The organism is Gordonia alkanivorans NBRC 16433, assembly GCF_000225505.1.
Lineage (GTDB): Bacteria > Actinomycetota > Actinomycetes > Mycobacteriales > Mycobacteriaceae > Gordonia > Gordonia alkanivorans.
In genome coordinates, this window is record NZ_BACI01000061.1 from 1 (window position 1) to 57,671 (window position 57,671).

Annotated in this window: 51 protein-coding genes and 1 pseudogene (1 of these 52 running past the window's edge); 27 read left to right on the forward strand and 25 right to left on the reverse strand. The window is 65.9% G+C overall.

Translation table 11 applies throughout. The features are described from left to right. Nucleotides 1-179: 179 nt before the first annotated feature. Nucleotides 180-1,940: a TerD family protein gene (locus GOALK_RS11900; RefSeq protein ID WP_198136079.1), complete on the forward strand. Its 1,761-nt coding sequence runs from the start codon at nucleotides 180-182 to the stop codon at nucleotides 1,938-1,940. A gap of 363 nt (nucleotides 1,941-2,303) precedes the next feature. On the opposite strand, the gene GOALK_RS11905 is transcribed toward GOALK_RS11900, so the two are convergent. From GOALK_RS11905 to GOALK_RS11935, 8 genes are all read right to left on the reverse strand, one after another. Further along, the gene (locus tag GOALK_RS11905) at nucleotides 2,304-2,930 is read right to left on the reverse strand and encodes a hypothetical protein (protein WP_006359069.1); all 627 of its coding nucleotides are present in this window, start codon (nucleotides 2,928-2,930) and stop codon (nucleotides 2,304-2,306) included. A 14-nt stretch (nucleotides 2,931-2,944) separates the two neighbouring features. Further along, nucleotides 2,945-4,516 (reverse strand): TNT domain-containing protein, encoded by a 1,572-nt coding sequence (locus GOALK_RS11910; protein WP_040004167.1) that lies wholly within the window; start codon nucleotides 4,514-4,516, stop codon nucleotides 2,945-2,947. Next, a complete protein-coding gene (locus tag GOALK_RS11915) occupies nucleotides 4,507-4,803 on the reverse strand; it encodes a WXG100 family type VII secretion target (RefSeq protein WP_006359071.1) in 297 nt (98 codons plus the stop codon). The genes GOALK_RS11910 and GOALK_RS11915 overlap by 10 nt, the downstream gene beginning before the upstream one ends. Continuing rightward, nucleotides 4,800-5,120, reverse strand: coding sequence for a WXG100 family type VII secretion target (locus GOALK_RS11920; RefSeq protein ID WP_006359072.1), 321 nt, complete (start codon nucleotides 5,118-5,120; stop codon nucleotides 4,800-4,802). The genes GOALK_RS11915 and GOALK_RS11920 overlap by 4 nt, the downstream gene beginning before the upstream one ends. Nucleotides 5,121-5,279: 159 nt before the next feature. Then, nucleotides 5,280-5,885, reverse strand: a complete 606-nt coding sequence (locus tag GOALK_RS11925; protein ID WP_040004168.1) for a class I SAM-dependent methyltransferase — start codon at nucleotides 5,883-5,885, stop codon at nucleotides 5,280-5,282. 221 nt (nucleotides 5,886-6,106) lie between these two features. After that, a complete protein-coding gene (locus GOALK_RS23500) occupies nucleotides 6,107-6,847 on the reverse strand; it encodes a DUF3558 domain-containing protein (protein WP_306302399.1) in 741 nt (246 codons plus the stop codon). Then, on the reverse strand, nucleotides 6,744-7,118 hold the full coding sequence (locus GOALK_RS23505; RefSeq protein ID WP_075863100.1) for a hypothetical protein: 375 nt from the start codon (nucleotides 7,116-7,118) through the stop codon (nucleotides 6,744-6,746). The genes GOALK_RS23500 and GOALK_RS23505 overlap by 104 nt, the downstream gene beginning before the upstream one ends. A gap of 261 nt (nucleotides 7,119-7,379) precedes the next feature. Continuing rightward, complete coding sequence (locus GOALK_RS11935) at nucleotides 7,380-8,651, reverse strand: vWA domain-containing protein (RefSeq protein WP_040004170.1); 1,272 nt, start codon at nucleotides 8,649-8,651, stop codon at nucleotides 7,380-7,382. 99 nt (nucleotides 8,652-8,750) lie between these two features. Here GOALK_RS11935 and GOALK_RS11940 point away from each other — a divergent pair, with 99 nt between their 5' ends. Both GOALK_RS11940 and GOALK_RS11945 read left to right on the forward strand, forming a co-directional pair. After that, nucleotides 8,751-9,464: an NUDIX hydrolase gene (locus GOALK_RS11940; RefSeq protein WP_040004171.1), complete on the forward strand. Its 714-nt coding sequence runs from the start codon at nucleotides 8,751-8,753 to the stop codon at nucleotides 9,462-9,464. Nucleotides 9,465-9,538: 74 nt separating this feature from the next. Continuing rightward, nucleotides 9,539-10,792, forward strand: coding sequence for an APC family permease (locus GOALK_RS11945; RefSeq protein WP_006359078.1), 1,254 nt, complete (start codon nucleotides 9,539-9,541; stop codon nucleotides 10,790-10,792). 20 nt (nucleotides 10,793-10,812) lie between these two features. Here GOALK_RS11945 and GOALK_RS11950 read toward each other — a convergent pair whose 3' ends face one another. Then, nucleotides 10,813-11,541 carry a M23 family metallopeptidase gene (locus tag GOALK_RS11950; protein ID WP_040004172.1) on the reverse strand — a complete coding sequence of 243 codons (729 nt, stop codon included), beginning with the start codon at nucleotides 11,539-11,541 and terminating at the stop codon, nucleotides 10,813-10,815. Nucleotides 11,542-11,935: 394 nt separating this feature from the next. Between GOALK_RS11950 and GOALK_RS11955 the strand changes: the two genes are divergently transcribed. From GOALK_RS11955 to GOALK_RS11975, 5 genes are all read left to right on the forward strand, one after another. Next, nucleotides 11,936-12,331 (forward strand): SseB family protein, encoded by a 396-nt coding sequence (locus GOALK_RS11955; RefSeq protein WP_006359080.1) that lies wholly within the window; start codon nucleotides 11,936-11,938, stop codon nucleotides 12,329-12,331. After that, the gene (locus tag GOALK_RS11960) at nucleotides 12,328-12,966 is read left to right on the forward strand and encodes a hypothetical protein (RefSeq protein ID WP_006359081.1); all 639 of its coding nucleotides are present in this window, start codon (nucleotides 12,328-12,330) and stop codon (nucleotides 12,964-12,966) included. Before GOALK_RS11955 ends, GOALK_RS11960 begins: the two co-directional genes overlap by 4 nt. Nucleotides 12,967-12,986: 20 nt before the next feature. Next, nucleotides 12,987-19,460, forward strand: coding sequence for a putative T7SS-secreted protein (locus GOALK_RS11965; protein ID WP_232283167.1), 6,474 nt, complete (start codon nucleotides 12,987-12,989; stop codon nucleotides 19,458-19,460). Nucleotides 19,461-19,476: 16 nt separating this feature from the next. Beyond that, nucleotides 19,477-19,896 (forward strand): hypothetical protein, encoded by a 420-nt coding sequence (locus GOALK_RS11970; RefSeq protein WP_006359083.1) that lies wholly within the window; start codon nucleotides 19,477-19,479, stop codon nucleotides 19,894-19,896. 92 nt (nucleotides 19,897-19,988) lie between these two features. Beyond that, nucleotides 19,989-20,492, forward strand: a complete 504-nt coding sequence (locus GOALK_RS11975) for a nuclear transport factor 2 family protein (protein WP_006359084.1) — start codon at nucleotides 19,989-19,991, stop codon at nucleotides 20,490-20,492. 7 nt (nucleotides 20,493-20,499) lie between these two features. Here GOALK_RS11975 and GOALK_RS24250 read toward each other — a convergent pair whose 3' ends face one another. From GOALK_RS24250 to GOALK_RS11985, 3 genes are all read right to left on the reverse strand, one after another. Beyond that, nucleotides 20,500-20,739, reverse strand: a complete 240-nt coding sequence (locus tag GOALK_RS24250) for a hypothetical protein (RefSeq protein ID WP_006359085.1) — start codon at nucleotides 20,737-20,739, stop codon at nucleotides 20,500-20,502. 114 nt (nucleotides 20,740-20,853) lie between these two features. Continuing rightward, nucleotides 20,854-20,982: an SRPBCC family protein gene (locus tag GOALK_RS24255; protein WP_232283168.1), complete on the reverse strand. Its 129-nt coding sequence runs from the start codon at nucleotides 20,980-20,982 to the stop codon at nucleotides 20,854-20,856. A 31-nt stretch (nucleotides 20,983-21,013) separates the two neighbouring features. Then, on the reverse strand, nucleotides 21,014-21,694 hold the full coding sequence (locus GOALK_RS11985; RefSeq protein WP_006359086.1) for a TetR/AcrR family transcriptional regulator: 681 nt from the start codon (nucleotides 21,692-21,694) through the stop codon (nucleotides 21,014-21,016). Between the two features lie 20 nt (nucleotides 21,695-21,714). Here GOALK_RS11985 and GOALK_RS11990 point away from each other — a divergent pair, with 20 nt between their 5' ends. Continuing rightward, nucleotides 21,715-22,002 carry a hypothetical protein gene (locus tag GOALK_RS11990; protein WP_006359087.1) on the forward strand — a complete coding sequence of 96 codons (288 nt, stop codon included), beginning with the start codon at nucleotides 21,715-21,717 and terminating at the stop codon, nucleotides 22,000-22,002. A gap of 3 nt (nucleotides 22,003-22,005) precedes the next feature. On the opposite strand, the gene GOALK_RS11995 is transcribed toward GOALK_RS11990, so the two are convergent. After that, nucleotides 22,006-22,611 carry a TetR/AcrR family transcriptional regulator gene (locus GOALK_RS11995; RefSeq protein WP_006359088.1) on the reverse strand — a complete coding sequence of 202 codons (606 nt, stop codon included), beginning with the start codon at nucleotides 22,609-22,611 and terminating at the stop codon, nucleotides 22,006-22,008. 598 nt (nucleotides 22,612-23,209) lie between these two features. Here GOALK_RS11995 and GOALK_RS12000 point away from each other — a divergent pair. The 3 genes from GOALK_RS12000 to GOALK_RS12010 are packed head-to-tail and all read left to right on the forward strand — an operon-like array spanning nucleotide 23,210 to nucleotide 27,966. Continuing rightward, nucleotides 23,210-24,445, forward strand: a complete 1,236-nt coding sequence (locus GOALK_RS12000; RefSeq protein ID WP_006359089.1) for an ABC transporter substrate-binding protein — start codon at nucleotides 23,210-23,212, stop codon at nucleotides 24,443-24,445. A 51-nt stretch (nucleotides 24,446-24,496) separates the two neighbouring features. Continuing rightward, nucleotides 24,497-27,247, forward strand: a complete 2,751-nt coding sequence (locus GOALK_RS12005) for a branched-chain amino acid ABC transporter permease/ATP-binding protein (RefSeq protein WP_006359090.1) — start codon at nucleotides 24,497-24,499, stop codon at nucleotides 27,245-27,247. Beyond that, nucleotides 27,244-27,966: an ABC transporter ATP-binding protein gene (locus tag GOALK_RS12010; protein ID WP_006359091.1), complete on the forward strand. Its 723-nt coding sequence runs from the start codon at nucleotides 27,244-27,246 to the stop codon at nucleotides 27,964-27,966. Before GOALK_RS12005 ends, GOALK_RS12010 begins: the two co-directional genes overlap by 4 nt. A 55-nt stretch (nucleotides 27,967-28,021) precedes the next feature. Here GOALK_RS12010 and GOALK_RS12015 read toward each other — a convergent pair whose 3' ends face one another. Then, nucleotides 28,022-28,588 carry a TetR/AcrR family transcriptional regulator gene (locus tag GOALK_RS12015; protein ID WP_006359092.1) on the reverse strand — a complete coding sequence of 189 codons (567 nt, stop codon included), beginning with the start codon at nucleotides 28,586-28,588 and terminating at the stop codon, nucleotides 28,022-28,024. Between the two features lie 70 nt (nucleotides 28,589-28,658). On the opposite strand from GOALK_RS12015, the gene GOALK_RS12020 reads away from it, so the two are divergent. Beyond that, nucleotides 28,659-30,101, forward strand: coding sequence for a carotenoid oxygenase family protein (locus GOALK_RS12020; RefSeq protein ID WP_006359093.1), 1,443 nt, complete (start codon nucleotides 28,659-28,661; stop codon nucleotides 30,099-30,101). Between the two features lie 858 nt (nucleotides 30,102-30,959). Here the strand turns inward: GOALK_RS12020 and GOALK_RS12030 are convergent. Beyond that, a complete protein-coding gene (locus tag GOALK_RS12030; protein WP_006359094.1) occupies nucleotides 30,960-31,742 on the reverse strand; it encodes a FadR/GntR family transcriptional regulator in 783 nt (260 codons plus the stop codon). A gap of 174 nt (nucleotides 31,743-31,916) precedes the next feature. Between GOALK_RS12030 and GOALK_RS12035 the strand changes: the two genes are divergently transcribed. Both GOALK_RS12035 and GOALK_RS12040 read left to right on the forward strand, forming a co-directional pair. After that, nucleotides 31,917-32,225, forward strand: coding sequence for an ArsR/SmtB family transcription factor (locus tag GOALK_RS12035; protein ID WP_050918698.1), 309 nt, complete (start codon nucleotides 31,917-31,919; stop codon nucleotides 32,223-32,225). Between the two features lies 1 nt (nucleotide 32,226). After that, on the forward strand, nucleotides 32,227-32,622 hold the full coding sequence (locus GOALK_RS12040) for a VOC family protein (protein WP_006359096.1): 396 nt from the start codon (nucleotides 32,227-32,229) through the stop codon (nucleotides 32,620-32,622). Nucleotides 32,623-32,637: 15 nt separating this feature from the next. Here GOALK_RS12040 and GOALK_RS12045 read toward each other — a convergent pair whose 3' ends face one another. Then, nucleotides 32,638-33,771, reverse strand: coding sequence for a T6SS phospholipase effector Tle1-like catalytic domain-containing protein (locus tag GOALK_RS12045; protein WP_006359097.1), 1,134 nt, complete (start codon nucleotides 33,769-33,771; stop codon nucleotides 32,638-32,640). 95 nt (nucleotides 33,772-33,866) lie between these two features. Here GOALK_RS12045 and GOALK_RS12050 point away from each other — a divergent pair, with 95 nt between their 5' ends. From GOALK_RS12050 to fadD5 (GOALK_RS12070), 5 genes and pseudogenes are all read left to right on the forward strand, one after another. Beyond that, nucleotides 33,867-34,373, forward strand: coding sequence for a M15 family metallopeptidase (locus GOALK_RS12050; RefSeq protein WP_006359098.1), 507 nt, complete (start codon nucleotides 33,867-33,869; stop codon nucleotides 34,371-34,373). A 92-nt stretch (nucleotides 34,374-34,465) separates the two neighbouring features. Then, nucleotides 34,466-34,843, forward strand: a complete 378-nt coding sequence (locus GOALK_RS12055) for a YciI family protein (protein ID WP_006359099.1) — start codon at nucleotides 34,466-34,468, stop codon at nucleotides 34,841-34,843. Nucleotides 34,844-34,853: 10 nt separating this feature from the next. Beyond that, the gene (locus tag GOALK_RS12060; protein ID WP_006359100.1) at nucleotides 34,854-36,101 is read left to right on the forward strand and encodes an RNA polymerase sigma factor; all 1,248 of its coding nucleotides are present in this window, start codon (nucleotides 34,854-34,856) and stop codon (nucleotides 36,099-36,101) included. A 181-nt stretch (nucleotides 36,102-36,282) separates the two neighbouring features. Next, nucleotides 36,283-37,886: pseudogene (fadD5, locus tag GOALK_RS12065) on the forward strand (fatty-acid--CoA ligase FadD5). A gap of 95 nt (nucleotides 37,887-37,981) precedes the next feature. Next, nucleotides 37,982-39,589, forward strand: a complete 1,608-nt coding sequence (gene fadD5 / locus GOALK_RS12070) for a fatty-acid--CoA ligase FadD5 (RefSeq protein ID WP_006359102.1) — start codon at nucleotides 37,982-37,984, stop codon at nucleotides 39,587-39,589. 81 nt (nucleotides 39,590-39,670) lie between these two features. Here the strand turns inward: fadD5 (GOALK_RS12070) and GOALK_RS12075 are convergent, their stop codons facing one another. From GOALK_RS12075 to GOALK_RS12100, 6 genes are all read right to left on the reverse strand, one after another. Further along, nucleotides 39,671-40,366: a hypothetical protein gene (locus GOALK_RS12075; protein WP_006359103.1), complete on the reverse strand. Its 696-nt coding sequence runs from the start codon at nucleotides 40,364-40,366 to the stop codon at nucleotides 39,671-39,673. A 31-nt stretch (nucleotides 40,367-40,397) separates the two neighbouring features. Further along, nucleotides 40,398-41,555 carry an FAD-dependent oxidoreductase gene (locus tag GOALK_RS12080; protein WP_006359104.1) on the reverse strand — a complete coding sequence of 386 codons (1,158 nt, stop codon included), beginning with the start codon at nucleotides 41,553-41,555 and terminating at the stop codon, nucleotides 40,398-40,400. Beyond that, on the reverse strand, nucleotides 41,552-42,460 hold the full coding sequence (locus tag GOALK_RS12085) for a DUF1295 domain-containing protein (protein WP_006359105.1): 909 nt from the start codon (nucleotides 42,458-42,460) through the stop codon (nucleotides 41,552-41,554). The genes GOALK_RS12080 and GOALK_RS12085 overlap by 4 nt, the downstream gene beginning before the upstream one ends. A 26-nt stretch (nucleotides 42,461-42,486) precedes the next feature. Continuing rightward, on the reverse strand, nucleotides 42,487-42,963 hold the full coding sequence (locus GOALK_RS12090) for a glutathione peroxidase (protein WP_006359106.1): 477 nt from the start codon (nucleotides 42,961-42,963) through the stop codon (nucleotides 42,487-42,489). Between the two features lie 66 nt (nucleotides 42,964-43,029). After that, the gene (locus tag GOALK_RS12095; protein ID WP_006359107.1) at nucleotides 43,030-43,746 is read right to left on the reverse strand and encodes a ferredoxin reductase; all 717 of its coding nucleotides are present in this window, start codon (nucleotides 43,744-43,746) and stop codon (nucleotides 43,030-43,032) included. Beyond that, entirely contained in the window at nucleotides 43,743-44,339 is a 597-nt protein-coding gene (locus GOALK_RS12100) for a sulfite oxidase-like oxidoreductase (RefSeq protein WP_006359108.1), read from the reverse strand. Before GOALK_RS12100 ends, GOALK_RS12095 begins: the two co-directional genes overlap by 4 nt. 81 nt (nucleotides 44,340-44,420) lie before the next feature. Between GOALK_RS12100 and GOALK_RS12105 the strand changes: the two genes are divergently transcribed. From GOALK_RS12105 to GOALK_RS12115, 3 genes are all read left to right on the forward strand, one after another. Continuing rightward, complete coding sequence (locus GOALK_RS12105) at nucleotides 44,421-44,624, forward strand: hypervirulence associated TUDOR domain-containing protein (RefSeq protein ID WP_006359109.1); 204 nt, start codon at nucleotides 44,421-44,423, stop codon at nucleotides 44,622-44,624. Between the two features lie 111 nt (nucleotides 44,625-44,735). Further along, nucleotides 44,736-45,698, forward strand: coding sequence for an ABC transporter ATP-binding protein (locus GOALK_RS12110; protein ID WP_006359110.1), 963 nt, complete (start codon nucleotides 44,736-44,738; stop codon nucleotides 45,696-45,698). Between the two features lie 8 nt (nucleotides 45,699-45,706). Next, complete coding sequence (locus GOALK_RS12115; protein WP_040004175.1) at nucleotides 45,707-47,299, forward strand: ABC transporter permease; 1,593 nt, start codon at nucleotides 45,707-45,709, stop codon at nucleotides 47,297-47,299. 99 nt (nucleotides 47,300-47,398) lie between these two features. Here the strand turns inward: GOALK_RS12115 and GOALK_RS12120 are convergent, their stop codons facing one another. From GOALK_RS12120 to GOALK_RS12130, 3 genes are all read right to left on the reverse strand, one after another. Further along, complete coding sequence (locus GOALK_RS12120) at nucleotides 47,399-48,265, reverse strand: LLM class F420-dependent oxidoreductase (RefSeq protein ID WP_006359112.1); 867 nt, start codon at nucleotides 48,263-48,265, stop codon at nucleotides 47,399-47,401. Between the two features lie 49 nt (nucleotides 48,266-48,314). Then, nucleotides 48,315-49,205: a hypothetical protein gene (locus GOALK_RS12125; RefSeq protein ID WP_006359113.1), complete on the reverse strand. Its 891-nt coding sequence runs from the start codon at nucleotides 49,203-49,205 to the stop codon at nucleotides 48,315-48,317. 73 nt (nucleotides 49,206-49,278) lie between these two features. Further along, nucleotides 49,279-50,442, reverse strand: coding sequence for a beta-ketoacyl synthase N-terminal-like domain-containing protein (locus GOALK_RS12130; protein WP_006359114.1), 1,164 nt, complete (start codon nucleotides 50,440-50,442; stop codon nucleotides 49,279-49,281). A gap of 292 nt (nucleotides 50,443-50,734) precedes the next feature. On the opposite strand from GOALK_RS12130, the gene GOALK_RS12135 reads away from it, so the two are divergent. From GOALK_RS12135 to GOALK_RS12150, 4 genes are all read left to right on the forward strand, one after another. Then, nucleotides 50,735-53,131 carry a sensor domain-containing protein gene (locus GOALK_RS12135; protein ID WP_232283169.1) on the forward strand — a complete coding sequence of 799 codons (2,397 nt, stop codon included), beginning with the start codon at nucleotides 50,735-50,737 and terminating at the stop codon, nucleotides 53,129-53,131. A gap of 177 nt (nucleotides 53,132-53,308) precedes the next feature. Continuing rightward, nucleotides 53,309-54,778, forward strand: a complete 1,470-nt coding sequence (locus tag GOALK_RS12140) for a sugar porter family MFS transporter (RefSeq protein WP_040004176.1) — start codon at nucleotides 53,309-53,311, stop codon at nucleotides 54,776-54,778. An 18-nt stretch (nucleotides 54,779-54,796) separates the two neighbouring features. Beyond that, nucleotides 54,797-55,810 carry a nitronate monooxygenase gene (locus GOALK_RS12145; RefSeq protein WP_006359118.1) on the forward strand — a complete coding sequence of 338 codons (1,014 nt, stop codon included), beginning with the start codon at nucleotides 54,797-54,799 and terminating at the stop codon, nucleotides 55,808-55,810. A 164-nt stretch (nucleotides 55,811-55,974) separates the two neighbouring features. Continuing rightward, nucleotides 55,975-57,671, forward strand: the start of a protein-coding gene (locus GOALK_RS12150) for a serine/threonine-protein kinase (protein WP_006359119.1). The gene runs 1,765 nt beyond the window's last position; 1,697 of the gene's 3,462 nt are visible here — the first part of the coding sequence; the start codon lies at nucleotides 55,975-55,977; its stop codon lies beyond the right edge, outside the window.

Genomic DNA, 57,671 nt, shown 5'->3' on the forward strand with positions numbered 1-57,671 from the left:
GACACGGCTCGGCGGCCGAAACAAGGTGCGAGAGATTGTCGGGAGAGTGCCGTAGCGTCACGAGTCGCAGTACACGCACTGGCGCCCAGCCCGGACGCGCCCATAGCGTCCCGCGATGAAGTCACAGTGCCAGGAATCCAACGTCCGTACTCCGCAAGCGCCCTGAAGACGAGGTTGAATTGTTGCCGTCACATCGAGGCTGGGCTCTGGTCGACGTTGAAACGTCCGGCTTGAACGCGAGCCGCGACCGCGTGCTGAGCGTCGCAGCCATCGCCCTCGACCGCAACGGTCAAACCGAAGCCGAGTACTCGTCGTTTTTCAACCCGGGCTGCGATCCAGGCCCCGTGCACATCCACGGGCTCACGCCCGAAAGGCTTCGCGGTGCGCCCCCATACGATTCGGCTGTTGCGCAACTACACGAGTTGCTGTCCGGCCGAACTCTGGTGGCGCACAACGCGAACTTCGACCACGGATTTCTCGTGGGAGAAGCCACGCGAGCTGGCGTGACCCTCCCGATCACTCATCGTCTGTGCACGGTTACCCTCACACGACGCTTGCAACTCGACGTGCCCAACGCCCAGCTCGCGACGCTCGCCCGTCATTGGCAGATACCGCAGCTGAACGCCCACAACGCGGTTGACGACGTTCGGGTGCTCCTCGAAGTCTTCCGTCGCAGCCTCGATCTCGCGGACAACCTCGGCTTGCAACTCCCGATTGTGGCGTGCGGGGCCACCTCGCGTGCATATCCGGACAAAGTCACCCGCGTGCCCTGCCCATGGGCAGACCCCGGCCGATTCGATACCAGTGTCGGACTGGTTCAAGGCACCAAGGTGGTCATCACCGGTTCTACGACGCTGCCACGTCTCGAGCTTGCTCGTCGGCTCACCGATGCAGGCCTCGACGTGATGAACAGCGTGAGCGGGAAAACGGGCTTGGTGATCGCGAATAGAGGAGCCCCGGACAGCGTCAAGCTGAGGTTCGCGCGGGACAAGGGCATCCCTCTCGTCGACGAGGTCACCGCCCTGCGGCTCGTCGAACGAGTCGTGCCGGGAACCCCGAAGTCCGTCCCCGTCATCGAGGTACTGCCGAAGCCCCCGTCCATGCGTTCATCCCAACAGCCGGCGGCTCTACCGTGGAGCGGGCGTCGAGTCCTCGTGCTCGGTGGCGATCACGGTGAAGCGGCTGCGATCCGATCTCGTCTGACGAGCTTGGGCGCGACTCCGGCCATCAACTTCACCGCCGGCGTCACACACCTCCTGGTGCTGGATGGTGGGTATTCGGATCCTCGTGTACGAAAAGCACATGACAGGCAACTTCCAATCCTTGAATCGCATCACCTCGACACAATGACGGGCGAAACGCTCACGGATGCAGCAGAATCCATTGTTGCGACCGGCGTTGAAACTCAAGCACCAGTACCGAGGAACCTGGCGCCTGGCGCGGTGGTGGACGTCCCCTTCGACATCACCGAATTCACCGTCAACGTCGCCTGGGCGGCGGATCGATCTGCGCCGTTCGAAGTGGATGTCGTCGCCTTCGAATTGGACCGAGACCACAAAGTGCTGTCCGACGACGAATTCGTCTTCTACAACCAGCCCGCCAGCCCGGACAGCGCAGTGCATCTGCGTATTGACGGAGATCGGGAGCAGGGGATAGCGGTCAACCTCTCGGCGGTAGGTGAAGACGTCGACCGCATCATGGTCGGCGCATCGATTGAGACGGCCACCTTTGGTGACGTCGGAGCACTATCGGTAACCATCGACGCTCCCGAATTCAACTTCGCCACAGCGGTACTCGATGCAGCGACGACCGAGCGATCGATGATCGTTGCCGAGATCTACCGGCGTAACGGCATCTGGCGACTCCGTGCGGTCGGACAGGGATACGACGACGGCTTAGCCGAGTTTGCGGTGCGACATGGCGTGGAGATTGACAACTGACCTTCGGCGCTTCGTGCGTGCACGCCCGCACCTGCAGCTCGTCGTAGGCGGCACCTTGAGCTTGCGTCACATCTCGGTTTGCGAGCGGCAGACTGCGTGACGACCTAGCGCTGCGATGACCGTCGAGAGTGCAGGGTGGCGGCCGTTTGGTCGTGGCGAGAACCCTCTCGGGGGAGTTGCCTGACCTGGTTCGATACTGACGCCGCCCGCGGTTCAGCCACGGGTGGTTGATGCTCTCGCGAACCTCGAAGGGGCAGTGACGACTTCGCGTACTAAAGCTGGTATCCCGCCGACGAAGTGATTCGCGATGTCCGAGCATTCGCCAAACGAGGCGTTTGGGACGACCTGGGCGTACCCTCGAAGTTAGTCATCCGAGAACTTCGGCATCGGTATCCTCTCGATCCCTGAAAGTCCTTCGCTGAACGTCGAATTGAGTTCGCGCCAGCTGAGGTTCAGTACGAACGATGTGGCAGAGTCTGTGTTGACGGTGAAGTAGAACCTCTCCGGCTGGTCGCTTCGGAAGTACCTTGTTGCCGGCGAGAAGCCGCCGGGGTCAGGTTCGTCGACCTGGTCCCATCCAGGAGCGAGGCCTCGATCCAGCCAGCGGGTATTGATCGACTCCACTCGGTCCGGCTGGACCCGGCTTCGGGTAGGCGCAGCGACTCGTCGGGCGGTGAAGTACTTCGCTACGTCGTCGAACGTCCCGAACCACGCGTTCGCCGTTTCAGGAATCTGCGTGCCACGGCTTCGGCCCGAGAGGCGTACCGAGAAGAGTGTGGGCTCTTCAACGATCGAATAGTCGGTGTAGCCGTCTGAGTCCTCCGCCATGCCGGGACCTCGGGGGATGATCAGCCGTCCGTTATCCAGATAGGGATGTCCGTACAGTGGTGCGGCACTTTCTAAGTGCCCTTCGTCCGCGAGCGCTGTCTGTACCGCGGACCAATACTCAAACGACGACAACAGGTCCGGCAGACCACTCCACTTATCCATCTTGAGCCCTCGTATCACTTCTTCTTCGGGTCCCTGATCACACCAGCCTCCTCGAGGTCGGTTATCGATACTTCCTTATTGGTTCGCTTGTCTATGACCACCCACTGTTCGCCGCCGCCAGGATGCCCAAACGCTTGCCCAACTTCGCCATGTCGCACCTCCCACGCGTCTGGCAACGGTTTTCCAGTACCAACCCACTCGTGGTAGGCGCCCGTCTTGCCGGGAGAAAGCGCACGTGCTCCATACGAGTCCCCGTCACGTCCCATGAAACCGCCATCGCTCGAACCTATCCTGTCCAGACGAGTGCCTTCGGGGATGTTGTCGGACACGTGGAAATCGCCCTTGAACCCGTTGTTGGGCGGGTACGCCCAGCCCTTGCCGTCAACCCAGTATCGGTCCAGGATCTGCTCTGGAGTGAGGTTGCGGTAAGGGTTGTTAGCTATCGCGTCGTCGATGACGTTCTTCGGTACGCCGCCTGCTTCCAGCGACTTGCGGAGGAAGTCCGGATCGACGGCGCGTTTGAGCTCGTCGTGAGCCCAGTCGGGGATCCTCTCCAATGCCGCCGCGAGCTCGGCCGCCCGCACGGACCCTTTCGACATGTTCATGCCGAACATCGCGGCACGCGATCCCATCAGTGCGCCCAGATCACCAGCGGCAGCGCCGACCGGATCCAGCACGTACGCAACCGGTCGTAAGACGGGACCGACTGCGGTCATCATTGCGCGGATCACGCCAGCAATACGTGCCCCCGTTTGCGTTGCCTTAGCCACTCCTGCCGCGGTTGCCAAAAGGCTACTGAGCCCTGAAGTCACCAGCATTAACGCGACGCCGACCGCAGCCGCCACCAGTAGCTCACACGTCAATTCCCGGACGAGGTCGGCGATCTTGTCTCGGGTCTCACGCACTTCTTGCGCGAACTGGTTGCATAGTTTGGCGGTGGCATCGCACGACTCCGCAATCCCGCCGAGGTGCTGGTCGATCAGGGATGCTTGATCTTGCGCTGGGACAACCTCGGCCGACCGTTCGCCGGCGATCGGCTTTATCGCAGATTGAACGGCGTTCTGCTGCTTGCGTAGTGAAGTCGCCGCGCGTGTCCACGCCTCTCCCGCCTTCTCGAGCTTGCCGGGATCTCCATCGGGGAAGATTTCCCCTTCGATGAACTCCTTCAGCTTCTCCCAGTTGCTCGGTTCTCCTGGCCCGCCGAAGGACGAACCCACCGACAGCGTTGGAATCTTGTCGAGCTTCTTGAGGCTCCCGGTGGGAGAAGCCGGCGTGCACAGCCCGATCGCGCTGTTCACGTTTGCATGGTTGAGCGCGGAGGCGTCTAGCAGCTCGGCCATCTTGGCGCACGCGTTCCCCATGAGCGCAATACCTGCCAAGAGACTCTGCTCGCCGTTGACCGTCTTGTCATAGTAGGCGGCGAAGCTTCGGCCGGCCCCATCTTGACCGGCCATCTGGCCGCACGACTGCAGTGAGAAGTAGAGGTCGTTGACGGTTCGGCCGATCTCGGCATGGACTTCTAAGAACGCATTTGCTGCTGTCGAGAACGATGCTGGGCGAACCGCTATCGGTGGCGTCAAGGCCACATCTTTCGCTGATGCTCCTGTAAGCCGCTGAATGCCGAGTGTGAGCGATTTGCCGCCTTTTTAATCTCGACGATCGCCTCGCGAATATCCTTCACGCCCTCGCGCCACTGGGTGTGCGCATCACGGTGGGCCACTGCGCCTTCGCCAGTCCACACGAGGTGAAGGTCGTCGACTCGCTTGTCCAGGGTGTGAATTCGCTCGTCGACCGCCGTCGCGAACCGCGCGAGGTCTTCGACGAACCTCTCCACAGCTGCCAACTCGATGCGGTAGGCGTCGTCAGAGGTCACGGCAACCTCAACGGCATGTAAGTAGACGAGCTCTCAATAACTTTCGCACCCGAGGTGTCGCTTTCCCCATACGTCTGAGCAGCCGAGAGAAGTAGTTGTCCCATGGTCGCGAGGCCGTTCAAGACATGGTCGACGCCTTCGCAGCAGTGCGCCCACGGCTCTTCATACGAGTTTGCGGCCGTCCCAGACCAGCTGACACCGAACAGATCCTCGGCGCGCTTGGTGATCGTCGACCACTCCTCGCTGATGTCGCCATGCAGAGCGGCTACGTCCTGCGACACGGCGCGCAACGTCGTTAGATCGGCTGCCAGTTCCACGTTTTCCCCCTTCGACCGCCCGGCATGTTACCCGGGCTTGTGAGGATATCGAGGACGTTGTCCACAGGGCAGTCTTGGGTGTGCGGATGATGCTCAATGCTGCGATACTCGCGCTCGGCACAACGTTTGTGAGAGCGGCGGACCGGAAACATTTGGTTTTTACGCCGGACGCAGCACCGCCACCAAGAACTCCGAATCCGCGGTGAACGGGCGGACATCCCAGGCCGCCAGCAGCACGTCAGCCTCGAAGCCAGCGGACTTGGCATCGTAGAAGAAGTCGTCGAACGGATAATCTCGCCCCGCACCGAATCCGATTACGGCGCGACCGTCGTCGCTCAAGTGCGCACGTAATCGCCTCAGCACGGTGACGCGGGTACTCGGCGCCAGGAAGGTCATCACGTTGCCTGCGGACACGATGATGTCGAACGGTTCGTCGATGCCGCAGGCCGGTAGGTCGAGCTCGGCGAGGTCGTTGACCAGCCAGCGCGGTCCCGGGTGATCCTTCTCCGCCGCGGCGACGAGGACCGGATCGACGTCGGCGCCGACGACGTCATGACCCACTGCCGCCAGGTATCCGGCGATGCGTCCGGCTCCGCATCCAGCATCGAGGATGCGGGAACCGCGGGCAGCCATCGCGTCGATGAAGCGAGCTTCACCAACCACGTCCTTACCTTCACGCTCCATGGTGCGGAAACGCTCGACGTACCACTGGGAGTGTCCGGGATCCTTGGCGACTTGCTGCATCCAGAGGCTTTGTTCGGTCATGTTGCCATTCTGGCAAATCAGGGTGAGTAAGCAGTCAACAGTAAGTTGGAAGTCATCGATGTAGGCTCCGGCTCGACAGGCCGAGTCACCGGCGGCGAGGCGAGACAGGCCGACGGGCGCTACGCGGATCGTCACGGTGGGCGCGGGGACTGATAAGGCAGACTCTCTATGCAGCTGGCACCCAGGCACTGACGTGTACGCCTCGCTCGAGCGACTCGGGCTTACCGCGGAATCTGAGGGAGGGTTGATCGGAGAAAATCCACCGCACTTTGACACATCGTGTCCATCGGCTCGTTCTCGCCGCCCAGCCGAACAACCGTGGTTCCCACGACTGCGTTACCTGACTGAACGGAGGCCGTGCACTCGAGGTCGTTCAACGACCCAACTATGACTGTTCGCCCATCGATTGTCAGGTTCGGGTACCAGTCCATGGTTCTAAGGTTCTTCACTTTGTAGTCGAGGACGTCCTTTTCGGAATCAGACAGGTTGCCAACCGACTGTGACAATGCCGACCTCTGTTTGCCCTCGAACCTCCAGCGGCAGCCCCTAGCTGTTTGAAAGTCCGACTTCGCTACGTCTACTACTGATTCGGGTACTAATCCGGATCGCCGTAGTGTGTCCGTGGTTACTGCGGTGCACGGTTCGTATTGTGTTCCATCGTTATTCGAGTTCCACCGGTTGGGGAATGGTGTGACAAATGGGAGGCGGTTCCCTGCGTCGTCTGCTTGGCGTACTTGACCCGGTGTGGAAGTTTGCTGCGACGACGGCGAGACTGCAGCCGGTGATCCGCTGATGCTACAGCCGATGCTCGCGTAGCAGATCACGGACGCGCTCAGGAGAATCCGCCAAGTGCGGTCCCTAAGTATCAAGAACCGCTGCTCCATTCCCGTCTGCGGCCGCAATCGCCTGACCCGCGTGTCGACATTGCTGGGCGAGAGCAACTGCTTGTCTTGAGCAGTCATCGATGTTCGAGATCAGTTGGTTAACTACCGCCACCAGCGCGTTGTGAAAACCTGTTCCTTCTATACAGTTTCCGAACACGTTTCTGTCGGCAACTTCGTTCAAGTCGAATATGGCTGAATCAAGCGTTGCGGCTGTCTCCGTCGCGACCGACGCCCGCCGGTCCCACTGTGTGCGCTCCGAGCGCAGCACGTATTGCAGTCCGTCCGGACTCGCCGGCATCGCCGGCGCAGGCTTAGGCAATAACGAGTCGTCCGAGAACGGTGTCGTCACAGGTCCCCCTCACGCTCGCGCGCCCCGACGGCGCCCCACCCTCGCCGAACAGAGTAGCGTGGCGCGGCGATTCCGCCATCTGATCCCGCCCGTTGTGGAGTCTGAACCAGACAGTCCTACGGAACCCAACCCAGTCGGCGAACTCCAATCCATTTAAGTATGTGCCCGCAACCTGCACCGACTGGGGGCGCGCCATCGATGGAGCTGCCAAACGGTTGTGGCCACCGAGCCCAAGCCCGGTGGCCACAACCCAACAACCCGCTACGCCCGCCGGCGCCCCCGCTTGCGGTTCGCGAGGTGGTACGAGTCCCGCGACATCTTTGACGCGTACCCCGCACCCTCGACCCTCGCCTGCGCACCCAGCGCCTCGATGCTCTGCAGCTCCTGCTCGATCAGCGCGTGCTCTTCAGGAGTCGCGAACGCCGATGCCCGTCGAAGCTGCGACGCCGATTCGCCCAGGAGCTGGTTGCCGGCATCCAGGTCACCGGCCTCGAACGCCTCCGACGCCCTTAGCTTCGCCGCCTGGCCCTCCTGGTACAGCCGCTCCGACTCGACCTTCGTATCCGGCACGCGGCCCGAGGCCTCGTCACCCGGAACAACATTCACCGAAATCGGCAGCGACACCGTGTGTTCGGTGAGTGTCGCAGTCTCCACATATCGCAGCTCGAGCGTCGCGATCTGAGCCAGACCCAGCGCGGCCATCCCGTCGACCTTCATCCGCAGCAACAGCTTCCGCTCTTCGAGTGCGTAGAAGTCGCCGAGCTCGATCATCACCTCGCCGTCGGCGATCTGGTGTGCCGGCAGGTCGTTGTACAGCGACAACTCTTGCACCTGCGGGACGAAACGCACGGTCAGCGTCACCACCTGCGCCGACTTCGCCAGCAAACCCTCGACCTCGCCGGCGATCGTTGCACCCGCGGCGTCCGGGTTGTTGGCGAAGACGTGGTTGCCGTTGCCGGCGCGTGCCATCGCCGACAGCAGCGTCTCGTCGTAGCCGCGCCCGTAGCCGAGCGTGGACGTGACGATGCCGTCGCCTGCAGCCTTCGAGGTAACACTCTCGAACTTGTCGACCTCGACGATGCCGCGGTTCACGTGGCCGTCGCTGATGATCAGTACCGTGCCGCCCTTGATTCCGGCCGCCTGGGCGCTGCGACGCAGTTCCCGCAGGCCGAGCAGGTAGCCCGACGACAGGTCCGTGCAGCCACCGGCGACGATCGACCCGATCGCGTCCACCGCGCGCTGCTTGTCCGACAGGGGAGCGGCCGGCACGACCACCTGCGCGTCGTCGTCGAAGGTGACCACGCCGAACGCATCCGACGGATCCAGCTGCGCGACAACGCCGGCCAGTGCCTTCTTCGCACCCTCGAGCGGGCTGCCGGACATCGACCCGCTCCGGTCGAGCACCACCTGCACAGCAGTAGGGGTGCGTGTGGTCTCGGGTCCCGCGGGAGCCTGCAGTTCCAGCAGAACGGTCACTTCATCGGCGGTCTCATGGGCCACCATCTCGACGTCCAGAGCAGCGGAGAGTTTCATTGTCATTCCTTCCTCCGCCTCGACGTTCGCGCGAGACGGTGACTTTGCGCGTTTCTGAGAATAGATCTTTGCGCAGACATTCGCATAGTCTTTTTGTTCGTGGCCACTGGTTCGACGACGCTCACCGACTACCCGCGACCGAACGTGGCCGTCGACATCGCGGTTCTCACCGTTTCCGACGGCACGCTGAATGTGGTGATCCAGCGCGACGAGCAGGGTAGATCCGCGTTGCCGGGGCGGTTCGTTCGGGAGCGGCGCACCGTCGAGGAGACGGTGCGCGAGGTGCTCGAACTGAAACTGGGGCTGTCGCCCGATCACGTCCGACCGCACCTGCTGGCGGTCTTCAGTGATCCTGACCGGGATCCTCGGGGATGGACGATCTCGGTCGCGCATGCTGTGGCCCTGCCGGCCGCCGAGTTGTCCGACGTCACGGGTGAACTCGCACCCGTGACGTCAACGGGGAAGTTGGCGTCAGGAGAGCAGGTCCTTTACGACCACGCCGAGATCATTGCAGCGGCCACCGACAAACTCCGCGAACGCTACGAAGACCAGCCCGACCCGGACAATCTCCTGCGACCTCCGTACACGCTGTCGGAGCTGCGGGAACTGCATGAAGCGATCCTCGGACGGCGGCTGATGCGGGACTCGTTCAACCGGCGCGCGCAACCATTGCTCGCACCGCAGCTCGACGCCGAGGGTAAACCTGCGACGCGGGTCGGCGGCGGACGCCCCGCACGGCTGTACGCGAAAGACGCGCCACCGACCGCGACCTTCGGGTGGCGGTTGCCGAGCCCGAGGCCCGACACTCAATAGCGGCCACGCGGCCTCTCGCCCTAGCGACGCTTCAGGTTCCACAGCGTCGTGCAACCACTGAACAAAGGAATTCGATGACGGACTCCACGGCCTCGCTGCGTCGCGCACTCGGTCTTCACGACGCGGTGCTGGTCGGGCTCGGGGCGATGCTCGGTGCGGGGATTTTCGTGGCGCTTGCGCCGGCGGCCGCCGCTGCCGGGTCGTGGTTGCTGGTCGGTCTCGCGATCGCGGGCGTCGTTGCGTATTGCAACGCAACATCTTCCGCCCGGTTGGCGGCTATCTATCCGGTGTCGGGTGGCACCTACGTGTACGGCCGGGAGCGCCTCGGTGAGTTCTGGGGCTACCTCGCCGGCTGGGCGTTCGTCATCGGGAAGACCGCGTCGTGTGCGGCGATGGCGCTGACGGTCGGGGTGTACGTCTGGCCGGATCATGCCCACGCGGTCGCGGTTGCCGCCGTGGTCGCGTTGACCGCGGTGAACTACGCGGGAGTGCAGAAGGCGGCGTGGCTGACGCGCATCATCGTCGCGTTCGTGCTGGCGGTGCTGGCCGCGGTGGTGGTGTCCGCGTTCACGTCGGACGTCGCCAGTCCCGACCGTCTGTCGCTGAGTTCTGACGCCGGCGTGCTCGGCGTGCTGCAGGCGGCGGGCCTGCTGTTCTTCGCCTTCGCGGGCTACGCGAGGATCGCGACGCTGGGCGAGGAGGTCCGCGACCCCGCCCGCACCATTCCTCGTGCGATCGGCATCTCCCTAGGTCTGACTCTCGTGGTCTACGCGCTGGTCGCGACCGCGGCCCTCAGCATTCTCGGATCCGACGACCTCGGCGACGCCGCTGCCCCGTTGACGACGGTCGCGGAAGCCGCGGGTGTCGACTGGCTGGTCCCGGTGGTCCGCGTCGGCGCGGCGGTTGCGGCGATCGGTTCCCTGCTCGCGCTGATTCTCGGCGTCTCGAGGACCGTGCTCGCGATGTCCCGGAACGGTCATCTGCCGCGGACGCTCGCCGCGGTGCACCCGCGGACGCAGGTCCCGCATCGCGCCGAGCTGGTGGTCGGGGCGGTGGTGGCGGTGGTCGCCGCGACCGCGGATATCCGCGCGGCCATCGGGTTCTCGTCGTTCGGCGTACTTCTCTATTACTCCGTCGCCAACGCGTCGGCGTTCACGCTGACCCGCGAGGAGAACCGTCCCGCGCGAGTCATCCCCGTGGTGGGTGTCATCGGGTGCGTGGTGGTGGCGTTCACGTTGCCGCTCACCTCCGTGCTCGCAGGGATGGTCGTCTTAGCAGTCGGAGCCGGCGTGTACGCGATACGCAGTACACGCCGGCTCCGACAATAGGGCTCAGGAGAGAGCGAGCGTCACGGGTGGACGCCGCGCTGGTTCAGCCACACCTGCGGGTTGATCTTCTTGCCGTTGGCATCCCAGACCTCGTAGTGCAGGTGGGGGCCGGTGGACTGGCCGCGGTTGCCGACGGTGGCGATCTTCTGGCCGGCGGTCACGTGCTGTCCGGGACGGACGAAGCTCTGATCGACGTGGCCGAAGACACCGGTGGTGCCGTCGTCCTGCTTCACGCGGACCCACTGCCCGAAGCCCGAGGCCGGGCCGGACTCGAGGACGACTCCGTCGGTGACGGCGTAGATGGGGGTACCGATCTTGTTGGCGATGTCGACGCCGTTGTGATTGGTGCCCCAGCGCGGGCCGTAGCCTGAGGTCACGGTGCCGCTGACCGGCTTGACGGCCTTGCGGATGCCCGGGTGGCCGGGAACACCGGGGGTGAACGCCGACGGCGGGAGCACGTCGCGAGCGATCTTGTCCAGCTCGGGCGGCAGGACCAGACCGGCGGGCATCTTCACGCTCTCCGGCAGCGCGACCTTCGGCAGTGCGGGAGCGGGCTGTGCAGCTGCCTGGGCGGCCGTACCGGCGGTCAGTCCGACGGCACCGACGAATGCGGTGAGCGCGCCGACTCGGGCCGCCTTGCCTACAGTGGACGGTGCGGTTGAACGATGCCGTCCGGGTCGGCGGCTACGGGGGGTCGAGTCGAGCAACGCGTGGAGCGAGTCATGGGCATTCAGTCGGTGTCGAGGCACAGCTTTTCCGTCTCAGGTTAGGTAACAGTTCGGTCTCAGCGAGGACACGGCGAGGTTACCCACAGAGACTTAAGCAGATCCTGAGAAGCGGCCCTGAAAGTGGGCGAGGTCACGAGAAAGTCCTGATAGCCCCGGTTTCCTAAGCCCATGAGTGCGACAAGTCGGACAGAATGGCGACCAGGACTTCGCCGAACGCACCGGTTCGGGTACGTGATCGAACTCGGATCCTTCAACGGCCGCGAACCCGACCGCCGGACAGCCGTCGGCACGGAATTGCCGAGTCTGGTGGCCTCGTGGGGCGCGTGTGTGGGTCCGCCCTGTGGACAGCCGCCGTGAGGATCGGGTCCGGGTGAATTAGCATCATCCGGCACGGGGATGACTGTCGGGGGATTCGATGACTGTCACGTATGCGGGGGAGGTACGCGCGTACCTGTCCGGGTTCGGCGACCCGCCGAAGCTGTACGACGCATTGCGTGAGGCGCGCCTGGCGGTGCCGCTCGACGTCCACGGCCGCTTCTTCACCCTGACCCAGAGCGGCATTGCGTGGATGCTCGCGTTCACGACGCCACAGCGTCTGCGCGACTTCGCCGACCTCACCGACCGCGATCCGGCCGAGATCACCTACGTCGACCTCGCAGGCCAACAACTGATCGACGAGGTGCTCGACAAAGCTCCCGAGCCGACAGGCCTCGTCGTCGACCCTGCGACGTCGGAGATGATGACGTTCCCGCCCACCAAGGAACTGACACCTCACTGCTTCTACGACGACGAAGGTGAGATCGTCCGATGACCGACAACCTGGGCGTCACTCCGGCGGATCTGGAGAAGGCGAGCACGGGAATCAACGGGGTGATCGACGGTCTCGGCCAGACCGGCGTCGGCTCCGGATACTCCGCCGGTCTGGGTCGCGGGTACGGGGACCTCGACCTCGACGGCAAGACCATCGGTCACGCCGACCCGAAGTCGGGGCTCGAAGAGTACTGCGATCGCTGGGAATGGGGCGTGCGGGCCCTGGTGACCGGTGCCGCTGAAGTGTCGCGGGGCCTGGGGCTGGGAGCCAGCCACTATGAGCGTGAGGAAGAGTGGGCGGCCAACCAGCTCAAGGACTGGACCATGGACCTCATCGGCGACCCCAACCTGACCGCCGAGCAGAGCAAGGACATGTCCTGGAGTGACCTCTGGGACCACAACCGCAACGCCGTGACGAATCCGCAGTGGGCCCTGACCCCCGAGGAGATGCAGCGCCACAAGGAGTTCTTCAGCGCCACCGGAGCTACGTTCCTCGACGACATGGGGACGATCGGGAAGCACGCCGTCAACCCGGTGTCGTCGGTCACCGACACGATCGGCGGATTCCAGGAGAACGGCTTCACCGCCGACGCCCCAGCCGATCCCGATCCTGCCGTACCGAACGGCAATCAATGACCGAGGCAGCCTGAATGGGCATGTTCGACTTCCTCGAGGACGGCAAAGAGTTCCTCGGGGAAGTGGTCGACGGCGCCACCGACCTCCTCGGCAGCGGCTTGCGCACCGTCGGCCTCGACAAGATCGCGGCCACTGTCGAGGACTTCGGCGACGACGTCGCCAACTCCCTGGGTGCGATGCCCGACGAGCTGGAGCTCGAGCGCACCAACAATCCCAAGGAATTGGTCCTCGGTGACCCGGCGGGTATCCGGGAACTCGCCGGGAAATTCACCGATTTCGCCGGCAACTTCACCAGCGCCGGGGAGGGGCTACGCGGAATCTCGGCCGGCGACTGGACCGGGGATGGTGCGCAGGGCTTCGGCGACGCCATCGGAAGCCAGGTGCCGAAATGGTTCGCGGCGGCCGAGGCGGCGTCGAAAGCCGCTGCCGCGCTGACGAGCTGGGCCGGCGTCGTCGAGTTCGCCCAGCAGAAGGCGGCCGAGGCGGTCCGTGTGTGGGAGGAAGGCAAGCGCAAGCAGGCCGAGTGGGACGAGAAGCGGAGACAGTACAACTCCGAACTCGACGACTACCAGAACAACCGCCGCGACACCCCGCCCGTTCACCCGGGACCAGATCCCTGGCCGGGATACCGGGAAGAGGCGCGTCGAATACTGAAAATCGGCCGGGACCACCGCAATTCAGCGGCGCCTGGCACGAAGGCGGAACTCAGCGGCGCAGCGAACCTCGCACCGCCGATGCCCTCCGCGTTCGAGCAGGCGCAGATGAGTGCGAAGGACATCGGCACAGCCGGTTTCACCGCCTTCAACCATTTCGAAGCGGGCATGATCGGATCGGTGACCGAGGTCGTCAAAGCCCTCAACATGCTGAACCCGACCAACATCTACAACGTCACCAACCCCCACCAATACGCGCGCAACACCGCGGGCATGGTTGCCGGCCTCGTGCATCAGGTGGCACACCCCGATGAGTTCGTCCGCGGGTTCATCGGCTCCGGATGGTCGGGTGACCCGTCGCAGGCCCTCGGTAACCTGACCGGCAACATCCTGATGACGGTCGCGCCCGGCCCGAAGGGGACCGCGGCACTCACCGCGGGCCTCAAGACCACGCGGCATCTCCCGACGCCGGATTCGCCGACACCGTCCTCGCCGACGCCGCGCATCGATCCGGTGTCGCGCGAGACCGGACCGTCGCCGATCGCCCCGCAACCGTCCACGCCCGACATAACGCCCGCAAGTCACAGTGCCACACCGTCATCCGACCTTCTTGGCAGTGACGGACCTGATCTGCCGATCACGCACGACGGCCCGCCGGTACCGCAGGTCGATGGCTCGACGACGAGTGCCCAGCCCGACGTGCCTTCACCGTCCTCGGTTCCAGATCAGGGGACTCCGGCCGGTGGGGCCGTCGATTCGTCGCCCACCCCGACACCGGACGCACCACCGGCACGTCCCGACGCTCCACCGACATCACCGGATCAACCCGTCGGCGGCGCCTTCGACGGCTCTCCACCGGTCGGAACCCACACCGACGGACCCGCACCCACCTCGACACCCGAGCAAACGACGCCCCGCGGAGACGGACCGGACCCGACGTCCTCCGATCCGGTCGACGGCACCCCGAACTCTCGGCCCCTGGGAGACGACGACCCGCCCGGACCCGACCGCGGTGAGACGACCACGCCGACGGGGCTCGGCGCAGCTGACACCAGCTCGCCGTCCACGACGCCACACGCCCCGATCGACCAGAACGATGCGCCCAGCGTCGACCGCCACGACCCGCCGTCGAACAACCCGGACGGCGACGCCGCGCAGCCGAACCCGGTCCGGACCGACGACACCGGTGCCACCGACCGCGACGGTGCCCCGGTCACCGGCACACCGGAACCGACTCCGTCCAAGTCCGATGGAGACGGCCCCGGACACGGCCCGGCCCGCACCGACGAGCCCACCGGTCAGCACCCGCCGAAGGCGGCCGACGATCGCCCAGGGACGGCGGCTCCGCGCACCGACTCCGACGCACCGGGGTCGGCCAGACCCACGCCCGTGGCGCCGCACGCCGACGCTCCGGCGACTGGTCCCCACCCGGGAGTCGACACCCCGTCCCGTAGCCCGTCGAACGATTCGCCGACCACCCCGGTCGCGCCGGTCACCGGACCTCACTCGGGACCGACGCCACACAGCACCCCCGACGCCGGACAGTCGAAACCGGCCAACGCACCAGTCAACCCGGCCACACCGAACAGGCCTGATGCGCCTGCGGCACCGCCGCGTACACCCGATTCCACTCCCGACCGCACCCCACCCGCCCGGGCCACACCCGAGGCGGTCCCTCCGCGTGACGGTGCCCGACCGGCACCGTCGAACCTCCACCACGCGCCCGAAGCCGCTGTCCGGCACACGCCCGACCGCGACCCGGGGACTCCCGCGACCACACGGATCACCCCGGACGACCGGCCGATCCCGGCGGCGCTGTTCCCGGACCGACCGGCCGCACCGGACCGATCACCCACCGCGAACCCACGTCCTACGACGCCGGATCCCGACTCGTCACCGCGCCATCCCGGCCAACCGAACGGTCCTCATTCGGACACGCCCGATATCGACCACGACACCCGGGAACCCCACGACCCGGCGAACCCCGGCAGAACCGACGACCACGCGCCGGACCGGGCGGACACCAGCGAGGGCAACGAGGCGCCGACCCAATGCCGCAGCAACGGCGAACCGGTCAACGTTGCATCGGGGGAGTACTTCCTGCCGCTGACCGACGTCGAGTTGCCGGGCGTACTCCCGGTGCACCTAACGCATCGTCATCGCTCGAGGTATCGATGGGGCCGCTGGATGGGCCCGACCACACCGTCGACCTTCGACGCGCGGGCGATCGTCGGCGACGACCTCGTCACCATCGTCGACGCCGACGGCACGATGACGAACTTCCCCAAGCCCGAAGGCGATTCGGTGTCGCGCAGTGTCAACGCGACCGACTGGGAGCTACGGACCACCCCGACCGGCGGCTATCAGGTCACCCACATCCGCGACCGCCTGAGCTGGTTCTTCGTCCCGATCCCCGAACTCGGCGGGATCGATGTGCGTGCCGGGAGCATTGCGGTGTCGGCGATGACGGACCGTCACCAGAACCGGATCGAGTTCATCTTCGACGAACGCGGACGGCCCACGGCGGTGGAACACTCGGCCGGCTACCGGATCGACGTACAGTGCGACGGCGCGCGGCTCCTCGGCTACCGGCTCACCGCGGGACTGGACGGCCTACCCGTCGATCAGCAACTCTGCACCTTCGACTACCACCAGGGCAACCTCGCGGCGTCGACGAATGCGGAGGGCGCCACAACGTATTTCGGTTACGACGACGCTGCGCGCATGACCTGGTGGCGCGACTCGCTGGGCATGGAGTACTGGAACGCCTACGACGATCTCGGTCGGGTGACCATCCAGTCCGGGATGAACGGGGTCTGGTCGGGGCGGTTCGAGTATCACTTGCGTCCCGACGGGGACGGGTCGTACACCACGTATCGCGATGCTGTCGGCGCGACGACCGTCTATGGCGTTGACCCTGACGGTCGGGTGCGTCAGGAGTCCGACCCCGCCGGGCGGATCACCGCCACCGACTACAACGCCAACCGTCAGCCGCTGTCGATCACCAGCCCAGGCGGTGCGCGTACGATGCTGCACTACAACGCCTTCGGCGACGTCGAGCAGGTCACGGCACCGGACGGGAAGGTCACCGACGTCGTCTACGCGGGGCCCGGTCGTCCGGAACGGGTCGTCGAACCGGGCGGCATCACGACGCGAATCGGCTACGACGAGGACGGTTCGCCGACCAGCGTCGTCGACAATGCCGGTGCGGAGACCAGCTACACGTACGACGAGCACGGGGCGCTGAAGTCGCACACTGATCCTGACGGCGTCGTCATGCGATACCGCAACAACGCTGCCGGCCTCCCGGTCACGATCTCAGACACGCTCGGTAACACCACACGAATCAGCTACGACGGATTGGGGCGTCCGACCGAGGTCGTCGATGCCGAGGGCGCACAGACCGTGGTGACCTACGACGCGATGGGCAACCGGACGAGTGTCACGGCACCGGATGGCGGCCAGTCGCGGTGGGAGTACGACGGCGAAGGCAACTGCATCGCGTACACCGATCCTGTCGGTGCGGTGACCCGTTGGGAGTACGGGCATTACGACCTGCCGGTCGCACGTATCGACGCCGACGGGTCGCGCACCGAGTTCAGCTACGACGCCACACGTCGGCTGGTGGCGGTCACCAACCCCGACGACCTGGTGTGGACCTACACCTACAACGCCGACGGCACGCTGGCGTCGGAGACCGACTTCAACAACGCAACAACGAGCTACACCTACGACGACGAGGGTCGGCAGGCGTCACGCACGAACGCTGCCGGGCAGACGGTGTTCTTCACCTACGACGCTGCCGGACGACTGATCGGCGACCTGACTGCTGATCCGGTCAATGCTGACCTCGACGGGGAGACAACGGAATACAGCTTCGATGCGGCGGGGCGACTGGACGCAGCAACCGGTGTCTTCGGACGCTGGCACACGAGTTACACGGCCGCGGGTTTACCTCAGCTCACCGGTGTTCACGACGGTCGGAGCGACTGGATCATCGAGTCCGCCTGGACCGGCGCCGGACGACTGGCGTCGCTGACGTCGCCGACCGGCGTAAGCACGCGGTACGGCTACGACCCGCGGGGTGTCCTCGGCTTCCTGTCCACTGCGGGACGCTCCTGCGACATCACCACCAGCCCGACCGGACGGGAACAGCGGCGGCGCTTCGAAGGCGCAGCGATCGATTCGACGTGGGATCCGGTGGGACGTCTCACCGGACGTTCCGTCATCGCTGTTGCTGAGCGCCCGGCGGCGCTGAACCTCGGACTTGGTGCAGCGGGCGTGGGGGAGAGGCGGCCCGACCGAACGGTCGCGGCCGCGGAGTACAGCTACCGTTCCGACGGGATTCTCACCGCGTCGACGTCGACACTGGCTGCCGGTCGGACTGACTATCGGGTCGACGTGCTCGGGCGGGTCGTCGAGGCCGCCAGTCCTGCCGGGACCGAACAGTTCTCGTACGCCGCCACGGGCAACATCACCGACTACGTATCCACAGGGGTGAGCAGCAGTAGCCCGGAGGTGCGTGGCGCTACCGACCCGCTGCTCCCTGAGGTGCGAGGCGCCAGCCGAGCCTCGAAGGGCACGAAGGGCCGCCGCCGTTACTCCGGCACTCTCCTCGTGGACGACGGTCGCACGTCCTACCGCTACGACGCTGCGGGTCGCGTCATCTCGATGAGTCGTCGCCGACTGTCACGCAAACCAGATGTGTGGCACTACGCCTGGGATGCCCACGATCATCTGCGGTCGGTGACCACGTCGGACGGGACGGTGTGGACCTACACCTACGACCACGTGGGACGGCGACTGTCGAAGACCGATCAGTCGACTGGTGAAACCACGCGCTTCCATTGGCACGGGGAGCACCTCGTCGAGCAGACCGACCCCATGCCCGACGACGATCAGTGGTTGCAGGCCACAACCTGGGCCTACTCGCCGGCCGCGTACGCACCGCTGGCGCAGACAACTACTTCTGAGCCGATTGGCCTCACCGACGTCGACCCCTCCGAAGGAGCAGACCAGGACCGTGAGTTCAGTCTCAACCTCGGCAATGACACTGCTGCTGTGCCACCCTCGGCGCGCCGATGGACACAGTCCGAGATTGATCGTGAGTTCTTCGCGATCGTCACCGACCAGATCGCCTCGCCGACCGCGCTGGTTGACCCGGGCAGCGGGGAGATCGCCGGCCGATCAGTCCGGACCCTCTACGGCGAAACCGCATGGACGGGCGTATCGACCCCTTGGTCTTACCCAGGCCAGTACCTCGATCTCGAGACTGGGCTGCACTACAACCGGCATCGCTACTACCACCCGGACACCGGGCGCTACCTGAGTCCCGACCCGCTCGGTCTGGCGCCGGCACCGAATCCGCACACTTACCCAACCAACCCCGCTATAACCTGCGATCCGTTTGGGCTGATGCCCTGTTCCGGTGACGAGATCGTCGACACGTACGGACCCCTCAATCCTGGCCCACTACCCGAACAGACGCGTGACTCCTTCCGTGGGGCGATCTACACCGAGAAAGTGACGACCGAACCGATGACCTTGTATCGAGTTGGAACCGCGGGAGAAGGGCCATTCGGGAAGTTCTGGACACGAGTTGAACCACTCGGACCGATTCAAGCGCGGATCGACAGTGCCCTGAATCCCTTGTGGGGCAATAAAGCCACGGCCGTGACGACGATCGAAGTACCCGCCGGTGTCCGGTACTTCGAGGGATTTGTCGCACCGCAAGACGTGTACGCTGGCGGCGTGCTGCTCGGAGGTGGAAATCAGATTGTCTTCCGCCCCGACATGAGGATCCCCAGCGAGTGGCTCCGGGTATCAGCAAGGCCATTCTGAGAACAGGATCGAACGGGTGAACAGAGAATTATGTGAGCTTTCCAGGACCGCACTGATCTATTTCTTTGAGACGTACTCAGAGTCGACCGTCATCTATCTTGAGTTGCCTGACACACCAAACTGGAAGGCTCTCGACAATTACTTCTATCTTGGAGATGTTCAGGTCATTGACGACACATCAGTTCGTGCCGACCTTGGCTACAGTTGGAGTGTTTCGCTCACGCCTTCCAAGGTAGAAATCGGTAGCGACTTGTTCGATTTGACCATCTCAGGAACCGACCTACACCTGGAGTCATCAACAATCCACCGGGTGTATCGCGAAGGTTGGGTTCGCTTCTTCGTCATTCCGAACACAGACATCACCAATGCCGCACGGGACGCGCATGGCACAAATCTACGCGAACTTCAGTCAGAGATCTCTGACGGCGAGGATTGATGCTCCGGCCAAGCGCCATACATGAACCCATTGTCCTCAGTCCGCTGCGTCGGAATCGCCCACCGGAACAGACGGGACCCTATGGTGACAACATGAAGCCCGACCGCACTGACCGCCTCGACAACCTTGTCCGCATCGAATCCATCAAGCAACTCAAGCACCGCTACTGGCGCGCGTGCGATGCCAAGGACGTCAACGGCTTTCGCAGGTGTTTCATTACCCAGGGAGCACGCGTCGACTACGGCCCGCTGGGCACCTTCGACGATGCGGAGCCGATGGCGAAGATTTTCGAGCAGGTCGCTCTCCACAAGGTCGACGGACAGTACGTCATCTTCGACATGCACCACGGCTTCCATCCCGACATAACCCTGACGTCGGAGACCACGGCGACCGGGCGCTGGACCCTGAAGTTCCGACAGGTGAATCTGATCGACCGCACCGAGACGGTCATGACGGGGGAGTACGACGACGAGTACGTCGTCGAGGACGACGAGTGGAGGATGGCTGCCAGCACCCTCACCGAACGGTGGTCTCTCCGACGACCACTCGATGACGACGCCACGGTGCATGCGGGGACGTTCGCCGACCCGGCCTGAACAGGCCTCAGGCCGGTTGCCGGACCATCACCGCCAGCCGCTCGAGGGTCTCCGTCATACCCTGTCGCAGATCGGTCTTGCGGTCTTTGAGTCCGTAGAGTGTGCCGATCAGGAACCACCCGAAGGCATTGAGCGGCTTGGTCACTTCGTACGATTCAGTGACGGTCGTGCCGGTGGCGTCGGGCTCGAACTGGTAGCCCCACCGCAGGATCCCGCCGATCCACTCCGTCCGTTCGAAGGCGAACACACGCCCACGATCTGCGACCGTGATAACGGGTTTGTTGAACCAGTCCGGTCCGCGGCCGGCGCTGTTGCGGGCCCGGAATCGCGCTCCGACGGCGGGACTGGTCGCCCCGTCGAGTCACCTCACATCCGCTATCTCCGAGGACAACTCGGGTGTGCGCGTGACGTCGGAGACGATGTCGTACAACTCTTCGGGGCTCGCGTCGATGTGGCGCGACACCGAGTCGCTGGTGAGATCCTGACGCATGATGGTCCTTCCTGAGTGCCCCGAGGCTCGCTCAGGGCGAATAGTGACGCACCCGCATCTGCAGGGCGTCATCGAGTAGTCCTGTGTACGAACCGGTTTCGTAGGTCGCTCCCGGCTCATTCGACATCTGTTGCGAACCGATGCCCGAGACGACCGACGTGAGGAGGCGCAGGGCATCCTCGGAATCGACACCGGGGCTCAATTCACCGCGTGCGACAGCAGTCGCCAGATCCTCACGAGCCTGATCGACGATCGCCCGCGCCGGAGCGAACGCCGCCTCGCTCGGCTCGAAACCGGGAACCGGTCGCCAGAACAACAGCGCCGCCAGGCCCGGTTCGGTCATCGACCAGCGGATGATCGCCCGTGACTGTTCGAGCAGTTGATCCAACCCGGGCTCACGGCTGAGTCGTGCGTCATCGACGTACCGACTCAGCTCGACATTTCCCATCTCGAACAGCCTGTCGTACAGGGCATTCAGCGACGGGAAGTACTTGTAGAGCGACGGGGGGCGCATCTGCATGCGTCGGGCGATCTCGGAGATGGAGACTGCTCCCACACCCTGCTCGTCGATGATGTTGCGAGCGTGGCCGAGTGCCTCATCGATCGTCGACTGCCGACGATCGGTCCTGCGCGCTGAGCTATAGGCTGTAGCCACAGCTACAGGGCATAGCTGTTGCCGGCCGGAGACAATGCCTACGCCGCAGAAACTCATGTTCGTGGCACCGTGGAACCATGACCAACCCCCAGCACACGCCCGACGGCCACTACGTGGTGATCAACGGCCGCAAGTGGCGTGCGACGGATCCGCTCATCCCGGACGAACGACGGTCCGAACTCCAGTCGATCCTGATGGCGTGGCGACGGGATGTGAAACGCACGAAGGGTGCACCGGAATCCCGTGCGGGCGTCCAGGCTGCGAAAGTCGCCTTGGGGGAGCGTGGCACTCCTTGGTGGGAGCAGACCGACGACGAGCGTCGTGTGCGCTGGGAAACCGAGGTGCCGCGACCGGGCGACGGGTGACCCTCAGCGCGGAACGATCGATTCGGCCGCGTATCGCCCTGCGCGTTCAAAGGTTTCGGTGATGTCGAGGTCGGGGTCGATCCGCCAGTAGCGCATCGTCGACAGGTAGATCGCCGCCACCATCTGGGCCAGGAACTCCACCGGATGATCGGTGCGCAGATCGCCTTGTTCCAGGCCGGGCTCCAACAGGCGCCGCACCTGCGCGGTGAACAGGTGGCTGCGCTCGCTCAGTCCCTCCGACGCCGTCGCCAGTCGCTCGATCTCCCCGGTCACAACACGCATGTAGTCGGGATCGGCCATCGACGACTGGGCGAAGTCGATGAAGACTCCGACCACCCGGTCGTGGGTGCTGACCGGCCGTCGCAGCATCGAGTCGACGACCCGCCCGAAGACGCCCATGAGTTCGGCGTACAGCGCACTGACGAGGTCGTCCTTGCTGGGGAAGTAGTTGAAGAAGGTTGCCCGGGAGACCTCGGCGCGTTCCGCGATCTCCTCGACGGTCGCATCGGTGCCTCGCGTCGCGAGAAGTTCACGAGCGGCGGAAAGCAGCCGATCGCGCGTCTGCTGCTTGTTCCGTTCACGACGTCCGACGTGCGCAACCTCGGTCATCGGTGTGCCTCCGTCGGGTCGTCGAGCGGCCGGGTGGCGCCCTAGGGACCAATTCTTACATTCGGCCACCGATTTCTGGATGGTGGTCTAACTTTTGCCTTGAAGTCCAGTGTGATGTGGGACACGGTGACCTCGATACGCGGCGTCCTCGCTGCGCTCGGTCGACGCTACTCGGCCAGCGGGGTGGGGCGGCGGTGGTGATCGCGATTGCTGCCACTCGGCCGGCAGGGTGGAGCGGCGGTGGTGATCCCGGTTGCTGCCACTCGACCGGCAGGGCTAGGGCGGCGGTGATCGTGTCGCTCGGCTAGCGGGGGCGGGGTGGCAGCCTCGCGGGAATCAGGTGACGCCACTCGGACGGAATGACGTGTGCCGGCACTGGCCACCCGGTCGACAGGGGTGGCGTCAGTTGTCGTGTTTGTCGTACGCGCGCATCTGTAAAACACTGTGCTGCACTAGAACTGAAGCCCACCGCACTTTCCCGAAAGCACTCATACCCGACATCATCCGGGTTTACAGTCACCACGACGCCGACCACAGTTCACCTCCTGCTCGCGCAACATCATCAGGCGGGCGTCAACTCCTATCGAAGGGATCGCAGTTGAAATCACCAGTTGCACTCAAACGCGTCGCACGTACGACCGCCGTCCTCGGCTGCGCGAGCGTCCTGACTCTCGGCGCCCTCACGGCCTGCGCCGACGACAGTTCCGAGAGTTCGAGCGCCGGGGAGACCAGCTCGCTGCCCAGCAACGCGGCAACCGGCGACCCGATCAAGATCGGCTTCATCACGCCCGAAGGCGGTGCGGTGACGACGCCGATGGTGCGCGAAGGTGGCGAAGCGGCCGTCGAGTACCTCAACAACAACGGTGGCGGAATCGGCGGGCACAAGATCGACCTCGTGGTGTGCAAGCAGCAGGAGGAGCCCGCCTCGGCGACCAAGTGCGCCAACCAGATGGTTGAGGAGAAGGTTTCGGTCGTCGTGTCGCCGCTTGGTGCTCAGGGTGCCGTGATGCTGCCGATCGTCGCCGGCGCCGGGATCCCCTACGTCGCTCAGGCTCCGGTCTCGCAGGCCGAGATGGCCACACCCGGCTCGTTCATGCTCTCCGGCGGCATCGTCGCGGTGCTCGCCGGCCAGGCCGCCACCGCTGCCAAGGACGGCCTCAAGAAGGTCACCCTCATCATCGGCGACTCCGGCGACGCCGCCGCGTCCGTCAAAGCTCTTGGTGATCCGATGTTCCAGCGCGCCGGCGTGGCACTCAACGTCGTCACGATCCCGACCGGCGCCGCCGACGTGACCCCGCAGATCACCGCCGGTCTCGCCGACAACCCCGACGCCGTCAGCATCCTCGGCGACACCCGCCAGTGCATCTCGGTGCTCAAGACTCTGCAGACCGTCGCACCAGACGCCAAGAAGTACCTGATTGCCAGCTGCCTCGACAAGCCTGTCCTCGACGCCGTCGGCAACGAGGCCGTCGCCGGATCCAAGGCGTTCACCACCGTCAACCTCAGCTCCGACGACCCGAGCGTCACCCAGTATCGCAGCGTCATGGCGCAGTACGCCCCCGACACCGATCCCGCCGGCCTGGCCTACATCGGCTACCAGGTCGTCGCCGCACTCGGTGAACTCAACGGCCTCGAGGGAGCCGTCGACGCCCAGACGTTCAAGAACGCGCTGTCCGAGGCCAAGGACGTTCCGCTCCCTGCCGCCCCGGGCATCACGTTCACCTGCAACGGCCAAGCCTTCCCGCCGCTGACGTCCCTGTGCAGCAAGGCGATCCTGGTCAGCGACGTGACCTCGGACGCCAAGCTCGAGAACACCGTCGTCACCAACAACTGATTCCGACCAGATCGGGGCCACACTCCGGCGTGGCCCCGATCGAGGAGTTCCATGACTGACCATCTAGCGTTCCTGGTTCTCGGCCTCGGCAACGGGGCCGTCTTCGCCGCACTCGGTCTTGCCCTGGTGATGACCTTCAAGAGCTCCGGCGTGGTCAACTTCGCCACCGGCGCGGTGGCCCTGTACGCCGCCTACACCTACGCTTTCCTGCGTCAGGGTGAACTCCTCAACCCCATACCCGGCTTCCCGACGACCATCTCGCTGGGTTCGGATGTGGGAGTCGCTGTCGCCGTGCTGATCTCCGTGGTGATCGCCGCGATCCTCGGCATCATCCTCTACCTGCTCGTCTTCCGGCCGATGCGCGCCGCACCGGCTCTGGCCAAGGCGGTCGCGGCGATCGGGCTGATGCTGGTCATCCAGGCGCTCATCGCCCTGCGCGTGGGGGAGAACACCCCCAGCGTCGGCCCGATCTTCAAGGTCGACACCTTCAAGATCGGCTCCAGTGCGGTGCCCACCGACCGGCTGCTGCTCGCCGTCGTCATCGTCGGGCTCGCCATCTGCGCCGGACTCGTGTTGCGCTACACCCGCTTCGGCGTCGCTACAGAGGCGGCCGCCGAATCCGAGAAGGGTGCACTCGTCACCGGTCTCTCCCCGGACCGTATCGCCATCGCCAACTGGGCATTGTCATCGGCGACCGCAGGCCTGGGCGGCGTGCTCATCGCCCCGATCGTGCCCCTCAATCCGGTCGCCTACACGATGTTCATCGTGCCGGCACTGGCCGCGGCGCTGGTCGGCAACTTCACCGCGATCTCGGTGACGGTCGGCGCGGGACTCGTCATCGGCATGCTCCAGTCGGAGGCCACCAAACTCCAGGCGACGTGGGACTGGATGCCCGACGCCGGTGTGGCCGAGGCGGTTCCGCTGATCCTCATCGTCGGGTTCCTCCTCCTCCGCGGTCAACCGCTGCCCGGACGCGGCGCGGTCATCCGCCAGGACCTCGGCCGCTCACCTCGTCCCGAACATCTGCTGGTCCCCGGGATCATCGGCGTCGTCGTCGCCGTCATCGCCCTGCTCGCCACGTCCGGCTCTCTCCGCCTGGCGGTGATCGCCACGATGATCTACGGGATCATCGCGCTCTCCCAGGTCGTGGTCACCGGGTACGCCGGGCAGGTGTCGCTGGCCCAACTGACCCTGGCGGGCGTCGGAGCGTACGCGCTGAGCAGGCTGACCGAGAATCTGAACCTCCCGTTCCCGCTCGCACCTCTCCTCGCCGCCTGCGCTGCGATGGTCATCGGCGTGATCGTGGGGCTGCCGGCCCTCCGAGTGCGTGGCCTGCCGCTCATGGTCGCGACCCTCGCCCTGGCGGTCTTCTGCGAGGCATTCTGGTTCCGCAACCCGTCCCTGAACGGCGGTCTGCAAGGCGCACCGGTCGATTCGCCGTCGATCTTCGGCATCGACCTCGGCATCGGTGCGGGCGAGGGCTATCCGCGTCTCGCGTTCGGCATCCTGTGCCTCGTCGTCCTGACGGTCGTCGCCTACGGCGTCGCGGCGCTGCGACGAAGTGGACTGGGCGCGTCGATGCTCGCGGTCCGCGCCAACGAACGGTCCGCGGCCGCAGCCGGTATCAACGTCGGCGTTACCAAACTGTTCGCCTTCGCGATCGCCTCCTTCCTGGCCGGACTCGGGGGCGCGCTGCTCGCGTATCAGCAGACCCTGGCCACCGCCGGGGCATACGCCGTGTTCGCCGGCATCGGCCTGTTCGCGGTGACCTATGTCGCGGGCGTCACCTCGATCTCCGGGGCGATCCTGGCCGGCGTCATCGCACCCGGCGGCGTGATGTACTTCGCCGTCGACAAGTACGCATCCTTCGGCGACTACTACATGCTCGTCAGCGGAATCCTGTTGGTGCTCACCGTCGTCACCAACCCCGACGGCCTGGTCGGCTATCTCCACAAGTTGCCGTACCCGGGTCGACGCACCGCACGGCCCGCCGCCGAGCAACCGGTGGAACCACCTGCAACGCCGGTTGCCGATACACCCGCGCCGCCAACCGGCTCGGTCATCCTCTCCGTCCGCGACGTCACCGTTCGCTACGGCGCCGTCACCGCAGTCCGCGACGTCGGCTTCGACGTCCGGGCCGGCGAGATCGTGGGACTGATCGGACCGAACGGTGCCGGCAAGACCACGTTGATCGACGCCATCAGCGGCTTCGCACCTGCCGACGGCACGGTGTCGCTCGACGGCGCGTCCATCGACGGTCTGGCGCCACACCGTCGCAGCCGCGCGGGACTCGGCCGCACCTTCCAGGACATCGAGCTCTACGGCGAACTGTCGGTGGCCGAGAACCTGGCCATCGCGGCACAGCGCGCACCCGGCGACACGTCGGACAACGTGCGAAAGGTGTTGCAGATGCTCGAGATCGATCACCTTTGCGAGGTCCCGGCCGCCGACCTCTCACAGGGACAGCGCCAGTTGGTCGCGGTCGCACGGGTGCTCGCCGGTCAACCGAGGGTCGCGCTCCTCGACGAGCCGGCGGCCGGACTCGACAGCACCGAGAGCCGATGGCTGGGTGACCGGTTGAGAGCGGCTCGCGCACATGGGGTCTCGATGGTCCTTGTCGATCACGACATGGACCTCGTGCTGAGCCTCTGCGATCGGGTGATCGTGCTCGACCTCGGCGCCGTTATCGCCGACGGCACCCCCGATGAGATACGCACGTCACCGGCCGTCGTCGGGGCCTATCTGGGCACCCCGTCGTCGGCGATGGCAGCTGAACCCGAACCAATGAAGGAGATGTCGTGACGGTGCTGGAATGCCACGGCCTCGACGCCGGATACAGCCGAGGGAACCCGTGTGTTCACGGCCTCGAGCTGTCCGTGAACGCGGGTGAGATCGTCGCCCTGCTGGGACCGAACGGTGCCGGGAAGACAACTCTGCTGACGACCCTGGCAGGATTGATGCCGCGTCTCGGTGGTGAGGTCACGGTCGCCGGACAGTCGGTGCGTCCGGGCGACGCGCGCGCGGCGGTCCGTGCCGGACTTGTCCTCGTGCCCGACGACCGGGCGCTGTTCCGCCGCCTGACCACCCGACAGAACCTGCACCTGGCAACACGTCTGCGGGGACGGGCGCGTGCTGAGGCCGTCGACAACGTGCTCGGCCACTTCCCGTCGCTGACCAAACGACTGACGGTGGCGGCCGGGGACCTGTCCGGCGGAGAGCAGCAGATGCTGGCCATCGCCCGTGCACTGCTGCAGAACCCGAAGGTGCTGCTGATCGACGAACTGAGCATGGGCCTCGCACCCATCGTCGTCGAATCGATCCTGCCCGTTCTGCGCGACGTCGCCGATACCGAGAAGACCGCGGTGATCCTCGTCGAACAGCACGTGCGGCTGGCTCTCGGCATCGCCGACCGTGCCGTGGTCCTTGTCCATGGCGAAGTCGGCCTGGAGGATTCGGCCTCGGCGCTCGCGACCGACATCGAGCGGATCGAGGAGGCCTACCTTGGGACGGCACGCGCGTAGACGCCCACGGAAGCGCGTCGCCGACTCGTCGACCGTCGCGCCAGAGGGCCTCGGCTCAGGCGGTGTCGGACTGCGGCCGGTAGATCGCATCGGTGATCCGGTTGGCGATGTCGGCGTGGGTGAGAAACCGGGCGGGGGACAGGAGCTCGGCGCACACGGCGCTGACCATGAACTCGACGGCGGCCTCGGGACTGGGGGACAGGTATCGGGCAACCGGTGATTCGGTGATGAACGCCAGCGCGCGGTCGGTGACGATGTCGATCAGTGTCGGGTGGCCCTCGCGCCGGATCAGCCAGGGGGTCAACGACGCCGCGTCGTACCGTAGAGCGGCCTGGACCAGCTCGTTGTTGGCGTTGTAGTCGAGCACCTCGCGGACGAGCATGTAGATCGTGTCCCGCGGATCGTCGGCAAACCGCAGACGGCTCAACATGACCCGCTCGAGCGCGTCGAGCTCCGAAGAGACGATGGCCGAGAGCAACTGGTCGCGCGAGGCGTACCGGCGATAGATGGTGGCCCGGCTGATGCCGGCCTCCTTCGCCACGGCGGCCAGGGTCAGCGCACCGACACCGACACGACGGGCCACGGCCCGGGCCGCACCTGTGAGATCCTCGCCGCTCGACATCCCGCCATCCTAGATCACCCCATGTGAAACACCCTTGCGGAATTTGTCTCAAGCGTGAGACTCTTGAGCCATGTCTGTATCAGTCCCGACCCGGGCGCCTTCACGTGAGACCGGTGGAGAATCCCCGTGGGATTCTCAGCACGAAGAGTTCGACTACGAGATCGACGACATCGAGGGTCAGATCCCGTCCTCCCTGCGTGGCGTCCTCTTCCGCATCGGACCCGGTCGCTTCGAGATCGGTGGACATCCGATGACCCACATCTTCGACGGCGACGGCATGGTGTCCCGTTTCGACATCTCGCCCGACTGCGTCCACTACCGCAATCGTTATGTCCGTACACGTAGCTTCAAGCGCGCCAACGAGACCCAACTGCCGCCGAAAGGGTTCAACACCCAACGCGTCGGCGGGCCGCTGGCCAACGCGCTGAAGTTTCCCGAGAATCTCTCCAACACCAGCGTTCTCGTCCACGACGACGTGCTCTACACGCTGTGGGAAGGCGGACGACCGCACCGCCTCGACGCCGAGACGCTCGAGACGTACGGCAGCGAATCCTTCGACGGCGCCCTCAAACGCATCGGTGCGTTCTCCGCACACCCCAAGATCGACCCGAACACCGGTGACGTCTTCAACTTCGGACTCGACTTCTTCCCGCGGCCGATGATCCGCTGCTACCGGCTCGACAAGTCCAAACGCCTGCACAACGTCGGCACGGTGCCGATCCCCAAGCTCGGTTTCGTGCACGACTTCGCGCTCACCGAACGTCACCTGGTCTTCGTGCTCGGACCGCTGGTCGTCAGCCGGCCCATCCCGGTCGCATTGGGGATGCGCCCGTTCGGTGAGGCGCTCTCGTACAAACCGGAGTTGGGCACGACCATCGTCCTCGTACCGCGTGACGGTGGGAAGGCCACACGCATCGAGACGGATTCGCTGTTCCACTTCCATGTGGCGAACGCCTACGAAGCCGGACCCGAGACCGTCGTCGACATCGTCGCCCACGACGCGACCGGCGGATGGACGCAGTGGAACAACTACCTGTGCAACTTCCGCGACAAGGCCGGACCCGCATTCGGCGGAACCCTCACCAGGCTGCGGATCAACCGCAACACCGAAGCCGTTGTGCGTGATCCGCTCAACGAACTCGGATGCGAGTTCCCGCAGGTGGATTCGCGGTTCGTGACCACCGCTCACCGCTACACGTACTTGGCGGAGGCCGCCGTACGCGGGGGCGACCCTGATTCGATCACGACCGTCGACACGACGACCGGAGCGCAGGATCGCTACACCACGCCGGGCAACACCGTGTGCGAGCCCCTGTTCGCCGAGGATCCCGAGAACCCGGGCGAGGGTCGCGGCTGGTTGCTCAGCCTCGAACACCGGCCGTCGGACAAGCGATCCCGGTTGATCGTGTTGAACGCCGAACGCCCGAGCGCGGGCCCGGTCGCCATCGCCACGCTCCGGCATCACGTGCCGATGACGTTTCATGGGGCGTACAAGGCGGCCACGTCGGAATAGTCCGATGCACTTGGGGATACCACTCCTGATGTCTGAGGTGCGAGGAGCGTGAGCGACGAGCCACCGAAAACCTGGTGAGGTACGGTCGCCGGCCCTTCGTGGCTCCTCGCTATCGCTCGTCGCACCTCAGGGAGCGAGTGGGGTTGCCGGACTTCGTTCGTCGCACCTCAGGGAGCGAGTGGGGTTGCCGGACTTCGTTCGTCGCACCTCAGGGAGCGAGTGGGGTTGCCGGACTTCGTTCGTCGCACCTCAGGGAGCGAGTGGGGTTGCCGGACTTCGTTCGTCGCACCGCAGGGAGCGAGTGGGCCTACATCCGTCGAAATGAAGTCGCGGGCGACTTCGATGCGGCTCAACGACTTCGATCGAGGTCGTGCAGCCGGGTTGAGTTCGCACGCGACATCAATCCGGGTGCGCGCCGCTACCCCTCGAGATAACTCGCGCGCGGCTTTCATCGCTTCGATCCGGCGTCGTAACAACTGTTCCGCGGCGTTCCGGTCGTAGTCGCATTCCCAGGTGATGTTGTCGACTCCCACCGCGTAGCGGTGTCGATGCCGTGCTGGTCTTCGATGAAGCACCCGAACATGTGCTTGCGAAACAGATCCGACAGTCGGACCGTCTGATTGATGAGCTTGTCCAGCGACCAGGCGCACGACACGTTCTCGGTCAGCGTCGACCGTCGACGAGGATCGCGGCCACCTTGATGTCACGGTGTGTGACCAAGGATTGCGGCGGGGGTGGCCCCCGGACGACGCCGGTAACCCTCGAACATGATGAGCGGGAGCGACGCGGACGCAAGATGATCTCGCCGGGCCGACCGTCGCGGCACCTCGTCGCCCTGGTCGTCGACAATGGCGGGCTTCAGTCCATCACGTCCCGGACACGGGTGGTCTCGTGTCCGGCGAGGAGCGCCTGGTTGGAGTTCTTCATGTGACGCTGCCAGTGGGCTGCGGCCTCGGCGCCGTCGCCGGCGCGGACGAGGTCGACGAGCTTCTGGTAGGAGCGGATGAGCTTGGTGTACTGCGCGCGCGGCATCGGGTCGTCGTCGATGGTGTTGGCGATGTGGCGCTCGGCGATCTCGCTGAGCATGCCCGCGATCATTTCCATTGCCGAGTTGCCGGACAGCTCGACAATGCGGCGGTGGAACCAGACCGATGCCTGGGCCATGGTGCCGTTCTCGAAGGCCTCGTCGAGTTCGTTGTCGATGATCGCCTGGAGTTCGTCGAACGCATTGGTGTCACCGGTCTCCGCGAGCATCTCCGCGGCTGCGGGTTCGATGACCTCGCGGGCCCGCATGACTTCGGCGACCGTGGTCCCGGACAGCTCCAGCAACAGTCCTGCCGGACGCGCGACGATCTCGGGGCCGGGGACACGGATCCGGGCACCAGTACGCGAACCGCGACGCACCTCGACCAGCCGCTCGGACTCGAGGACGCGGACCGCTTCACGCAGCGTCGGGCGGCTCACCTGGAAGTGCGCCATGAGATCGGCTTCGTGCGGGAGGAAATCGCCGTCCTTGAGCCGACCGTCGACGATCATCCGACGCAGGGTGCGTGCCACCAGCTCAGCGGTCTTGGGGGACCGGATCGCACCGCTCGTGGTCGCGGGGACCATCATGGGAGCCAGGTTGACGGGCTTGGTCATGAGTACCTTCCTCGTGCTTGACCACCGACGCTCCCGAGGTGAGGGCGGCGGCCGAACCGGATCTGATCCCCGGGCCGATCTGATACACCCAGTTGTCAAACCCAGTGATACAAGTCGATTCTACGCAACCGCGGCGAGCTGGTCGGCGACAGAACCGATCGCAGCATCGTTGACATGCAAGCGTGCGCTTGCCTATCGTCAGGTGTGGCAGACGTATTCCATGCTCTCGACGATCCGACGCGGCGTGCGATCCTCGACGAACTCGCCGACCGTGACGGTCAGACGCTGTTCGAGATCTGCGGACGACTCACCACGAAGCGGGGCTTGAGCCTGACCCGCCAGGCCATCTCGCAGCATCTGGGCGTTCTCGAGGCCGCCGGGCTGGTTCACACAGCGAAGCGCGGACGCGCCAAGTTCCACTACTTTGATCCGGCACCACTGGCGGACATCGCCAGACGGTGGCCGGTGACACGAAAGGCATGACATGAGAATCACGTTGACCTCGATCTTCGTCGACGACCAGCGCAAGGCGCTGAGTTTCTACACCGACGTACTGGGCTTCACCAAACATCACGACATCCCGATGGGGGAGAACACGTGGTGGCTCACCGTGAAGTCGCCCGAAGCGCCCGAGAGCGCCGAACTCCTACTGGAGCCGGCCGGGCATCCGGCGGTGAAGCCCTACCGGGATGCGCTCGTCGAAGACGGGATCCCGTTGGCGCAGTTCACCGTCGACGACGTCGAGGCCGAGTACCGGCGACTCAGGGAACAAGGCGTCGTCTTCACCCAGGAACCGACCGACATCGGCACTGCGGTGGTGGCCGTCTTCGACGACACCTGCGGAAACCTGATCCAGATCGCCGCGATCAAGGACGCCTGATCGGCATCCGCGCGGTCACACCCCGACGAGCGGCTTGGTCAGCGGCGGGATCTCGACGACCCGTGCTCGCAGCGCGTCGGGGTCGCCCTGGAACGTGGCAACCCACCATCCGATGTTCGGCGCCTTCCGTCGCCGACCGTCTTGATCGGACTCCCACCGGGTCAGCGCGGGTTCGGCAATCAGCAGCGGGGTCGCCGGGTCCTTCTCGATCTCGAGCCGGCGTCGCTGGAGTCGGTGGCGAATGGTGGTGCCGTGCAGTCGGAATGGCCCGATCGCGAGTTTGGCCAGGTTGACGATCTGATATGCGGCGTTCATCGACTTGTTCGCGGCATAACGGGGGAGCGTCGGATCGACGGGCTGCCGGATGGCGGTGAAGCGGTCGTAGGAGAACTCGAGGCCACGCAGGCTCGCCTCCCACACCATCCAGGCAAGGGTGAGTTCGGACGGTTCGACAACTTCCAGCCCACCGCCGATGTCGGAGTGGACACCCTCGAACCAGACCTGTTTCACGTCCGTCTGCGTGTTGTCGGCCTTTTCCCAGACACACGGATCGAAGGTCAGCCGGCACTCGTCGATTGCCAGCGCCTGCCGGGCGACCTCGACCCGCTTCCCGAGGTTCACGTCGTGGAACTTGTGTTTGTGCCGGGTGATGCCGGGTACGCCGAGGGCGCCGACGGTGTCGAACACTCCGATGAAGGCGACCGGGACCTCGCGACCGAGCGGAGCGTGTCTTTCCTTGTCCCGGTACAGCTGCAGGGCTTTCTCGAACAGGTTGCTCGTGGGGTCCTCGGCCAGCTGGCGTGGCGTGATCAGACCGACCTTGCCGATCATCCCGGCCAGACTCCTCGCGGTGTAAGCGCCCCGACTGAATCCGAACACGAAGATCTCGTCATCGGGCTCGTAGTTGAGGACGAGAAAGCGGTACGCATCGAGAAGATTCGCGTCCAGACCACGACCGAAGGCGCCCCCGAAGACGCGGTCGGACCACGAGGAACCCGTACCGACACCGTTGACGTAGTGGACGAGTTGGACCGCGCCGTCGGCGGCGTCGGTCTTCACGGCGCGAGCGATCTTCTCCACGTTGGAGATCCGCGGATCCTTGGCCGATTTCCAGGTGCCATCGCAGCAGATGATCAGTCGTTTCCTCATGTCGGCCCCCTTGGCTTCGACGGCTCCGACACATCGACGGTAACGCCGCAGACCGGTACCCGCAGCCCGGGTCAGTCGTACGGTTTACTGGTCTGATGAGCAACCTCGCGTCTCGACTGATGGGCGCCGCACTCGCCGCAGGCGCCGCCGCGTCTGCCGTGCTCGGAGTCGGTTCGGCGGCGGCAGCGCCCACGGTCCTTGCCCCAGGGACACAAGGCCTGGCTCCCGGCCTCGCCGTGTCGTACACGCTCGCCTCGAACGAGGCTCGGACGCAGGGTGTTCCGATCTGGATCACCTCGGGGAAGCGGTCGGATGCCGAGCAACGGCAGCTCTGGCGGAACGCGATCGCCACCTATGGCAGTCCCGAGGCCGCCAGACGCTGGGTCCTGCCCGCCGAAGAGTCACCGCACGTTCGCGGCGAGGCGGTCGACGTCGGCCCGTGGGACGGTGCGGCCTGGCTCGAACGCAACGGTCACCGGTGGGGGCTGTGCCGGACCTTCGTCAACGAGTGGTGGCATTTCGAACTCGCGACCACACCGGGGACTCCGTGTCCGCCGATGTGGCCGGATGCCGCGGTCCGGGCGGATCGGCGCGGAATCTGATCGAACGGTCGTAGGCTGTCGATCGACGGGTCGCACGCTCGTCATCTCCTCACACGGACCGAGAGCCGGTCCTGGTGATCAGGAGGTCGACCATGCACTACTCAATCTTGTTGCACTACCCCGAGCACGACGCCTCGACGCTCGGCGAGGAAGCCATCCAGGCCGGGCAGGCCGCATTCTCGGCGTACACCCGTGCGCTGCAGGACGCCGGAGTCCTCGTGACTGCCGAAGTGCTACGGCATTCGTCCGCCACCACGACGATCCGGAAGGTCGGCGGCGAGCTCGTCGTCCAGGACGGGCCCTTCGCAGACACCAAGGAGCAACTCGGCGGAACGATCGTCATCGATGTCGATGACCTGGATGCCGCCATCGACTGGGCAAGTCAGGCGCCTCCGATCGACTGGGGTGTCATCGAGATCCGTCCCGGTGCCACTTACACCGTGAACGGGGCCTGGACCCCCAACGGATGATGCCGTACCGATGACCAGGGACGGGGCGCACGCCGCCGCCGATCATGCCGCACGCGAGTCGTATTCGCGGCTGGTAGCGCTTCTCGCCGCCGCATCCGGCGACCTCGCACTCGCCGAGGACGCGTTGTCGACCGCCTTCGAACGCGCGCTGAGCACGTGGCCCGAGCACGGCACGCCGGAGAAACCGACCGCGTGGCTGCTATCCGTTGCCCGCAACCACCAGCGTGATGTCTGGAAATCCGCCGCATACCGGAAGTCGGTCGACTTCGACGATCGGGCCGACAACGTCGGGGAGGCAGTAGTGACACCCATCGACGACCTCGACCCCGATGCGATCGGCGACAAACGACTCGAGCTGCTGTTCACGTGTGCACACCCGGCGATCGACCCGGCCATCCGGACACCGCTGATGTTGCAGGCGGTGCTCGGATTCGAGGCAGCCGATGTCGCCGCGGCGTTCGCGGTGGCCCCCGCGACGATGGCGCAACGTCTCGTACGCGCGAAGCGACGTATCCGGGACGCCCGCATCCCGTTCGTCGTTCCCGGCCGCGCGGCCATGCCGGCACGTCTGTCCGCCGTTCTCGAGGCGATCTACGGGTGCTTCGCAATCGCCTGGGACGATCCGGCCGGCTCCGGTACCGACGCCGTCGACTCGATGGCCGGGGAGGCGCTGTATCTGGCGGTGACGCTCGCCGACCTCCTCGATGATGAGCCCGAGGCGTGGGGCCTGGCCGCTCTCATCGCCCTCTCGTCGGCACGCGTCCCTGCCCGCACCGGATCGTTCGTCCCGCTGGAGGAACAGGACCCAGAACTGTGGAACGGAGACCTGATCCGCGACGGCGAAGCGATGCTCCGGCGTGCCGCCGCCCTCGGCGCTCCGATGGGACGGTTCCAGCTCGAGGCCGCGATGCAGTCGGTTCACAACGACCGCGCACGCACCGGCGTCGTCGACTGGGACGCTCTGCGGACATTGTCGGCCGCCCTCGTCATCGTCACCCCGACCGTGGGTGCACAGGTGGCTCACGCCGCGATCGTGGGGCGCGCGGGGTCACCAGCCGAAGGTCTGGCTCTGCTCGACCGACTCGAAGCAGAGCACGATCTCGACGACTTCCAGCCGTTTCACGCCACACGAGCGGATCTCCTCTCCCGCACCGGGTCTGCGGCGGCCGCACGGCACCACTTCGAGCGTGCCGCAGTGCTGTCGCGTGACCCGCGTGTCCGCGACTGGTTACGCCGCCGTGTGGACCACGTGTGCTGATGCGATTCACGCCGCAGCGGACGCCGGCGCAACGGACGAGGCCGGGGTCATAGGAGTCGACTAACCCTGCCATAGGTGCAAATCATCGGCCGCACAGCGCTTTCCGCAGGCTCACGGCCTAGGGTGATGACTCGGAACGACAAGTCGGACAACGGGTGTCCGCCACCGTAGGGAGGCCGTAATGACCGCAATCGCCGAGGCCATCACCGACCTGACCTCCGAGCCCTATCGCTCACGCCGCAATCACTGGAACAACCAGGTCTGCCGGCACGCGCTGATGACCCCCGCCGAGCCCGCGATCACCTACCTCGACGAGACCCGCACGTGGAAGCAGATCGAGGACCGGTCCCGTGCCTTCGCCGCGGCGTTGAGTCGACGCGGTGTGGGATTCGGCGACCGGGTCATGATGGCGCTGCTCAACCGCACCGAATACGCCGAGGCGATTCTGGGAGCGACCCTGATCGGGGCGATCGCGGTGCCCGTCAACATCCGCATGAGTCCCGCCGAGCTCGCCTACCTCATGACCGACAGCGGCGCGGCCGTCGTCGTCACAGAGACGGCGCTGACCGGCGTCGTCGATGCCGCACGCGCCCTGGACGGCGGCACGAACACGGTGATCGTCGTCGGCGAGAGCGACACACCCGAACATCTCTCGTTCGAGGACCTCGTCGCCGAGGACCCGTCGGACCTTCCGCTGGTAGACGTCCCCGAGGACGCCGTCGCGATCATCATGTACACCTCGGGCACCACCGGCCGGCCCAAGGGCGCGATGCTCACCCATCAGAACTTCCAGTCGCAGGCCGTCACGTCGATCTCCACCACGAATCCACGGACCGGTGACGTGGCGTCGATCGTCCCGCCGATGTTCCACATCGCCGGCCTCGCCACCTTCGCGATGGTCTTCTACCGCGGCATCCGCGCGGTCATCCATCCGCTCGGTTCCTTCGACCCCGACGCCATGCTCGACACCCTCGAGCGGGAGGGATCGACCTCGGTGTTCATGGTGCCCGCGCAGTGGCAGGCGGTCTGCGCCGCGCAACGGGCGCGCCCCCGGGAACTCCGGTTGCGTCACCTCAGCTGGGGCGGGGCCCCGGCGTCGGACACCGTCCTCGACGCCATCAACGAAACGTTCCCCGGAGTTCTCAACATGACGTCGTTCGGGCAAACCGAGATGTCGCCGGTGACCTGCATCCTGGAGGGCAAGGACGCCCTGCGGAAGATCGGATCGATCGGCAAGGTGGTGCCCGCGGTGACCGCGCGCATCGTCGACCCGCTGATGAACGACGTCGCGCCCGGCGAGGTGGGGGAGATCGTCTATCGCGGCCCGACCCTGATGAAGGGGTACTGGAACAAGCCTGAGGAGACCGCCGAGGCGTTCCGCGGCGGCTGGTTCCACTCCGGCGACCTGGTCCGCCAAGACGAGGACGGATTCCTCTTCGTGGTCGACCGCGCCAAGGACATGGTGATCTCCGGCGGCGAGAACATCTACTGCGCCGAGGTCGAGAACGTCCTCTACGGCCACCCGAGTGTCGCCGAAGCCGCGGTCATCGGCCGGGCGGACCAGAAATGGGGCGAGGTGCCCGTCGCCGTCGTCGTCCTCGCCGAGGGCGTCGGCAATCTGACCCTGGCCCAGCTGGAGCCTCATCTGAACGAGCACCTGGCGCGGTTCAAGCACCCAAAGACCTCGTCATCGTCGGCGAACTGCCGCGCAACGCCGGGGGCAAGGTCACGAAACCCGTGCTGCGCCAGCGCTTCGGCAGCAAGGACGCCGGTCTGTCCGACTGACCCGGCGAAATCTCGCGAGCTACCCGGTGAGTCTGCGTAGGGTGTGACGCAGACAACAATGTCGACCATCGCACGATCGACACGGGAGCCAGTGAATGACTGCAACCACCGAAGCCGCCGCCGACCTGACCACCGAGCCCTACCGGTCACGCCGCAACCACTGGAACAACCAGGTTCACCGACATGCGCTGATGACGCCGGACAACGTGGCGATCACCTACCTGGACAAGTCCACGACGTGGAAGCAACTCGATGACCGGTCACGGGCGTTCGGTACGGCGCTCAGCCGACTCGGTGTGCAGTTCGGCGATCGCATCCTGATGGTGCTGCTCAACCGGACCGAATACGTCGAGGCCGTCCTGGGTGCGACGCTGATCGGCGCCATCCCGGTTCCGGTGAACATCCGGATGAGCCCGGCCGAGGTCGCCTACCTCGTCGCCGACAGCGGCGCCAAAGTCATCGTGACCGAGAAGCTCCTCGCGCCGCTGGCCGATGCCGTGAGTGCGTCCACCGGCGGGATCGACACCCTGATCGTCGCCGACGGCAGCGAGAACCCGCAGCATCTGGAGTACGAAGGCCTCCTCGCCGAGGGCGACGCGGACCTGCCGGCGGTCGATGTCCCCGAAGACACCGTCGCGGCGATCATGTACACCTCGGGCACCACCGGAAAGCCCAAGGGCGCCATGCTGACCCACCAGAACTTCCATGCGCAGGCGGTGACCACGATGGCCACCACCGCGTCGGCCGATGCCGACGACGTGGCGTCGGTGGTCCCGCCGATGTTCCACATCGCCGGCCTGGCCGCGTTCGCCCCGGTCTTCTACCGCGGCATCCGCGCCGTCATCCACCCGCTCGGCGCCTTCGACCCCGACGCCATGCTCGACACCCTCGAAAGAGAAGGCACCACCTCGGTGTTCATGGTGCCCGCCCAGTGGCAAGCGGTGTGCGCAGCCCAGAAGGCGCGACCGCGAAAGCTCCGCCTGCGCAACATCAGCTGGGGTGCCGCCCCGGCGTCGGACACCGTCCTCAACGCGATGGGCGAGGCCTTCCCCGACGCGCTCAACATGACCGCGTTCGGACAGACCGAGATGTCCCCGGTGACGACGATCCTGGAGGGGAAGGACGCACTGCGCAAACAGGGTTCGATCGGCAAGGTGGTGCCCGCGGTGACCGCGCGAATCGTCGACCCGCTGATGAACGACGTGAAGCCCGGCGAGGTGGGGGAGATCGTCTACCGCGGGCCCAACCTGATGAAGGGCTACTGGAACAAGCCCGAAGCCACCGCGGAAGCGTTCCGCGGCGGCTGGTTCCATTCCGGCGATCTCGTGCGCGAGGACGAGGACGGGTTTCTCTACGTCGTCGACCGCGCGAAGGACATGATCATCTCCGGCGGCGAGAACATCTACTGCGCCGAGGTCGAGAACGTCCTCTACGGCCACCCGGCGATCATGGAGGCCGCCATCATCGGTCGCGCACACGAGAAGTGGGGCGAGGTGCCGGTCGCCGTCGTGGTCCTGGCCGACGGCGTCACCGATCTGACCCTGGCCGACCTGGAGGCCCACCTCAACGAGAACCTGGCACGGTTCAAGCACCCCAAGGATCTCGTCATCATCGACGAGCTTCCGCGCAACGCGGGTGGCAAGGTCGTGAAGCCGAAACTGCGCGAGACCTATGGCAGCAAGGATGCCGGGCTGGCCGACTGACCACAATCGCCCTCGAACGATCAACCCGCCGCCTCGAAGAGGTGGCGGGTTGATCTTGTCAGCGGCGGGTCAGCCCGACCATCACTTCTTCTTCTTGTCTTTCTTGGGGCGGGTCGCCGCGAGCTCCCGGCCACGCCGCCGGTAGCGCCAGATGAACCAGCCGACGGCGATCGCGAGGATGACGCCGATGATCACGCCCCACGCGGTGGCGGCGCGGAAACCGGGTGCGTCGACGTCGAAGATGCGTTCACCCGCGTGTGCACCGTTGCCGCCGCCGATGACGACGGTCAGCGTCAGCAGGTTGGGGATCGCCACGATGACGCCGACCACGGCGAACGCGATGGCGGGGACATTTCGCATGCGGCTGCGACTCAGGAACGCGAACGTGAACAGCAGCAGCGGCACGAAGGTGCAGACGACACCGAGGACGAGGCCGGTCCAGACACCGCTGGCCATCGACCCGTCGACCCGGCGACCGATCTGTCCGGCCCACCACCGCGGCAGGAACGCCTCGAGGATGAAGTACGTGATCACCAGCAGGGCGGCGATGATCAGGCCGATCACGACCTTCTTGACGATCGTGTTCGCACGTTCGGCAGCCGTCGGTTTCAGTGACGTGTCGGTCGTCCCCGGCGTAGCCGGCGGTGTCGAGCCTGCCGTCGTACCCGGCAGTGTCGAGCCTGCCGGTGTCGACGCGGGCGGGACCGGCGAGGTGTGCGACCCGGGCGGCGGACCGGCCGGATCTGACGAATGGGCCGAGAACTGCTCGTTACTCATGAGGCCGAGTGTAGGCGCGAAAGATGACCTTTCAGGTGCGACGCCGCCGAGGATCGGCAGACGTCGGCGGACCGGTGTCGCGAATCCCGCCGTAGATTCCACGCCGCACGACCCACGGCTGCAGCACCGCGTCCACCGACCATGCGGGAAATCGGAATGCCCGGCCGTTCGGCGCGAACACCTGGAGGCCGTCGTGCTGCGCGCCGAGAACCGATCCCCACCGTCGCCGGGGTGGCACATAGCTCCGCGCACGGTCGGGGCGACCCGACAGGTCCCCGCGGATGTTGTGGGCGAGAATCCGGTCGGCTCGGTTGCGAGCCGAGCTCCGGAGTGCGTCGGTCGCGGCGATGTCCCCGACGGCATAGACGAACCCGTGTCCGGGCACCCGCAGTTCCGGTGTCACGCGCACGAACCCGCCCGGATCGAGGAGGTCCGGTGGCAGCCACTCCGAGTTCGGTATCACCCGACCGATCGCCCAGAGCACCGCGTCCGCCCGCACCGGCTCCTGCCCGGTGGTCCAGCGCACGGGTCCGCTGGTGATCTCGTCGCAGGCGAAGCCATCTGGTACCTGCGCGCGGTGTCCGCCATGCACTCCTACGCCGAGCCCGCGCAGCCGCGTCGACACGTTCTGCCAGGTTCGCCGGTGGTGACGGGGTAGCGCGCGGTCGCCGGGGTGGTAGAGCTCGATCCGCTTGCCCGGCCACGTCGCGGCCAGGTTCGCCGCCGCGCTCACCGCGGCGGCACCGCCGCCGATCACCGCGATCGAATCCGCCTCCGCCAGGCGGTGATGCGCTGCGGCGAGGTCCCGGTCGACGTCGGCAGGAGACTGTAGGACCGGGCGCCGCCAGAAGCCGTTGCGGACCCCGGTTGCGATGACCAGGGCGTCGAACGGTTCGACGTGCTCGGTTCCGTCGGCGTCGGTGACCGTGACCGTTCGTCCGTCGAGATCGGCCGCGGTCAGTGATCCGTGGACCGTGCGGACGCGGTCCAGCTTGCGGAACCGATCGAATGGGATCCGGTAGTCGCGGGCCCAGGTGTCGGGTCGGCTGAGGCGGAGTCCGAGTTCTTGACCGCTGACCAGCCCGGGCTTCGACGAGATCCCGACGACGTCGGCGTGCCCGGACAGATGGATCGCGGTGAGGATTCCTGTGTCACCGAGGCCGGCGATGACGACGCGGGGTCGGGTCATCCGGGGACGTGCTCGGTCGATTGCGGTGGTCGGGCACCGCGCGGCGGGCGGGGTACGAACAGCGATACCCGGTCGACGACATCGGCGTAACCGGGACGTCGAGACAGGCTGCGCTGCTCCATCATCGGAATGCTGGCGCCGAGGAACATCGCCAGCATCACCACGACACCCAGGAGCAACCACCACCAGTCAGAGGGTGATGCGGCGATGCCGAACAAGGCCATCGCAACCCAGAAGGAGAACTCGCCGAAGTAGTTCGGGTGTCGGGACCACGACCACACACCGGTGTCCAGGACCGCTCCCGGTGTGCGTTGTGCCGTGAAACGACGCAACTGGGCGTCGGCGGCCGATTCGAGGCCGATGGCGGCGAACCCCACGGCCGCGGCCAGTGCGGTCAGCCAGACGATCGTCGAATCCGAATGGGTCACCGCGACATACACCGGGACCATGCCCAGGAACACCTGGATGGTGGGAATGACGTGGATGGCGAACAGGTCGACGACGATCGCGGCACCACCGGCGCGCTGCTTGAGCAGTCCGTACCGCCAGTCCTCGTGGTCCAGACCCGGCCACCCGGTCGCCCAGTTGGCGGTCAGCCTGATCGCCCAGATCCCGACGACGACGGCGATGACCCAGCAGTGCACGGCATCGACGCCGACATCGCCTGCAGCCCACCAGTACACGAGCAGCACGGGCGGAATGACGCTCCAGTAGGCGTCGTACATGCTCGAGTTCGAGTACCAGCGGCTGAAGCCGAAGATCACAAGAGTCGCCCAGAGGTCGGCGACGAGGGTGTCGAGCCACAGATGACCGGTGTCGGGTCCCGACCACAGCCACGCGGCGGCGACCCCCAGTGCCACCACGTAGGCGATGACAACACGCACGAACGACGCTGTCCGGCTCACGGTGTCTCGTCCCTACCGTCGGCGGATCACAGTTGTTTCTCGATGGACCCGACCAGTTTCTCGGGTTTGGTGGCCGGTGCGAATCGTTCGACGACGACACCGTCGCGATTGACCAGGAACTTGGTGAAGTTCCACTTGATCCGCCCGCCGAACACCCCCGACTTCTGCGTGCGCAGCCACTCGAAGAGAGGGTGGGCGTCGGGTCCGTTCACGTCGACCTTCGCAAACATCGGGAACGTGACGTCGTAGGTCAGCGAGCAGAAGTTCTTGATCTCTTCTTCGTTGCCGGGCTCCTGATGGGCGAACTGGTCGCACGGGAAGCCGAGGACCCGCAATCCCTGATCCTGGTAGTCGCGATGCAGCGTCTCGAGCCCTTGGTATTGCGGCGTGAAGCCGCACTTCGACGCGGTGTTCACGATCAGCAATGGGTCGCCCCGGAACGTCGAGAGGTCGACGGGGTTGCCGTCGATCCCGGTCGCGGTGAAGTCATACGCGGAAGTCATGTCGCCACGCTACTTCCGGTCGGCCCAGAACAGCACGCATTGAACCGAACCCGCAGGCTACGAGCGTCAGTCGCCGAATCGTTCGGTACGGATCCGGGCTGGGTCGTGGCCGGCGTCGACCATCCACGTCGCACAGCCCTCGACGAACCTGTTCGGTCCGCAGATGTAGACGGTCGGCGACTTCGACGGGTTCATGGTGAGCGCGGCCAGCTCTTCCGAGTCGAGGCGCCCTGCTGGTCTCTGCGAACCTGCGGGTGCGACGCGTGTATGGACCAGATGGAGATCCATGCGGCGGTGCTCCAGGAGCTGCCGGATCTCGTCGCGGTAGTAGACGCGTTCGGGGCTGCGCACCGAGTAGACCAGGGAGAAGGGCGTGAGCGGTGCGTCGACCTCGCGGCTCCGGATCATCGACATGAGTGGCGCGACCCCGGATCCGCCGCCGATCAGCTGCACCGGGCGGTCGTCGCCGGAGGCCCAGGTGAAGTACCAGCCGTGTGGGCCGCTGATCTCCAGCGGGTCGCCGACCTCCACGACGTCGACCAGGTAGGGGGACACCTCGCCGTCGTCGAGACGTTCGACGGTGACCTCGATCGATCGGGTCTCCCGGGCGTCCGACACCGAGTAGGTGCGGGCGGTGGAGTAGCCGTCCTCTGCGGTGAGTCGGATGTCGACATGCTGGCCGGGTAGCACGAGGACGGGTTCGGGGAGAGCCAGCCGCAGGGTGCGTGCGGACGGGGTGATGTCGACGACGGAGGTGACCGTGGTGAGCAGCCAATCGGTCACGAGTACCGCTGCTCACGCCAGGGGTCGCCGTACATGTGATACCCGCGTTCCTCCCAGAAACCCGGCGTGTCGTCGGGCATGAACCGAAGGCGCCGAACCCATTTCGCGCTCTTCCAGAAATACAGGTGGGGGACCAGAAGCCGGGCGGGCCCGCCGTGTTCGGGTGCCAGGGGCTCGCCGTCGTAGGTGTCGGCGATCCAGCCCTGTCCGCCGGTCAGGTCGGCGAGCGGGACGTTGGTGGTGTACCCGCCGTGGCAATGCGCCATGACGTACGGTGCCGGTTCGAAGGGCAGCGCACCGACCAGGGTGTCGAAGGAAACCCCGCGCCAGCGCGTCGCGAACTTCGACCACCTTGTGACGCAATGGATGTCGGTCGTGATCTCCTCGTGGGACAGCGCCTGGAACTGTTCCCAGGTGAACGTCGTCGCACGGTGTTCGGCGGACTGCACGGCGAGCGACCATTTGTCCAGGGGCACCGATGGAGTGGGCTCGGCCGACAACACCGGGAAATCGAGGGTCGTGTACTGGCCCGGTGGAAGGCGGCGGGCATCGCGGTCGCGGCGGCCCACGAAGCCTCGGTTGACGATCGCCATGGTCGCGGAGTCTACGCGCAGCTGAACGGGACGGCTGTGTGGCGAGGTTTGGCGGAACATCGACCGTGGGCATTCCGGGACATGGCGATCAACAAGAACGACACCGTCCGCTGGAACACCTCGCAGGGTCAGACCGAGGGGACCGCGGAGGAGAAGCGAACCAAGGAGTTCACGTTCGAGGGGCAGAAATTCAAAGCCAGTGAGGACGAACCCTATTGGATCGTGAAGTCGTCGAAGACGGGCGCCAAGGCAGCCCACAAGGAGTCGTCATTGAGCAAGAAGTAGACGGTGCGATACCGCCGAACGTGCGGTTTAGCGGCAGTCGCTCACGTTTCGGGCCTACCTCACCGGCTGCTGTGCAACGCTTATGGCGATCGCCGAATCTGGAGGTTTGCCATGCCCACCGGAGTATCCGACGCCACCGGGCGGCCACCTGCTGATCTCGCCGTCGACGTCCGTAAGCTGCACAAGTCCTTCGGCAGTTTCGAGGCCCTTCGCGGACTCGATCTCGAGGTCCGCCGCGGTGAGGTCCACGGGTTCCTCGGCCCCAACGGTGCCGGCAAGTCGACGACGATCCGCGTCCTCCTGGGCTTGCTGCGTGCCAACGCGGGTGAGGTGCGACTGCTCGGCGGGGATCCGTGGCGCGACGTCGTCGAACTGCATCGCCGACTGGCGTATGTGCCCGGCGACGTCTCGCTGTGGCCGTCGATGACCGGCGGCGAGATGATCGATCTCCTCGGTTCGATGCGTGGTGGGCTCGATGAGGACCGACGCGCCGACCTCGTCGAACGTTTCGAGCTCGACACCGCCAAGCGTGGCCGCCAGTACTCGAAAGGCAACCGCCAGAAGGTGGCGATCGTCGCCGCCCTCGCGTCGGACGTCGAACTGCTCATCCTCGACGAGCCGACATCGGGCCTGGACCCGTTGATGGAGAACGTCTTCCAGGAGGTCGTCGGGGAGGCCAAGGCGCGTGGCACGACCGTCCTGCTGTCGAGTCACATCCTCGCCGAGGTCGAATCCCTCGCCGACCGTGTGAGCATCATCCGCGACGGCGTCATCGTCGAGACCGGCACGCTGACCGAGCTGCGCGGTCACACCCGGACCGCGGTGCGCGCCGAACTCGACACCGTCCCGGCCGCCGATCGGCTCACCGACTTCCACGATGTGGACGTCGACGGTCACCGTCTCAGCGCGACAGTCGATTCCGATCGGATCGGCGCGGCGATGGAGGTGTTGACGGCGAGCGGGCTGCGGTCACTCACCGTCGAACCACCTTCTCTCGAGAGTCTGTTCCTGCGGCTCTACGACAGCGACAGTGACGGGGTCCGCGTCTCCGACAACCCGGCGGCAGGGGAGTGACCAGCGCGATGGCGTCTTCCTCGACGGTCGGAACCCGACCACTGCTCCATGCCTCACTCCGTCACGAGGGCCGGTCTTTCGCGCCGTGGATTCTGCTACCCACCGCGTTGTCGGTGTCGTCGGTGCTCATCTATCCCTGGTTGTTCTCCGACGCGCTGGAACGTAAGGCGTTCGCGGCCACGATCGGGGCGAATCCGGCTCTGGGACTGATCTTCGGGCCCGCCTACGACCTGTCGACCACCGACGGGTTCAACGCGTGGCGCAGTCTCGCGCTCGGCGGGTTCATCGCCGCACTGGGCGCGATCTTCATCGTCGTCAAAGCCAGCCGCGGCCAAGAGGATTCGGGGCAGGCGGAACTGCTGGCCTCCGGCGTCTCGGGCCGGTCGTCGCGACTCCTGACGGCCGTGGTCATGGCGGTGATCTGTTCGGCCGCGATCGGCATCGTCTCGTGCGTGCTGACCGGATTGTGCGGAGGAGACTGGGCGTCCTCGGCGTTGCTCGCCGCCGGGTTCACGGTCTCCGGATGGATGTTCGCTGCCGTCGCCGCGGTCAGTTCGCAGATAGGGGCCGACGCCCGTGCGGCGACGACGATCTCGGTGTCGTTGCTCGGGATCCTGTTCGTCCTGCGAGGTTTCCTCTTCTCGATCAGCGCACCGGTGTGGACGTCGTGGATCAATCCGCTCGGCTGGATCGAGGAGACCCGGCCGGCATCGGGCAACCACTGGTGGCCGTTGCTCATCGGCGTCGCGTTCGCGGTCGTCGTCGCGGTCGTCGGTTTCGCATTGCAGTCGTCTCGCGATTTCGGTCAGGGTCTGATCCCGTCCCGTCCAGGGCCGCCGCGGGGGAGCGCCGGTACACCTCTGAGCCTGGCGATTCGTCTCAACCGCGCACCGATCGTGTCGTGGGCGGTGGCATTCCTCGGTCTCGGTGTCGTCTTCGGGTATTTCACCCGGTCGGTGAAGGACCTGCTGACGAGCAACCCGGCGATGGCGTCGATCTTCGCCTCCGGTGCCGCATCCCCGGCCGACCTGATCTCCGCGTTCGTCACCACCATCCTGAGCATCGTCGGCATCATCGTCTCGGTCGCCGGCGTGCAGATCGTCAACCGCGTGCGTACCGAGGAATTGGATGACCGAGCCGAGCCCGTGCTGGCGACGGCTGTCCACCGGCTCCGGTACCTCGCCACGAATGTCGGTGTCGCACTGCTGGCGACGGCGGCGTTCCTGATGATCGCTGGTGTCGTGGTGGGTGTCTTCGCGTCGACCGCGGATATCGGGATCACCTTCGGTGACGCCCTCCTGCAGGCGGTCGCAACCATCCCGGCAGCGTGGACGGTCATCGCTTTCGCGGTCGCCATACTCGGTGCCCGCCCGGCGGCCCGTCCGGCGATCTGGTTGGGCGTGCTCGTCTCGTTCGTGATGACGGTGCTTGGCCCCAGTTTCAAACTGCCCGACTGGGCGCTCGGTTTCAGTCCGTTCCACCATGTACCCGACGTCGTCGTCACCGACCCCGACGGGTGGGGGCTGGTGTGGATCGGCCTCGTCGCTCTCGGATTTCTTGCGATCGGTTTCGTCGGGTTCCGACGACGCGACATCCCGTGAGGTCGCTCAGATCCGTATGACGTTGAACCCGGAATCCGGGTTCAACGTCATACGGAAGATTCGGGTGGCCGACTAGTCACGCACGATCGCGCAACGTGATCAGTTCTGTCCGAGGGCCGCCGCGAGGCGACGCCACTGCTCGCGCGGGAAACCGCGGTGATCCTTCTGCAGGACCTGGACACACACGTGATCGGCGCCGGCAGATCGGTGCTCGTCGATGCGGGACAGGATCGCCGACTCGTCACCCCAGACGATCAGCGCGTCGAACAGCCGGTCGCTGACCGTGGTGAGGTCCTCGTCGGTGAAGCCGAGGCGACGAAGGTTGTTGGCGTAGTTCGGCATGGCGAGGTAGCCCGTGAGCCACTTGGTGCCGATCGACTGTGCCTCGTCACGGTCCGCGGCGAAGATGGCGGTCTGCTCGGGCGCGAGGAGCGGCTCGGTGCCGAGGGTCTCACGGGCGGTCGCGGTGTGGTCCGGCGTCACCAGGTAGGGATGCGCACCGAGAGTCCGGTCAGCGGCCAGACCGAGCATCTTCGGCCCGAGGGCCGCGAGAACCCGGCTGTCGGCCGGGACCGGCTGCGGCGCCGAATCGAGTCCGTCGAGGAAGGCGCGAGTGGTCGCGAGCGGCTTCCGGTAGCGACCGGCCTCCTGCGCGTCGATCAGCGGCGCGTGGCTTATGCCCAGCCCGAGCAGGAAGCGTGAACCGAACTCGTCGGCGAAACTCGCGTGCGCAGCCGCGACGTCGTGCGGCTCGTGCATCCACATGTTGAGGATGCCCGTCGCGACCACGGTCTTCTTGGTGGCACCGAGCAGGTTGCGCACCGAATCGAGAACCGGGCCACCGACGTCGGGGATCCACAGGGCGGTGAAGCCCAGCTCGTCGAGCTCGGCCGCAGCTTCCGCGGCCTCCCCGGCGTCTCCGTACCGTAGTGGCGAACTCCAGATTCCTACCCCGTCTAAATTCATGCTCCCGACACTACCGACGACGTTCGGCGTCGGAGCTCGAGTACCGGGTCTATGTCCCCTTCGATGCTTCGGGCACGGTGGGTGCCAGGCGGGCGTCGAACGCAGCTGTCAGCTGGTGGAAGACCCTGATGCCGACCGCGCCGACGACGATGACGACGATCCCGACGGCCGTGCTGAACTCATCGGTGAGCAGCCCTGCGATCCCGATCGCCAGGACGAAGATCGGGATCCAGTCGAACAGATGGAGCACGCTCTGCGGTTTCTCATCGGTGTCCCATCCCTCACGGGCAGCGGCACGATAGGTGGCGAAGTCGGGATAGAACTCGGTGAAGGCGATGGCGAAGACGGTGCCGCCGATCTGGATGATCCAGCCGGTCCAGAAATTGTTCGGATCATCGAGAACGAGGTCACCGACAGCGCCGGAAATCGCGGCCACGCCGAAGCCGACGACCCAGGCCCAGGTGATGACGTAGTTGATCCGGAGAAACAGCGGGCTGTCCCAGACCTCTTCGTCGGTGGACTCCCGCGCGTACTGGAGGGTGAACGGTTGGCGGATCAGGATCGAGCCCAGGGCGAAGGCGACCAACGCGATGTTGGTCATCTCGCCGCCCCACTTCTCCAACCAGTCGATGATGCTTTCCGAGGCAAAGAGAGCCAGGGCGGCCATCGTCCCGAAGTAGGCGACGTCGAAGACCTCGAGGAGCTTGATCTTCGAGCCGCGCCGGTGCCCGCCCACCACGAGGAGCAGTGACAGGACGAATGCCGATGCCGCGGCTTCCTCGAAGCGACCCGGACCGGTGAGCAGCGCCATCAGGATCCATGGCGACATCCCTGCGAAGGGGGAGTTCAGGAATGCGGTGAGGACGCGCCGCGCCCCCGTCGTCTGCACTGTGCTCACCGTCGGCTGATCGGCCGCCGGTTTGTCCGGCGAGTTGGTCATGCCTGAATTGTGCGGCTTCGCTGCGGTTTTCCGCAGGAAACTCGGTAGATCCGCGGAACATCGTCGCGCTCGATCAGCTCTGGGGCGCGATCACCACCGCCGAATTGTGGCCGCCCATGCCCAGCGAGGTCTTCAGTGTGGGTCCCGCTGCAAGCGGCGTGAGGCCGTCGAGGAGTTGCGGGACACCCTCGGCCACCTGCGGTGTCGCCGGGACCTGGCCGCGGTCGTATCCGAGAATCGACGCGGCCAACTCGACCGCACCCGCCGCACCCTGGCAGTGCCCGGCAAGGGGTTTGACGGAGAACACCTCGCTGTTGGGCAGCATCGTCTCGGCGATTGTCGCCTCGGCGCGGTCACACTGCCGGGTACCGGGACCGTGTGCGTTGAGGTACCGGATCTCGTCACCGGCGACACCGGCGGTCGAGAGGGCCTGTTCCACGCAGCCCACCACATTGGTGAGCTGGGGATCGATCGACGTGACGTGATAGGCGTCGTGGGACATGGCCCCGCCCAACACATCTGCGTAACCGTCGGTCTCGGCGTTGGTCATCGTGAACGCGATGGCCGCTTCGCCGAAGGTGAAGCCCCGGCTGCCTTCCTGGAACGGACGGCAGGCGTCGAGTGCGTCGGTGTCGGTGATGGCGACGCCGAGTTGAACGAACATCCCGACCACCTCCGGCTTGGCCGACAGATCCGTTGCGACGACGAGGACGTCGTCGACGAGATCGGCGTCGAGCCACGACTTCGCGGTAACGATCGCCGCCGAACCCGAGGTGCACATCGCCGACACGTTCAACGCCGGACCGTGAAAGCCGTACTCCTGCATCAGCAACGACACCGGCGTGGACGGTGTCACCGACAGATACTGCCGACCGGTGTACTGCCCGACGCCGGAAGTCACCATCGGATACATCTCGAGATCACCGAGCACACACGCATGAACCAAACCGACACGCGAACCCGGGCGCCAACCGCGTTCGGTCGCATCCTCGATGGCCTCCCGCGCCGCACTTCGCATCGCACGCGCGAAGCGGGTGCTCCCGTCGGCCTGGTCGCCGCCCTCCGGCACGCGCACGATCCACCCCGGACCGCCGTCGTCTCCGGAACCGAATCCGAAACCCTCGTGCAATGCGGCCGCCGATTTGCCGGAGATGAGGCCACTCCACAGCGCCTCTCGCCCCCAGCCGTATCCGGTCACGGCCCCCACACCCGAAATAGTCGATCGCTGATTCGTCATTGGTGAATCCTCTTCATGGATTTGGAATTGTCGGCAGTTCTGCCAGGTGATCCGACCGAACGCCACCTCAAGAATCCCCCGGAAAGCGGCATTCGACTCATTTCGCGACGGGCGGGGTCGCCAATTCGACTTTCGCACGACTCGGCGGCGTTTTAGCCCACCCCGCGCCCCCTTTTTGGGGGATCATGTACACCGGGGGTCGGAACAGGGCGGGGGAGGGACTGACGCAGTGCCGGAATCGACGCCTACGGACGGTGGCCACAGCGATCTCGTCGCACCTCATGCCGAGCCCATGACCCGATCCAGCGACGCTGCGGTGGCCGAACGCTATCGTCTCCTCCTCGAACTGAGCCCGGACGCGATCGCCGTGCACCAGCACGGCGTCATCGTGTACGTGAACTCGGCCGCGCTCGACTTCGCCAGGGTCACCGACCGGGACGAGATGCTCGGCCGCCCGATCACCGACTTCGTCCACCCCGATGAACTCCCCCAGATGATCGAGCGGATCGTCAGCATGGGCGACGAAGCCGGTGCGGCGACGTACCCGGAAGAAGTCGTGATGGTCGACGCCCACGGGGTGTCGCGACCGATGGAGGTCACCTCCGTACGCACCGTCTGGCACGACGAACCCGCATACCAGGTGATCTTGCGGGACATCACCGCGCAGAAGGCCATCGAGGCGGCGCTTCGACGGCAGGCGGCACTGCTCGACCATGTCAGCAACGCCGTGATCGCCGTCGACCGGAACATGACGGTGCGGTCGTGGAATCCGGCGGCCGAGCAGATGTACGGCATCACCGCCGGCGACGCCGTGGGGCGCGAGCTGGGTTCGGTCACCGGCGGCGATCTCGACGTCGAGGCCGCCGTGGCCCTGGGCGGCACCGTCGACCAGCTTCACCGCCGCGCCGACAACGACCGGACATTCCTCGCCCACATCTCGGTGACATCGATGGACGACGGCTTCCTGATCGTCGCCGAACCCACCCGCAGACCGCTGATCGAACGCCTGGGCACCATCCTCGCCGCCCTCCACCAGGCGGTCATCGTGGTGCGGGCGGACGGCGGGATCGAACTCGCGAATCCCGCCGCCGCGACCATGCTCGGCCCGCACGGCGTTCCCGGTTCGTTCGTTCACGATCTGCCGCTCGACTTCGTCGGCGGAGAGTCACCGATCGTCCGCTGCCTGAGGACGCGGACCGCGATCACCGACGCCACGGCGACGATCAGCACACCGGGCGGCGAACGGTGGTTGTCGTGCAGCTGCCGACCGATCGACGACGACACCGCGGAAGCGGTCGTGCTGGTGTCCTTCGCCGACATCACCGAGCGCTACCGCGAACGCACCCGGCTCGCGTGGGACGCGGTCCACGATCCGCTGACCCGGCTGTACAACCGGGCGGGGATCCTCAACGAGATCGAGTCACACCTGAATGCACTCGCCGAACACGAAACGGGTTGCGTGGCGATCTATTACATCGATCTCGACAACTTCAAACTGGTCAACGACTCGCTCGGTCACGCCGTCGGCGACGAGGTGTTGCACACCGTCGCCCAACGGCTCGCGGGTGCGACGCCCCGGGAGGGCGCGGTCGGCCGGATCGGGGGAGACGAGTTCGTCCTGGTCACCACCCACACCGGAGCGAACACGCCCGCGGAGATCGAGCGCCGGATCGAGTCGATACGCGCCGCGATCCGGCCGCCGTTGAGTGTGACCGACCGCAGCGAACCCCTGACGGTGCGGGTGAGCATCGGCGTCGCCACCGTGGCGGCCGGCGACCGCTACACCCCGACAGACCTCCTTCGCGACGCGGATATCGCTCTGTATCAGGCGCGCAGGGTATCTCGAGAACCCTATGTCCAATTTCGGACACATCACCGAGAGGAGCTGCAGCGCCGCCAACGCATCGAGGAGGAGCTCCGTCGCGCACTGACCGCCGACCCTTCCCAGCTGGAGATCCACTATCAGCCGATCGTGTCCACCGATAGCGGAACACTCGTCGCACTCGAAGCCCTCCTGCGGTGGAACCACCCCGAACTCGGTTCGATCCCTCCGACCGAGTTCATCCCTCTGGCAGAGCAATCCACGCTCATCGACAAGGTCGGCGCCCACGTCCTGGCCACGGCCTGCGCCGAGGTGGCCGGAACACCTCAGTTGCAGCAGGTCATGTTGTGCGTCAACGTATCCCGACGCGAACTCACCAACGGGAAGTTTCTACGCCGTCTCCGTGAGACGTGTGAGCAGACCGGCATGAATCCTCGCTCCCTCTGCCTCGAGATCACCGAGAGCGCACTCGCGCCGCTGGAGAGCGACCTGTTGAACCTGCTTCGCGACATCCGGACCCTCGGCGTCAGCATCTCGCTCGACGACTTCGGCACCGGCGCTTCCTCGCTCAGTGAGCTCTACCGACTGCCGGTGGGCATCCTGAAGACGGCCAAGGCCTTTGTCGACGCCCTCGGGGAGAACCCGAACGCCCGTACGATCCTCGCGGGCATCGTCGACGTCGCACACGCGGTGGGTGTCCGCGTGATCGCCGAGGGTGTCGAGACCCCTACCCAGGCAGCCACGATCGCGGCCGTCGGGTGCGATTTCGCGCAGGGGTATCACTATGGACGGCCGAAACCGCTCGCCGAGATCGTGGCCGGGAATTTGGCGATCTCGACCACGACCGCAACGCAGCCCGACGCCTGACCAGTCGATTCAGACCAGATCGATACCGACGCGTGTTCGGATGTGCGCCGCCTGACCTCACCCCGCGAGTAGATTGGGCGCGAAAACGTCGGAGACGACGACCATGCAACCGGACAGCGAGGTCACGGACATGCCCCAGGATTCGTGCTGCACCACACCGGCGATCGGGGTCATGTGATGGCCGACGCGCAACAACGCGAGATCGCCGAACAACACACCGCGAAGGTCATCGGCGTCACCGTCGCCGCGGCCGTCGGTGGTTTCCTCTTCGGTTTCGACAGTTCCGTGGTCAACGGCGCCGTCGACTCGATCGAATCGAATTTCGGTCTGGGCAAACTGATGACGGGTTTTGCCGTCGCGATCGCCCTGCTGGGCTGTGCACTCGGCGCATGGTTCGCCGGACGACTGGCCGACGTCTGGGGCCGCAAGCGGGTGATGTTGCTCGGCTCCGCACTGTTCATCATCTCGGCGATCGGGACCGCCTACACGCAGACGATCCCGGACCTGCTGCTCTGGCGCGTCCTCGGCGGAATCGGCATCGGCATCGCGTCGGTGATCGCTCCGGCATACATCTCCGAGATCGCACCCGCCCGCTATCGCGGCGCGCTCGCCTCGATGCAGCAGCTCGCCATCACCATGGGCATCTTCGCCGCTCTGCTGTCGGACGCCATCCTGGCCGACACCGCCGGCAGCGCATCGAACGACCTCTGGTGGGGTCTGGAAGCCTGGCGATGGATGTTCCTCGTTGGCGTGGTGCCCGCCGTCGTCTACGGCGTGCTCGCGTTGCTGATCCCCGAATCGCCGCGATACCTGGTGGGCCGCAACCGCGATGAGGAAGCCGCACGCATCCTCCAGACGGTGACCGGAGAGAACAACCCGCTCGACCGGGTCAAGGAGATCAAGCTCACCGTCAAGCGCGAGTCCAAGACGTCGATCAAGGACATCACCGGGCCGTCGTTCGGGCTTCATCCGCTGGTGTGGGTCGGCATCTGGCTCGCGGTCTTCCAGCAGTTCGTCGGCATCAACGCGATCTTCTACTACTCGACGACGCTGTGGCAGTCGGTGGGATTCTCCGAGAGCGACTCGTTCAAGACGTCGGTGATCACGGCGGTCATCAACGTCGCCATGACCTTCGTGGCGATCCTGTTCGTCGACCGAATCGGTCGTCGGAAGCTGCTGCTGGCCGGGTCCGTGGGCATGTTCATCGGCCTGCTGATGGCGTGCGTCGCGTTCACCCAGCAGATCGGTGAGGGTGAGAACATCTCGCTGCCGGACCCGTGGGGTGTGATCGCACTGGTCGGCGCGAACCTGTTCGTCGTCGCGTTCGCCGCGACCTGGGGTCCGGTGATGTGGGTGATGCTGGGGGAGATGTTCCCGAACCGCATCCGTGGTGTCGCGCTCGGCGTCTGTACCGCGGTGAACTGGCTCGCCAACTTCACCATCTCGATGCTGTTCCCGCCGATGACCGAGGCCGTCGGACTCGGAATCATCTACGGGTTCTTCGCCTTCTGCGCCGCCGCGTCCTTCATCTACGTCTTCAAGAAGGTCGAGGAGACCAAGGGGCTGGAACTCGAGGACATGGATTCGGTGGCCGAGTCCCGTCTGTCCCGGGTCACCGCTGCCCGCGGAACGCGCGAACAGGCATGACGACAGGAGCATCGGCCCGTGGCTGACCTTCGTGACCTCGCGGTGCCGGTCGTCGGGGCGCCGATGGCCGGCGGGCCGACCACGCCTGAGCTCGTGGTCGCCGTCAGCACCGCCGGCGGGCTCGGCCAATTGGCCGCCGGTTATCTTTCGCCCGAGCGCGTCGCGGCGGACATCGCCGCCGTACGCGCCGGCGGCGTCGACACCTTCGGGGTCAACATCTTCGTCCCCGAAACCGAGCCGGTGGACCGGGACGCCGTGGCCCGTTACCGCGACCGTCTGCTCGACTACGCCGCCTCGCTCGACGTGGAGTTGCCCACCATCGAGGAGCTCGGGGATGACGACGACCACTTCGACGCCAAGATCGCGCTGATGTGCGACGAGCGAATCCCGTTCGTCTCCTTCGCCTTCGGCTGCCCACCGGCGGACGCGGTCGCCGAACTACGACGACACGGATGCAGCGTCGGGGTCACGGTCACCACCGCAGACGACGCGGTTCTCGCCGCCGACGCCGGAGCCGACTGGCTCTGCGCGCAGGGACCCGACGCCGGCGGCCATCGATCTGTCTTCGACCGCCGGACCGAACCACCCACCCAGCCCCTCGACGACCTCGTCGAGGAGGTTCGTGCCCGCGTCGCAGTTCCGCTGGTGGCGGCCGGGGGAGTCGCGACCCGCGATCGAGCCGACCGGCTGCGGTCATCCGGGGCGGCCGCCGTCCAGGTGGGCACGCTGCTACTGCGTACCCGGGAGGCCGGCACCAAGCCGGCACACGCCGACGCCCTGGCCGATCCGGCGCGTACCGAGACTGTGGTGACCCGAGCGTTCAGCGGACGTTCCGCGCGAGCGCTGCGAAACCGCTTCACCGACGAGTTCTCCGAGGCCGCGGTCGCCGAGTACCCGGCGGTCAACAAGCTCACCGGCGGCATCCGACGCGCAGCCGCCACCGATCCCGACGGCATCAACCTCTGGGCCGGGACCGGATTCCGCGAAGCCGTCGTCGAGTCCGCGACGGAAACGATCCGCCGTCTAGGCTGATCCATGTCGCGCCCGCCGCCGCGCCGTGGCGCCTAGACTCGTGGCACGACCCGAGGGGACGCCATGAGCGAGCCTGCGATGCAACAGTGGCCGGAACCGGACTCCGAAAGTCCAGCCGACCGACCGCGATCGACGATGCCACGATCTGACCTCTAGAACGCTCGATGGCCCGCCGGACAGTCACGAAGTCCCCCGATCCCCCTGCCCGGGAGATCGCGGAAGATCTGAGCGCGGCCGGTTTCACCGACGCCCGGATCGCGGGTCGTGGCGGCTTCGGAGTCGTCTATCGGTGCCGACAGCCCGCGCTCGACCGTGAGGTGGCGGTCAAGGTGCTGCGGACCGGTGGCGACGAGACCGATCGAGTGCGGTTCCTCCGCGAACAGCAGGCGATGGGACGCCTGTCGGGTCACCCCAACATCGTCCACATCCTCGAGGCGGGCGTTACGCGATCGGGATTCCCGTTCATCGTCATGCCTTTTCACGTCCGCGGATCGCTCGACACCCGACTCCGGCGACAGGGACGCTGCGATGTAGCCGACGTCATCGACCTGGGTATCAAGATGGCCGGGGCCCTGGAGACCTCGCACCGAGCCGACGTCCTGCACCGGGACCTCAAACCCTCGAACATCCTGCTCACCGAGTACGGGCAACCACAGCTGACGGACTTCGGCATCGCCCGCCTCGCCGATCGGGACGACACCAGCCGCGGGCTGGTCCTCGGAACCCCCGCCTACACCGCAGCGGAGGTGCTGCGGGGCGACTCGCCGTCGGTGGCCTCGGACGTGTACGGACTCGGCGCCACTCTGTACGCGGCGCTTGCCGGTCGACCGGCGTACGGACGCCGCAAGAACGAGGACCTGGTCGCCCAGCTCTTGCGGATCACCACCGATCCGCTCCCGGACCTGCGCGTACAGGGTGTGGCGGAGCCCGTGTGGACCGTCATCGCGCGGTCGGTGTCCCGCACACCGGCGGACCGCTATGCAACCGCACTCGAGTTCGGCGAGGCACTGCGGCGCGCCGGCCTCGAACTCGGCCTCCCCGTTGCCGACGTGCCCGTTCCGCTCCTCGCCGGCATCGACGGTCCTACGCGCACCGACGCCGACTCGTCCATCGACACCTCGGGGTATCTCCATCTGGGCACGCCCGGCAACGGATCGGATGCCGGGTGCCCTCCCGTCGTCGCCACCAGATACCGGCCACCGGTCATGGCCCACGCCACGGTTCCGCGCATCCGACTGCTCGAGCGACTCGCCACCGACAACCGAACCCGCCTGATCCTGATCCACGGACCCGCCGGGTACGGGAAGACCGTTCTGGCCATCCAGTACGTCCAGGCGGCCGAGGCCTCCGGCGGCAAGACCGCGTGGTTGGCGATCGACGAGGACGACAACACCCCCGCGTGGTTCCTGTCCCACCTCGTCGACGCCATCAGCGTGACACTTCCCGGCCTCGGGACCGAGCTCACCCGCACCTTGGAGGAGTACGGCGAGGGCGCCGAGCGATACGTGCTGACCACGCTGATCAATCGAGCCCACACAACCGACGAGCACATCCGGGTCGTGCTCGACGACTGGCACCGGATCACCAACCCGGCGAGCCGGGCGATCGCGCGGTTCCTGATCGACAACGGCTGCCATCACCTGCAGCTCGTCGTCACCAGCCGGACTCGTCTGCATCTGCCGCTCAGTCGCCTCCGGGTGAAGCACGAACTGATCGAAATAGACTCTACGGCATTGCGTTTCGACATCGACGAGTCGCGGGAACTACTCATCGGGGGCACCGGGTTGTCGATCGACGACACCGATGTCGCCGAGCTGGAGGAGACCACCGACGGGTGGGTGGCGGCCCTGCAACTGGCGTC

What these genes read in the sequence shown, in the direction of transcription:
- GOALK_RS11990 (WP_006359087.1), top strand. Translation starts at nt 21,715, where the DNA reads ATGACCAACCCCCAGCACACGCCCGACGGCCACTACGTGGTGATCAAC.
- GOALK_RS12140 (WP_040004176.1), top strand. Translation starts at nt 53,309, where the DNA reads ATGGCCGACGCGCAACAACGCGAGATCGCCGAACAACACACCGCGAAG.
- GOALK_RS23500 (WP_306302399.1), bottom strand. Translation starts at nt 6,847, where the DNA reads ATGACTGCTCAAGACAAGCAGTTGCTCTCGCCCAGCAATGTCGACACG.
- GOALK_RS12005 (WP_006359090.1), top strand. Translation starts at nt 24,497, where the DNA reads ATGACTGACCATCTAGCGTTCCTGGTTCTCGGCCTCGGCAACGGGGCC.
- GOALK_RS12050 (WP_006359098.1), top strand. Translation starts at nt 33,867, where the DNA reads ATGAGCAACCTCGCGTCTCGACTGATGGGCGCCGCACTCGCCGCAGGC.
- GOALK_RS11985 (WP_006359086.1), bottom strand. Translation starts at nt 21,694, where the DNA reads ATGAGTTTCTGCGGCGTAGGCATTGTCTCCGGCCGGCAACAGCTATGC.
- GOALK_RS11960 (WP_006359081.1), top strand. Translation starts at nt 12,328, where the DNA reads ATGACCGACAACCTGGGCGTCACTCCGGCGGATCTGGAGAAGGCGAGC.
- GOALK_RS12115 (WP_040004175.1), top strand. Translation starts at nt 45,707, where the DNA reads ATGGCGTCTTCCTCGACGGTCGGAACCCGACCACTGCTCCATGCCTCA.
- GOALK_RS11945 (WP_006359078.1), top strand. Translation starts at nt 9,539, where the DNA reads ATGACGGACTCCACGGCCTCGCTGCGTCGCGCACTCGGTCTTCACGAC.
- GOALK_RS24255 (WP_232283168.1), bottom strand. Translation starts at nt 20,982, where the DNA reads ATGCGTCAGGATCTCACCAGCGACTCGGTGTCGCGCCACATCGACGCG.
- GOALK_RS12015 (WP_006359092.1), bottom strand. Translation starts at nt 28,588, where the DNA reads ATGTCGAGCGGCGAGGATCTCACAGGTGCGGCCCGGGCCGTGGCCCGT.
- GOALK_RS12120 (WP_006359112.1), bottom strand. Translation starts at nt 48,265, where the DNA reads ATGAATTTAGACGGGGTAGGAATCTGGAGTTCGCCACTACGGTACGGA.
- GOALK_RS12110 (WP_006359110.1), top strand. Translation starts at nt 44,736, where the DNA reads ATGCCCACCGGAGTATCCGACGCCACCGGGCGGCCACCTGCTGATCTC.
- GOALK_RS12020 (WP_006359093.1), top strand. Translation starts at nt 28,659, where the DNA reads ATGTCTGTATCAGTCCCGACCCGGGCGCCTTCACGTGAGACCGGTGGA.
- GOALK_RS12100 (WP_006359108.1), bottom strand. Translation starts at nt 44,339, where the DNA reads ATGGCGATCGTCAACCGAGGCTTCGTGGGCCGCCGCGACCGCGATGCC.
- GOALK_RS12080 (WP_006359104.1), bottom strand. Translation starts at nt 41,555, where the DNA reads ATGACCCGACCCCGCGTCGTCATCGCCGGCCTCGGTGACACAGGAATC.
- GOALK_RS12040 (WP_006359096.1), top strand. Translation starts at nt 32,227, where the DNA reads ATGAGAATCACGTTGACCTCGATCTTCGTCGACGACCAGCGCAAGGCG.
- GOALK_RS11955 (WP_006359080.1), top strand. Translation starts at nt 11,936, where the DNA reads ATGACTGTCACGTATGCGGGGGAGGTACGCGCGTACCTGTCCGGGTTC.
- GOALK_RS12130 (WP_006359114.1), bottom strand. Translation starts at nt 50,442, where the DNA reads ATGACGAATCAGCGATCGACTATTTCGGGTGTGGGGGCCGTGACCGGA.
- GOALK_RS12125 (WP_006359113.1), bottom strand. Translation starts at nt 49,205, where the DNA reads ATGACCAACTCGCCGGACAAACCGGCGGCCGATCAGCCGACGGTGAGC.
- GOALK_RS12035 (WP_050918698.1), top strand. Translation starts at nt 31,917, where the DNA reads ATGCAAGCGTGCGCTTGCCTATCGTCAGGTGTGGCAGACGTATTCCAT.
- GOALK_RS12055 (WP_006359099.1), top strand. Translation starts at nt 34,466, where the DNA reads ATGCACTACTCAATCTTGTTGCACTACCCCGAGCACGACGCCTCGACG.
- GOALK_RS11975 (WP_006359084.1), top strand. Translation starts at nt 19,989, where the DNA reads ATGAAGCCCGACCGCACTGACCGCCTCGACAACCTTGTCCGCATCGAA.
- GOALK_RS12060 (WP_006359100.1), top strand. Translation starts at nt 34,854, where the DNA reads ATGACCAGGGACGGGGCGCACGCCGCCGCCGATCATGCCGCACGCGAG.
- GOALK_RS12030 (WP_006359094.1), bottom strand. Translation starts at nt 31,742, where the DNA reads ATGACCAAGCCCGTCAACCTGGCTCCCATGATGGTCCCCGCGACCACG.
- fadD5 (WP_006359102.1), top strand. Translation starts at nt 37,982, where the DNA reads ATGACTGCAACCACCGAAGCCGCCGCCGACCTGACCACCGAGCCCTAC.
- GOALK_RS12045 (WP_006359097.1), bottom strand. Translation starts at nt 33,771, where the DNA reads ATGAGGAAACGACTGATCATCTGCTGCGATGGCACCTGGAAATCGGCC.
- GOALK_RS12135 (WP_232283169.1), top strand. Translation starts at nt 50,735, where the DNA reads ATGACCCGATCCAGCGACGCTGCGGTGGCCGAACGCTATCGTCTCCTC.
- GOALK_RS12105 (WP_006359109.1), top strand. Translation starts at nt 44,421, where the DNA reads ATGGCGATCAACAAGAACGACACCGTCCGCTGGAACACCTCGCAGGGT.
- GOALK_RS11905 (WP_006359069.1), bottom strand. Translation starts at nt 2,930, where the DNA reads ATGGATAAGTGGAGTGGTCTGCCGGACCTGTTGTCGTCGTTTGAGTAT.
- GOALK_RS12090 (WP_006359106.1), bottom strand. Translation starts at nt 42,963, where the DNA reads ATGACTTCCGCGTATGACTTCACCGCGACCGGGATCGACGGCAACCCC.
- GOALK_RS11935 (WP_040004170.1), bottom strand. Translation starts at nt 8,651, where the DNA reads ATGAAACTCTCCGCTGCTCTGGACGTCGAGATGGTGGCCCATGAGACC.
- GOALK_RS11995 (WP_006359088.1), bottom strand. Translation starts at nt 22,611, where the DNA reads ATGACCGAGGTTGCGCACGTCGGACGTCGTGAACGGAACAAGCAGCAG.
- GOALK_RS11925 (WP_040004168.1), bottom strand. Translation starts at nt 5,885, where the DNA reads ATGACCGAACAAAGCCTCTGGATGCAGCAAGTCGCCAAGGATCCCGGA.
- GOALK_RS11965 (WP_232283167.1), top strand. Translation starts at nt 12,987, where the DNA reads ATGTTCGACTTCCTCGAGGACGGCAAAGAGTTCCTCGGGGAAGTGGTC.
- GOALK_RS12075 (WP_006359103.1), bottom strand. Translation starts at nt 40,366, where the DNA reads ATGAGTAACGAGCAGTTCTCGGCCCATTCGTCAGATCCGGCCGGTCCG.